The sequence below is a fragment of the Streptomyces sp. NBC_01142 genome, from assembly GCF_026341125.1.
Classification (GTDB): domain Bacteria; phylum Actinomycetota; class Actinomycetes; order Streptomycetales; family Streptomycetaceae; genus Streptomyces.
Map to the genome: position 1 here is coordinate 56,501 of NZ_JAPEOR010000001.1, position 54,668 is coordinate 111,168.

The 54,668-nt window shown below is 70.4% G+C and carries 61 protein-coding genes and 1 pseudogene (2 of these 62 running past the window's edge); 33 read left to right on the top strand and 29 right to left on the bottom strand.

Annotation, left to right across the window (positions count from 1 at the left end; all coding sequences use genetic code 11):
• The 12 genes from OG883_RS00295 to OG883_RS00350 form a co-directional block, all read right to left on the bottom strand.
• A protein-coding gene (locus OG883_RS00295) for a phage portal protein (RefSeq protein ID WP_266533244.1) crosses the window boundary here: on the bottom strand, positions 1 to 1,002 show its 5' portion. Its footprint begins 474 nt before the window's first position; only the first 1,002 of its 1,476 coding nucleotides appear in the window; its start codon is at positions 1,000 to 1,002; the stop codon falls past the left edge of the window.
• Positions 989 to 1,426 carry an HNH endonuclease signature motif containing protein gene (locus OG883_RS00300; RefSeq protein WP_266533247.1) on the bottom strand — a complete coding sequence of 146 codons (438 nt, stop codon included), beginning with the start codon at positions 1,424 to 1,426 and terminating at the stop codon, positions 989 to 991. Before OG883_RS00300 ends, OG883_RS00295 begins: the two co-directional genes overlap by 14 nt.
• Before the next feature lie 73 nt (positions 1,427 to 1,499).
• Positions 1,500 to 2,732 (bottom strand): PBSX family phage terminase large subunit, encoded by a 1,233-nt coding sequence (locus OG883_RS00305; RefSeq protein ID WP_266533249.1) that lies wholly within the window; start codon positions 2,730 to 2,732, stop codon positions 1,500 to 1,502.
• On the bottom strand, positions 2,729 to 3,178 hold the full coding sequence (locus OG883_RS00310) for a helix-turn-helix domain-containing protein (protein ID WP_266533252.1): 450 nt from the start codon (positions 3,176 to 3,178) through the stop codon (positions 2,729 to 2,731). Before OG883_RS00310 ends, OG883_RS00305 begins: the two co-directional genes overlap by 4 nt.
• A gap of 166 nt (positions 3,179 to 3,344) precedes the next feature.
• Positions 3,345 to 3,485: a hypothetical protein gene (locus tag OG883_RS00315; RefSeq protein ID WP_266533255.1), complete on the bottom strand. Its 141-nt coding sequence runs from the start codon at positions 3,483 to 3,485 to the stop codon at positions 3,345 to 3,347.
• Positions 3,486 to 3,693: 208 nt separating this feature from the next.
• Entirely contained in the window at positions 3,694 to 4,476 is a 783-nt protein-coding gene (locus tag OG883_RS00320) for a hypothetical protein (protein WP_266533258.1), read from the bottom strand.
• Positions 4,473 to 4,817, bottom strand: coding sequence for a hypothetical protein (locus OG883_RS00325; RefSeq protein WP_266533261.1), 345 nt, complete (start codon positions 4,815 to 4,817; stop codon positions 4,473 to 4,475). The genes OG883_RS00320 and OG883_RS00325 overlap by 4 nt, the downstream gene beginning before the upstream one ends.
• The gene (locus OG883_RS00330) at positions 4,814 to 5,005 is read right to left on the bottom strand and encodes a hypothetical protein (protein ID WP_266533264.1); all 192 of its coding nucleotides are present in this window, start codon (positions 5,003 to 5,005) and stop codon (positions 4,814 to 4,816) included. The genes OG883_RS00325 and OG883_RS00330 overlap by 4 nt, the downstream gene beginning before the upstream one ends.
• Positions 5,002 to 5,247 (bottom strand): hypothetical protein, encoded by a 246-nt coding sequence (locus OG883_RS00335; protein ID WP_266533267.1) that lies wholly within the window; start codon positions 5,245 to 5,247, stop codon positions 5,002 to 5,004. Before OG883_RS00335 ends, OG883_RS00330 begins: the two co-directional genes overlap by 4 nt.
• Positions 5,244 to 6,065, bottom strand: coding sequence for a hypothetical protein (locus OG883_RS00340; RefSeq protein WP_266533270.1), 822 nt, complete (start codon positions 6,063 to 6,065; stop codon positions 5,244 to 5,246). Before OG883_RS00340 ends, OG883_RS00335 begins: the two co-directional genes overlap by 4 nt.
• A complete protein-coding gene (locus tag OG883_RS00345; protein WP_266533272.1) occupies positions 6,062 to 6,823 on the bottom strand; it encodes a hypothetical protein in 762 nt (253 codons plus the stop codon). Before OG883_RS00345 ends, OG883_RS00340 begins: the two co-directional genes overlap by 4 nt.
• 219 nt (positions 6,824 to 7,042) lie before the next feature.
• Complete coding sequence (locus OG883_RS00350; protein ID WP_266533274.1) at positions 7,043 to 7,333, bottom strand: hypothetical protein; 291 nt, start codon at positions 7,331 to 7,333, stop codon at positions 7,043 to 7,045.
• 206 nt (positions 7,334 to 7,539) lie between these two features.
• Here OG883_RS00350 and OG883_RS00355 point away from each other — a divergent pair, with 206 nt between their 5' ends.
• Positions 7,540 to 7,944, top strand: coding sequence for a hypothetical protein (locus OG883_RS00355; RefSeq protein WP_266533276.1), 405 nt, complete (start codon positions 7,540 to 7,542; stop codon positions 7,942 to 7,944).
• On the opposite strand, the gene OG883_RS00360 is transcribed toward OG883_RS00355, so the two are convergent.
• A complete protein-coding gene (locus tag OG883_RS00360; protein ID WP_266533279.1) occupies positions 7,941 to 8,882 on the bottom strand; it encodes a LuxR family transcriptional regulator in 942 nt (313 codons plus the stop codon). The genes OG883_RS00355 and OG883_RS00360 overlap by 4 nt on opposite strands.
• Positions 8,883 to 9,070: 188 nt before the next feature.
• Between OG883_RS00360 and OG883_RS00365 the strand changes: the two genes are divergently transcribed.
• From OG883_RS00365 to OG883_RS00385, 5 genes are all read left to right on the top strand, one after another.
• Positions 9,071 to 9,250 carry a hypothetical protein gene (locus OG883_RS00365; RefSeq protein ID WP_266533281.1) on the top strand — a complete coding sequence of 60 codons (180 nt, stop codon included), beginning with the start codon at positions 9,071 to 9,073 and terminating at the stop codon, positions 9,248 to 9,250.
• A 925-nt stretch (positions 9,251 to 10,175) separates the two neighbouring features.
• Positions 10,176 to 11,420, top strand: coding sequence for an IS110 family transposase (locus OG883_RS00370; RefSeq protein WP_266533284.1), 1,245 nt, complete (start codon positions 10,176 to 10,178; stop codon positions 11,418 to 11,420).
• A 384-nt stretch (positions 11,421 to 11,804) separates the two neighbouring features.
• Positions 11,805 to 13,133, top strand: a complete 1,329-nt coding sequence (locus OG883_RS00375; RefSeq protein WP_266533287.1) for a phosphoribosyltransferase family protein — start codon at positions 11,805 to 11,807, stop codon at positions 13,131 to 13,133.
• A gap of 45 nt (positions 13,134 to 13,178) precedes the next feature.
• Complete coding sequence (locus OG883_RS00380) at positions 13,179 to 14,417, top strand: IS4 family transposase (RefSeq protein ID WP_266533290.1); 1,239 nt, start codon at positions 13,179 to 13,181, stop codon at positions 14,415 to 14,417.
• Between the two features lie 311 nt (positions 14,418 to 14,728).
• On the top strand, positions 14,729 to 15,280 hold the full coding sequence (locus OG883_RS00385; RefSeq protein WP_266533292.1) for a hypothetical protein: 552 nt from the start codon (positions 14,729 to 14,731) through the stop codon (positions 15,278 to 15,280).
• A gap of 184 nt (positions 15,281 to 15,464) precedes the next feature.
• Here OG883_RS00385 and OG883_RS00390 read toward each other — a convergent pair whose 3' ends face one another.
• Together OG883_RS00390 and OG883_RS00395 are read right to left on the bottom strand one after the other, a co-directional pair.
• A complete protein-coding gene (locus OG883_RS00390) occupies positions 15,465 to 15,767 on the bottom strand; it encodes a hypothetical protein (RefSeq protein WP_266533293.1) in 303 nt (100 codons plus the stop codon).
• Positions 15,768 to 15,950: 183 nt separating this feature from the next.
• Positions 15,951 to 16,340 (bottom strand): ATP-binding protein, encoded by a 390-nt coding sequence (locus OG883_RS00395; RefSeq protein ID WP_266533296.1) that lies wholly within the window; start codon positions 16,338 to 16,340, stop codon positions 15,951 to 15,953.
• Positions 16,341 to 17,253: 913 nt separating this feature from the next.
• Between OG883_RS00395 and OG883_RS00400 the strand changes: the two genes are divergently transcribed.
• Both OG883_RS00400 and OG883_RS46975 read left to right on the top strand, forming a co-directional pair.
• Positions 17,254 to 17,589 carry a MerR family transcriptional regulator gene (locus tag OG883_RS00400; protein WP_266533298.1) on the top strand — a complete coding sequence of 112 codons (336 nt, stop codon included), beginning with the start codon at positions 17,254 to 17,256 and terminating at the stop codon, positions 17,587 to 17,589.
• A gap of 129 nt (positions 17,590 to 17,718) precedes the next feature.
• A pseudogene (locus OG883_RS46975) lies at positions 17,719 to 17,796 on the top strand (cold-shock protein); the annotation flags it as partial.
• Here the strand turns inward: OG883_RS46975 and OG883_RS00410 are convergent.
• On the bottom strand, positions 17,796 to 17,972 hold the full coding sequence (locus OG883_RS00410) for a hypothetical protein (protein ID WP_266541670.1): 177 nt from the start codon (positions 17,970 to 17,972) through the stop codon (positions 17,796 to 17,798). The pseudogene OG883_RS46975 and the gene OG883_RS00410 overlap by 1 nt on opposite strands.
• Positions 17,973 to 18,142: 170 nt before the next feature.
• Complete coding sequence (locus tag OG883_RS00415; RefSeq protein WP_266533299.1) at positions 18,143 to 18,358, bottom strand: hypothetical protein; 216 nt, start codon at positions 18,356 to 18,358, stop codon at positions 18,143 to 18,145.
• Between the two features lie 216 nt (positions 18,359 to 18,574).
• Between OG883_RS00415 and OG883_RS00420 the strand changes: the two genes are divergently transcribed.
• From OG883_RS00420 to OG883_RS00440, 5 genes are all read left to right on the top strand, one after another.
• Positions 18,575 to 19,405, top strand: a complete 831-nt coding sequence (locus OG883_RS00420) for a hemolysin III family protein (protein ID WP_266533302.1) — start codon at positions 18,575 to 18,577, stop codon at positions 19,403 to 19,405.
• Between the two features lie 413 nt (positions 19,406 to 19,818).
• Entirely contained in the window at positions 19,819 to 20,022 is a 204-nt protein-coding gene (locus tag OG883_RS00425) for a cold-shock protein (protein ID WP_266533305.1), read from the top strand.
• 319 nt (positions 20,023 to 20,341) lie between these two features.
• Positions 20,342 to 21,853 (top strand): DEAD/DEAH box helicase, encoded by a 1,512-nt coding sequence (locus tag OG883_RS00430; protein ID WP_266533307.1) that lies wholly within the window; start codon positions 20,342 to 20,344, stop codon positions 21,851 to 21,853.
• Positions 21,854 to 21,899: 46 nt separating this feature from the next.
• A complete protein-coding gene (locus OG883_RS00435; RefSeq protein WP_266533309.1) occupies positions 21,900 to 22,304 on the top strand; it encodes a CBS domain-containing protein in 405 nt (134 codons plus the stop codon).
• 55 nt (positions 22,305 to 22,359) lie between these two features.
• Complete coding sequence (locus tag OG883_RS00440) at positions 22,360 to 22,671, top strand: SCO5918 family protein (protein ID WP_266533311.1); 312 nt, start codon at positions 22,360 to 22,362, stop codon at positions 22,669 to 22,671.
• Positions 22,672 to 23,444: 773 nt separating this feature from the next.
• Here the strand turns inward: OG883_RS00440 and OG883_RS00445 are convergent.
• On the bottom strand, positions 23,445 to 23,855 hold the full coding sequence (locus tag OG883_RS00445; RefSeq protein WP_266533313.1) for a maleylpyruvate isomerase family mycothiol-dependent enzyme: 411 nt from the start codon (positions 23,853 to 23,855) through the stop codon (positions 23,445 to 23,447).
• Between the two features lie 413 nt (positions 23,856 to 24,268).
• On the opposite strand from OG883_RS00445, the gene OG883_RS00450 reads away from it, so the two are divergent.
• The 9 genes from OG883_RS00450 (at position 24,269) to OG883_RS00490 (ending at position 35,377) form a co-directional block, all read left to right on the top strand.
• Positions 24,269 to 24,394, top strand: a complete 126-nt coding sequence (locus OG883_RS00450; RefSeq protein WP_266533316.1) for a keywimysin-related RiPP — start codon at positions 24,269 to 24,271, stop codon at positions 24,392 to 24,394.
• A gap of 17 nt (positions 24,395 to 24,411) precedes the next feature.
• Positions 24,412 to 26,313 carry an asparagine synthase-related protein gene (locus OG883_RS00455; RefSeq protein WP_266533319.1) on the top strand — a complete coding sequence of 634 codons (1,902 nt, stop codon included), beginning with the start codon at positions 24,412 to 24,414 and terminating at the stop codon, positions 26,311 to 26,313.
• Positions 26,310 to 26,561 carry a lasso peptide biosynthesis PqqD family chaperone gene (locus OG883_RS00460; protein WP_266533321.1) on the top strand — a complete coding sequence of 84 codons (252 nt, stop codon included), beginning with the start codon at positions 26,310 to 26,312 and terminating at the stop codon, positions 26,559 to 26,561. Before OG883_RS00455 ends, OG883_RS00460 begins: the two co-directional genes overlap by 4 nt.
• Positions 26,558 to 27,019: a lasso peptide biosynthesis B2 protein gene (locus tag OG883_RS00465; RefSeq protein ID WP_266533323.1), complete on the top strand. Its 462-nt coding sequence runs from the start codon at positions 26,558 to 26,560 to the stop codon at positions 27,017 to 27,019. The genes OG883_RS00460 and OG883_RS00465 overlap by 4 nt, the downstream gene beginning before the upstream one ends.
• A gap of 61 nt (positions 27,020 to 27,080) precedes the next feature.
• Entirely contained in the window at positions 27,081 to 28,814 is a 1,734-nt protein-coding gene (locus tag OG883_RS00470; protein WP_266541129.1) for an ABC transporter ATP-binding protein, read from the top strand.
• A 167-nt stretch (positions 28,815 to 28,981) separates the two neighbouring features.
• Positions 28,982 to 30,235, top strand: coding sequence for an MFS transporter (locus tag OG883_RS00475; RefSeq protein WP_266533325.1), 1,254 nt, complete (start codon positions 28,982 to 28,984; stop codon positions 30,233 to 30,235).
• Positions 30,236 to 30,546: 311 nt separating this feature from the next.
• Positions 30,547 to 33,435, top strand: a complete 2,889-nt coding sequence (locus OG883_RS00480) for a BTAD domain-containing putative transcriptional regulator (RefSeq protein ID WP_266533328.1) — start codon at positions 30,547 to 30,549, stop codon at positions 33,433 to 33,435.
• Positions 33,436 to 33,510: 75 nt separating this feature from the next.
• Positions 33,511 to 34,023 carry a SigE family RNA polymerase sigma factor gene (locus tag OG883_RS00485; protein ID WP_266533331.1) on the top strand — a complete coding sequence of 171 codons (513 nt, stop codon included), beginning with the start codon at positions 33,511 to 33,513 and terminating at the stop codon, positions 34,021 to 34,023.
• 55 nt (positions 34,024 to 34,078) lie between these two features.
• The gene (locus OG883_RS00490) at positions 34,079 to 35,377 is read left to right on the top strand and encodes a hypothetical protein (protein ID WP_266533334.1); all 1,299 of its coding nucleotides are present in this window, start codon (positions 34,079 to 34,081) and stop codon (positions 35,375 to 35,377) included.
• Between the two features lie 79 nt (positions 35,378 to 35,456).
• Here the strand turns inward: OG883_RS00490 and OG883_RS00495 are convergent, their stop codons facing one another.
• The gene (locus OG883_RS00495) at positions 35,457 to 37,145 is read right to left on the bottom strand and encodes a bifunctional 3'-5' exonuclease/DNA polymerase (RefSeq protein WP_266533337.1); all 1,689 of its coding nucleotides are present in this window, start codon (positions 37,143 to 37,145) and stop codon (positions 35,457 to 35,459) included.
• Positions 37,146 to 37,338: 193 nt separating this feature from the next.
• A complete protein-coding gene (locus OG883_RS46720) occupies positions 37,339 to 38,607 on the bottom strand; it encodes a LuxR C-terminal-related transcriptional regulator (protein WP_323180856.1) in 1,269 nt (422 codons plus the stop codon).
• 126 nt (positions 38,608 to 38,733) lie between these two features.
• Here OG883_RS46720 and OG883_RS00505 point away from each other — a divergent pair, with 126 nt between their 5' ends.
• Positions 38,734 to 39,651 (top strand): NADP-dependent oxidoreductase, encoded by a 918-nt coding sequence (locus OG883_RS00505; protein WP_266533340.1) that lies wholly within the window; start codon positions 38,734 to 38,736, stop codon positions 39,649 to 39,651.
• Here the strand turns inward: OG883_RS00505 and OG883_RS00510 are convergent.
• Positions 39,632 to 40,225, bottom strand: a complete 594-nt coding sequence (locus OG883_RS00510) for a sugar O-acetyltransferase (RefSeq protein WP_266533342.1) — start codon at positions 40,223 to 40,225, stop codon at positions 39,632 to 39,634. The genes OG883_RS00505 and OG883_RS00510 overlap by 20 nt on opposite strands.
• Before the next feature lie 74 nt (positions 40,226 to 40,299).
• Here OG883_RS00510 and OG883_RS00515 point away from each other — a divergent pair, with 74 nt between their 5' ends.
• On the top strand, positions 40,300 to 40,983 hold the full coding sequence (locus tag OG883_RS00515; RefSeq protein ID WP_266533344.1) for a lipoprotein: 684 nt from the start codon (positions 40,300 to 40,302) through the stop codon (positions 40,981 to 40,983).
• Between the two features lie 119 nt (positions 40,984 to 41,102).
• Positions 41,103 to 41,942 carry a nitrilase-related carbon-nitrogen hydrolase gene (locus tag OG883_RS00520; protein WP_266533347.1) on the top strand — a complete coding sequence of 280 codons (840 nt, stop codon included), beginning with the start codon at positions 41,103 to 41,105 and terminating at the stop codon, positions 41,940 to 41,942.
• On the opposite strand, the gene OG883_RS00525 is transcribed toward OG883_RS00520, so the two are convergent.
• Positions 41,917 to 44,040 carry an FtsX-like permease family protein gene (locus tag OG883_RS00525; RefSeq protein ID WP_266533350.1) on the bottom strand — a complete coding sequence of 708 codons (2,124 nt, stop codon included), beginning with the start codon at positions 44,038 to 44,040 and terminating at the stop codon, positions 41,917 to 41,919. The two genes, OG883_RS00520 and OG883_RS00525, sit on opposite strands and share 26 nt — an antisense overlap.
• Complete coding sequence (locus OG883_RS00530; RefSeq protein WP_266533353.1) at positions 44,034 to 44,759, bottom strand: ABC transporter ATP-binding protein; 726 nt, start codon at positions 44,757 to 44,759, stop codon at positions 44,034 to 44,036. Before OG883_RS00530 ends, OG883_RS00525 begins: the two co-directional genes overlap by 7 nt.
• 139 nt (positions 44,760 to 44,898) lie before the next feature.
• Here OG883_RS00530 and OG883_RS00535 point away from each other — a divergent pair, with 139 nt between their 5' ends.
• Positions 44,899 to 46,041, top strand: coding sequence for a DUF2786 domain-containing protein (locus OG883_RS00535; protein WP_266533356.1), 1,143 nt, complete (start codon positions 44,899 to 44,901; stop codon positions 46,039 to 46,041).
• Here the strand turns inward: OG883_RS00535 and OG883_RS00540 are convergent.
• The 5 genes from OG883_RS00540 to rpmB all read right to left on the bottom strand — a co-directional run bounded on the left by OG883_RS00540 (position 46,026) and on the right by rpmB (position 49,368).
• Positions 46,026 to 46,862, bottom strand: a complete 837-nt coding sequence (locus OG883_RS00540) for a hypothetical protein (protein ID WP_266533360.1) — start codon at positions 46,860 to 46,862, stop codon at positions 46,026 to 46,028. The genes OG883_RS00535 and OG883_RS00540 overlap by 16 nt on opposite strands.
• A gap of 5 nt (positions 46,863 to 46,867) precedes the next feature.
• Complete coding sequence (locus tag OG883_RS00545; protein ID WP_266533363.1) at positions 46,868 to 48,223, bottom strand: hypothetical protein; 1,356 nt, start codon at positions 48,221 to 48,223, stop codon at positions 46,868 to 46,870.
• Positions 48,223 to 48,651: a hypothetical protein gene (locus tag OG883_RS00550; protein ID WP_266533365.1), complete on the bottom strand. Its 429-nt coding sequence runs from the start codon at positions 48,649 to 48,651 to the stop codon at positions 48,223 to 48,225. The genes OG883_RS00545 and OG883_RS00550 overlap by 1 nt, the downstream gene beginning before the upstream one ends.
• Before the next feature lie 175 nt (positions 48,652 to 48,826).
• Positions 48,827 to 49,132, bottom strand: coding sequence for a 30S ribosomal protein S14 (gene rpsN / locus OG883_RS00555; RefSeq protein ID WP_266533368.1), 306 nt, complete (start codon positions 49,130 to 49,132; stop codon positions 48,827 to 48,829).
• Positions 49,132 to 49,368, bottom strand: a complete 237-nt coding sequence (gene rpmB, locus OG883_RS00560; RefSeq protein ID WP_266533371.1) for a 50S ribosomal protein L28 — start codon at positions 49,366 to 49,368, stop codon at positions 49,132 to 49,134. Before rpmB ends, rpsN begins: the two co-directional genes overlap by 1 nt.
• Before the next feature lie 68 nt (positions 49,369 to 49,436).
• Here rpmB and rpmG point away from each other — a divergent pair, with 68 nt between their 5' ends.
• The 5 genes from rpmG to OG883_RS00585 all read left to right on the top strand — a co-directional run bounded on the left by rpmG (position 49,437) and on the right by OG883_RS00585 (position 51,772).
• Positions 49,437 to 49,601, top strand: coding sequence for a 50S ribosomal protein L33 (gene rpmG, locus OG883_RS00565; RefSeq protein WP_266533373.1), 165 nt, complete (start codon positions 49,437 to 49,439; stop codon positions 49,599 to 49,601).
• 22 nt (positions 49,602 to 49,623) lie between these two features.
• Positions 49,624 to 49,872, top strand: coding sequence for a type B 50S ribosomal protein L31 (locus tag OG883_RS00570; RefSeq protein ID WP_266533376.1), 249 nt, complete (start codon positions 49,624 to 49,626; stop codon positions 49,870 to 49,872).
• Entirely contained in the window at positions 49,869 to 51,014 is a 1,146-nt protein-coding gene (locus tag OG883_RS00575) for a GTP-binding protein (protein WP_266533379.1), read from the top strand. Before OG883_RS00570 ends, OG883_RS00575 begins: the two co-directional genes overlap by 4 nt.
• Complete coding sequence (gene rpsR / locus OG883_RS00580; protein ID WP_266533382.1) at positions 51,014 to 51,268, top strand: 30S ribosomal protein S18; 255 nt, start codon at positions 51,014 to 51,016, stop codon at positions 51,266 to 51,268. Before OG883_RS00575 ends, rpsR begins: the two co-directional genes overlap by 1 nt.
• A 258-nt stretch (positions 51,269 to 51,526) precedes the next feature.
• Complete coding sequence (locus tag OG883_RS00585; protein WP_266533385.1) at positions 51,527 to 51,772, top strand: DUF397 domain-containing protein; 246 nt, start codon at positions 51,527 to 51,529, stop codon at positions 51,770 to 51,772.
• A 107-nt stretch (positions 51,773 to 51,879) separates the two neighbouring features.
• Here the strand turns inward: OG883_RS00585 and OG883_RS00590 are convergent, their stop codons facing one another.
• The gene (locus OG883_RS00590; RefSeq protein ID WP_266533389.1) at positions 51,880 to 52,377 is read right to left on the bottom strand and encodes an ATP-binding protein; all 498 of its coding nucleotides are present in this window, start codon (positions 52,375 to 52,377) and stop codon (positions 51,880 to 51,882) included.
• Between the two features lie 335 nt (positions 52,378 to 52,712).
• On the opposite strand from OG883_RS00590, the gene OG883_RS00595 reads away from it, so the two are divergent.
• Together OG883_RS00595 and OG883_RS00600 are read left to right on the top strand one after the other, a co-directional pair.
• Positions 52,713 to 53,576 (top strand): helix-turn-helix transcriptional regulator, encoded by an 864-nt coding sequence (locus OG883_RS00595; protein ID WP_266533391.1) that lies wholly within the window; start codon positions 52,713 to 52,715, stop codon positions 53,574 to 53,576.
• 69 nt (positions 53,577 to 53,645) lie between these two features.
• Positions 53,646 to 54,668 carry the 5' portion of an aldehyde dehydrogenase family protein gene (locus tag OG883_RS00600; protein ID WP_266533394.1) on the top strand. It continues 435 nt past the right edge of the window, so the window shows 1,023 of its 1,458 coding nt (coding positions 1-1,023); its start codon is at positions 53,646 to 53,648; its stop codon lies off the right edge, out of view.

Genomic DNA, 54,668 nt, shown 5'->3' on the forward strand with positions numbered 1-54,668 from the left:
CCGGATCGCGAACTGAGACAGGGTGATGCCGCCCTGCTCGGTGGGCGGGATGTTCAGGAGCTGCCAGATTTCCCGGTCGGAATCAAAGCTCGCCCCGTTGCCGGGGCCGTGGTCGCGCAAGTAGGCGTCGGGGATGATCAGGCGGGCGCGGGCGAGGCGGATGTCGCGAATCCAACTCGTCCATGTCGTATCGAGCGCGTCTAGCAGGTCGTACAGCGGGGCGGCGTAGTCGGAGCGGCCGAGGTCTGAGCCGCGATGCTTTCGGTTTGGCCCGATGTTGCGGACGTAGGCGGCGGTCAGACGGTCGATGCCGGTCTCGATCGACTCGCCGTCGGGGCCGAGCGCCTCGGCGAGCGGGGCGACCGCGGGGTGCTCGGTGAGCGGTACGCGTCGGCCGAGGTTGTCGGCGGTGCCCTGGTAGAGCGCGTGCAGAATGCGACCGCGCTCGTGCCGTTCCAGGTGGCGGAGCACGGTCGCGCCGTCCGAGGCGAGCTCGTGCCAGAAGGTCACGGCGCGCAGCAGGCCGAACGAGAACTCGGGCACCGCGCAATCAGCGTGCACGGTGGTGAGCAGCGGCCGGTCGACGAGCGAGCGATCCCACGTGATCCGCAGGTACACGCCGCCGAGTGCGGCGGCGACCTCGGCGCCTTCGAGCAGGGTGTTCGCGATGCCGTCGGCGTCGCTCAACTCGTTCAGTCGGTCCTGCGTCGCAGTGTCGGCGACGGTGAACACGGGCGGTTCGCTGAACAGCAGGTCGGCGCTCGCGGTGGCGATGTCGCCGGCGAGGGGGATGTGCAGACGGTTGTCGCGCTTACCGGGCTGCGGTGCGCGGCGGCGCCCCCACAGGCGGGATGCGCCGTTCGTCCTGCTCGGGTTGTTGGCGTAGACGGCGGTCAGCTTGGCGGCGTCGCCGGAATACCAAGCGTCATCGACGCGCATCTCGGCGAGGGGGCGGGCAAGGTGCGGCGGGGGCCAAGGGGCGTTGTTGTCAGGCAGCGGCACAGCTCACCCCCGTTCGCTTCCGTGCGCGGGCGCGCGCGGCCGTGCGGCAGGTGCGGCACTTGCGGGTGCCGTTGCCTGCTCGGTAGGTGTTGGCCTCGTCGAACGCGTGGCCGTGGATGCACTCGGTCTGTCGGGCGCGGGCGGCGACGTGCGACGCGCCCCTCAGGACGTTGACTCGCTGCGTGACCGGTTCGAGGTGGGCGGGGTTGACGCACCCGCGGTTGCGGCACAGGTGGTCGATCACCAGGCCCTCGGGTATCGGCTCGACGAGGGCCTCGTACGAGGCGCGGTGCGCGTACTGGCGCTCGCCGTCGATGGTGAAGCGGGCGTATCCGTTGGGCATGAGGTAGCCGGTCCACTGCCAGCAGCCGGCCGGGGTGTCGGTGATGCGGGCGAGGAATCGGTCGGTCCAGTCGGCGCGCACGGGCGGCCCCCCTTGGGCATGGCAAAGCCCCCGCGCCGACTCGGCGGCGGGGGCCGTGGTCGGTTGGGTTGGGTTATGCGGCTTGCGTGAGCAGGGGGCGCCACTCGTGCGCCGTCGAGTGGATCACGTAGCGCAGGGCGTCGACGCTGTGATCGTCCTTCTTCACTGGCTTGTCTTCACCGCGGGCGGCGGCCTCTTCCGACCACACGTAGGTGGGCAGTTCGCCGAGCAGTCCCTCGCACGAGCGATGGATGCGCAGCAGGCCGGCGTCGAGGGCGTTCGAGACGCTGCGGATTCCGTCGATCACGTCGTTTACGGCGCGGGTGACGCCGGGGTGTCCGTCGGCCCAAAGCTGATTGGAGTACGAGGCGGCGCTCGGGTCGACGAACGTCCATTCCGGGATCACGTCCAGTTCGCCGAGCCAGTCGCGGACGGCGCGGCTGTACTGCGCGTCGGTCATCTGGCGGTGTACGGCGCGGGAGTCGTGGCGCCACTCGCTCACCACGTACAGCCGGTCGTCGTCGCCGAGGCCGAGCAGCAGCGCGGCGAAGGGGTTCGCGGTGCCGTAGTCGATGCCGACCCAATGGCGGCGCATCGCGGGCAGCTCGTCGACGACGTGCAGCGCCTCGTCGTAAGCGTCGTAGACGGAGCCCTCGGCGACGACCCACTCGCCCAGGATCATGCGCCGGCGCCACAGGCCCGTGAACTCTGCGGCGAGGGCGGCGACGTACGCCTCACTCAACGAGGGGTTGTCGGCGAGGCGGAAGTGAAAGGCGGCGAGGTCGAGTTCGTCGGCCCGGTCGAGGTAGTCGGTCCGCAGCCAATGCCGGGGCGAGTCGGGGTTCGTGGTCCCGATCAGCTTCGCACCGGGGACCGACAGGCGGGCGAGGAGCTGCCGGAAGAAGGCGGCGGGCAGCAGCGTGACCTCGTCGCAGTAGGCGAGCGAGGCGGTCATGCCGCGCAGGCGCCCCTCGGCGCGCGCGTCCGCGGCGCCGACGAGGTGAACGACGCGGCCCAGGATTACGGCCGTGGTGGCGCCGCGGGTGTGGTGGACCTCGGCGGCGACCTTGCCGAACAGCGTCGGGTCGGCGAGGACGTCGAGACAGTTCCGCTCGATCGTCTGGAGCGACCTGCCGCAGATGACGATCAGGCCCGACGCGGGGGCCCGGTGGATCATGAGTAGGAAGCAGACGAGCGAGGCGATCGTCTTTCCGCTGCGGACTGAGCCGTGCCAAAGGTTGATACGGGCGGTGGCGCCGCGGATCGAGTCGATCTGTTTGGGGGAGAGCGGGGCGAGGGCGGTCACTGCACCTCCTCGCTGTCACCTCCGACCGGGGGCCCGAGCAGGGCGTCGGCGAGGCGGTCGAGCATCCCGCCGGCGCTCCCGCCGCTGGTGTGGCGGGCGAGCTCGGCGACCTTGGCGTGTACCTCGGTGAGCGCGCGTGCGGCCGTGGCGTAGTCGCGTGCGTCCCGGGCGGACTCGGCCTCGACGACCCGCTCGACCTGAGCAAGAGCGCCGTCGAGCGCGTCGTCGGCGAGGCGCTCGCGCCGGGTGACGGCGTCGGCCGTACGGGCTTGTGTGGCAGCAGCCACGCGCGCCCCGCCGCTGAACGCGAGGCCCTGCTCGGCGGCGATCTTGGAGACGGTGGCGGCGCTCCGCCCGGTCTCTCGGGCGATGGCGTTGCGGGACTTGCCTTCGGAGTGCAGTCGGCGCACCGCCGTGCGGTCGGCGTCCGTGATCGGCTCGGCCACGGGATCACCTCCCGGACATGCCAACGCCCCGCCACCGGGGGGATGGTGGCGGGGCGTGAGTGCAGTGCCTGTTTCCGGGCACGCCGGAGGCGCTCCCCACATTAGGTCACGGGCAGATAACAATGCAACCTCAATGCGAGTGATGCATGATCCCGCCGGGGCTGGGCTACACCAGGCCGACGGCGCGCGCCGCGAACATCAGGGCCATGGCCAGGACCGCGGTAAAGCCCAGCAGGAAGATGAGTCGCAGGGTGCCGTCGCCGCTTTGGAGAGCTTCGCGAATTACCCGCCCCCAATAATTCTTCACTTTCAATCAATCCCTTCGAAGGTTCAACACGCAAGTACAGACCTAAATATTTACTTAGCAACACTAAATAAATTGAGGTCAAGCAGGGTCGAGAGATCCCGCTATATGGTGAACTGTCGTGCCAACTGGGGGGCGGTGGGGCGGGTTTGCGTGGGCTGTTATCAAGTCGTGATGGTGGGGGCCCGGATCACCGGGCCCCCACCTACGCCTACGCCGCGGCGCTGATGTCCAGCCCGAGCGCGACAATCAGTTCGGGGAGGTCGTCCCACTCCCACACCCGCGCCCGCTCGCTGCTGTCGAGGGGGACAGGGGCCGAGCAGGCGCGCCCGCCCAAGCAGGTCACGGCCGGCGGCCCGTCGGGGGCGCTGTGCAAAGTGAGCTCGCCCTCGCACCACGGGCACGGCTCGGGCAGCGGGGTCTCACGCTGGTCGAGGCCGAGAGCGCGCAGCACCCGGGCCTCGGCGATCCGCGCGGTACGCCTCGCTTCGTGCAGCAGGTGCAGGGGGAGCACCTCGAACGGCGGGGCGCTCAGCGTGCCGTCGAGCTCGTGCTCGGGCGTGGTGTCCTCGTCTCGCACGCGCCCCTCGACCCACACGCACGCCCAATGCAGCCCGTGCGCCCGCGATCCTGCCGCGCGCCGACTGTCGGGCGCGGCCGGGTCCGGGGCCCGCCACGCGCGGGGGTCGCCCTGCTCGGTGCGCTGTACGGCGGCGGCGAGGGTGTCGGCGAGGTCGAACACGAGCCGCTCGACAGCGAGGGCCGAGTCGAGCGCGCCGAGGTTGAGCGGGGCGGGGTGCTCGCGGAGTATGAGCGGCGCCCGGTCCTCGACGACGAGCTGCTCGTCGTCGCCCTCGCGCATGGTGTGTGCGAGCTGCCGCGGTGGCCAGTGATCGGCCGGCGGTTCCTCGATCGCGAGCAGCAGGTCGGCCCACCGGCCGCGGATCGTTCGCAGCGCGCGGGAGGTCTCTTGCACAGCCTGTGCGTAACTCATGCGCGCACCCCCGCGCCCGTGCGCAGGGACTCGACCTCGGCGGCGTACTGGTCGCGCTCTGCCTCGGCCTCGACGATGGCCTGCTCGGCGGCGGCGACGCGGTGTGTCAGCCGCAGCGCCGCGGCCTGCTGCCCTGCGGCCGAGCGCCGGAAGGCGTCGCCGTCGGCGACCTCGGCCTCGACGAGCTGCCGCAGCTTTACCGTTTCCTCGGGGCCGAGCACCCCTCGGTCGGCGCGGGCGAGCAGGACTCGGATCGCTGCGCGCCGCTCGTCGCGCACAGCCTCGCGGGCGTCGCTCCGGCCGCGCCGAGACCGAGTGCGGGTACGGGTGTTCAGGTTCATGGTGTGGTCTCTCCGTTCTCGGCTCGGCGCGGCGTCGTCGAGCAGGTGGTGCAGGTGGTCGGGCAGGGTCCGCGGTCGAGGCGGCGCAGCTCGCGGTCGAGGCGATCGTCGATCCGGACCGCGTACGCGAGGGAGGCGCCGAGGGCGAGCGCGAGCGTCACGGCGAGGGCGAGCAGGGCGGCGCTCATGGGGTCCTTTCCTCGTTCGTTCGGGCACGGCGCAGCAGTCGGTCGAGGGCGCGCCGAGCGCCGCGGGTTTCCCGCGCGCGAGGCGCGACCGGTCGCGCGGGGTAGACGTCGGTCAGGTGCCATCCGTCGAGGGCGAGGCGGTCGGCGAGGGCGGCGACGACAGCGGTTGCGAGGTGTGGCTGCACGTCGAGCTCGTCGGTCAGGTGCGCGGCGATCACGGCGCGCGCGGCGGCGGGAATCATCGGGCCTCGCCCCCGCCGCTGGTGTGCCGAACTCGGGACTCGCGCCGCGGTGCGGGCGGTTGGCACATGATCCGAGCGAGGCGCACCTGCTCGTCGTCGGCCTGCTCGCCGTTGCTGAGGTGAGCGAGCAGCGCCTCGACGCGCGAGGGGTGAACGCCGGTGAGCGGTCGCCGGCCCTTCCCGCGGTTGCGGAAGCTGCTCCGGCACTGCTCGTCGATGGCGGCGAGGCAGTACGGGCACCGGACGCCGAGCGGGTCGGGCAGACCCTCGGCGACGAGCTGCTCGCGGTGCGCGCGGGCCGGCCGGAACTGCCGCAGCTCGGCGGCCACGTGTGCGGGCATGTACCGGCGCGGGCCGGTGCCGACTCCCGACGTGAGCGCGGCGAGACGTTTCTGCCCAGCCTGGTTGATCTCGGCCCGGTACTGCGCGGGCGCAGCGTGCCCGCGGGCGACCGAGGCACGGGTGCCGAGCAGTTCCTCGCGCCACGCGGCGGGGTTGTCCGGGTCGGCGGCCGGCACGGGGTCGGTGTGGCGGGCCATGACCTCGGCGCGGTGCGGCCCCCATGCGGCGAGCAGGTCGTGCGGCTCGATCGGCCGGTACTGCGAGCTCTTGTTCCCGCCCTGCTGCTCGTAGTAGCGGCGGGTTGCGCGGGCGGCGTCCCATCCTGTGGCGGGCATGGTCGCGGGCACGTCGGCGACGGCGGCGGTCCACTCCGAGATGGTGCGGGCGGACTGCTGCGGGTCGGCGAGGGCGCGGCGCACGCGGCTGTCGAGGGTTCCGGCGAAGGCGAGCAGGGCGGCGATCTGTTCGGGCGTCATGTGCGGCTCTCCTTTTGGGCGAGCAGGGCGAGGCCGGCGGCGAGGTTGTCGGCGTAGCTCGCGGTCGAGGCGGGCGCCCGAGGCGGCGCGCTCGGCGCCGGCCGGTCGAGGTCGCTCCAGACCTTGAGCCAGTAGCGGGCACTCTTCGGTGCCTCGCCCGGATTGGTGCGGCGGGCGGCGAGGTCGACCAGGGCCTCGACGCCGTGCGCCTGTACGAGCCGGTAGACGTCGCGCTGCTCGCCGAGACCGAGCGACCACCGGACGGTGATCGAGGCGGAGACGAGAGCGGCGTCGAGCGGACGCAGTTCGGGAATCAGCGCTGCCGCGGTGTTCGTCGCGCGCGGCTGCTGCTGTTCTTTGTCTTGTAGAGAGCTTCTTTTGTTCTGGGGGCCGGTGAGCGGCCCCCCGGGGGCCGGTAGTCGGCCCTCCCCCGGGCCGGTAGCCGGTCCCCCCGGGGCGGATGTCCGGCCCTCCCCGGGGCCGCTCACCGGCCCCCCGGGGGCCGATCTCCGGTCCGGGCCGGTAGTCGGCCCGGACCGCTCACCGGCCCTCCTCGCGTCGAGCAGCGGGAAGCGGTAAACCGTTTCGCCGCCGGGCCCGAGCCTGCCCTCGACGACGGCGAGCTCACCCGAGACAAGCAGGGTGTCGACGGCGTCGCGGACGGTGGACCGGGCGGCGCGGGTGCGCCGGATGAGCAAGGCGGTACCGGCGTAGGCGACGCCGTCGGCGTCGGCCCGGTCAGCAATCGCGAGCAGCACCAGACGAGCGGCGCCTCGGCTGTCGGACTGGGACCAAACCCAATCCGTCGCGGCGAGGCTCAACGGAACGTCTCCTTACGGGGATCGGCGAGCCCGGAGGTTCGGGCAGGCCGGCGAGTGCTGCGGGTGTGTGAGCAGGGCACCGGTTGCCGACGATGTAGCGGCGGGCGCCGACCGCTCGGCAGTGGGCGCGGGCGGCGCCGCTCCAGTGCTCGCAGATCACGCGGCAGATTCAGCGGCGCCGACGTACCGGGCATAGACGCGGTACTCGGTGCGGTCTCCCTCGGTGACGGTCCGGGCGACCGCCTCGAACGTGCCGGCCGGGGAGTACGCGGGCAGTCGCGCCTCGCGGATCGCCCGCGCGGCCGACGCCGCACTGTCGAGGGAAGCGGGGCGCCGGATGACCCCCCACACCTCCGGGTGCGTTCGCAGGTCCGCAGCGATCCGCGCGTGCTTCGTGTTGCGCTGCGCGGGCGGCGGCCCCAGGTACTCAACTGCACTTGCACTCATGTTCAACCCCTGTCAGCAGACGTGAACAACCCTGATCACAGCACGGTAAAACCGGCAGGTGGACTGTTCACGTTCATGAACAATCACGACCCTAGGAGGAGAGAAACGGCACGTCAACGGGATTGGGGGTTGTGCTCTGGGGCATGCTGGCTGATTAGATGGCCCTAAGCTGTTCTTGTTACGAAACATGAGTGGGGGTGGGGAACGTGAGTAACCCGACCGAGCCCGAGCTCGGCACACCGTTCGCGGATCTAGTGCGCAGGGGGCGCCGCGGGCGCCCGTACCGGGCCTATGCCGCCCTCGCCGTCGACCCCGTAACCGGGTACACGCCGTCGTACACGCTCGTGCACAAGATCGAGGACGGCGACCCCGTGAAGATTTCGCCCGCGCTGGTTCGTGGCCTCGCGGTCGCGGCCGAGGTGCCCGTGCGCGACTTGCAGATCGCTGCCGCCGCTGAGTACATCGGGCTCGTCACGACGCGCATACCGGCCGAGGGCGACCCCTCCGGGGGCGCTGCCACCGTCGCGCACGCCCCTGGCTTGTCGCCGGACGACATGCCGCTCGTGCATGAACTGCTGAACAGGCTTCGCGGTACGTCCGGGACGAACTAGCCCTGATCGACTGACTGCTCGGCCACACCCTCGGGGCCCGCCCACCATGCGACGAGCTGATAGACGGTGGCCACTCCGAGCCGCGTCCGAAGATCGCTCAATGCAGAATTGACCGTCTTCGCGCTGTAGCCGAGGATCTTCGCAATCTGCTGCTGATCCTTCCCCGCGCAAAGCTCACGCAGGATTGTGCGCTGTAGGGGAGTCGTCACGGCGGGGCGTGGCTGCGCAGCGGGTTCCTCGCTGTGCCAGTCGAGCCCGAGCTGCCACTCGACTTCGAACGCCGCGGCCAAGAACCCACACACCGCCCGGTCCCTCACGAGGTAGGCGCCTTCGAAGCTCGGGCGCCCGTCGGCGTGGTCCTCGATGATCGCAAATTCTCGGTCGATCAGGATCAGCCGCATGAAGGCGCGGGGAAGCGTACGGAACGCCGCGCCGAGCGGCGTCAGCTCGTTGACGCGATCGACCGCCGCGGGGTTCGAGCGGCTGCTCGCGTTGTAGATGGTGCGAACCGCGACGCCTCGCTCGACTGCGGCTCGATCCCTGTCTGTCGACAGCTTGATCACTCGCTTGGGCCGGGGTCCGGGCTGAGCGGACAGCAGCTCATGCCGGGAGGACTGAACGGCGAGGGAGATCGCGGCGTTCACGGCGTCCTTGCCCTCAATCCACTGGGCGATACCGTCACCGCCCCGGGCGTGCCGGCATGTTCGCAACTGCTCGACCAGCACGGGGATTTCTGCAAGCTGCCGTGCGGTCTCTTCGAGCTGATGCTGCACGGTCTCGCGCAGGCGCGTCTCGATCTCGCTGAATGGGACCGCGACAAACCCGCTTGGCTGGAAAGGATCTTGCAGGATGAGGCCGGAGGTGAGGAGCCGTTCGGCGGTCGGCCCAGCGTCATCGTCGATCTGACCCCCTTCGGCGATCTGCCCATACACGCGCATTTCGGCGTCGGTCAGCCTTGACGTCCCCACACTGTCCCCCGGTTCGGATCTTGGAAGTTCCTACCTTTGACCTGGTAAAAGCTTGTTCGATCCTCGTTCGAACAGGCAGCGTATCCCTTAGGGGAACCATGCCGCCGGTGTATCTAAGTGGCATACCCAACACCTGGGGAGGGAACTCGCAAATGATCATGAAGTGGATTGGGTGCGGCGCTGCTGTCGCCCTGCTCGCCGCCGCGGCCGTTGTGGGCGCGGGCGCAGTTTCGGGACAGGGCGACGCAGTTCGAGCCGATAGTTCTTGGAACGTCGCCCCCGTGCCGGTGGAGCCGACGCCGGCCGAGGCCGCACCGCTCGACAGCTCTTGGGACTAGGTAGCGCTCGGTACGACGGGCTCGACGAAGGACGAACAGCGCACGCAGATAAGCATGGGGAGCGCTCGCACGAGGGCGCGACCGCGGGGGGCGGTAATGATCTCGGTAATTCGGACTCGGCTCGACGATGGTGTGTGGGCCGTCGGCACCTCGCACGACGGGACTACGTACGTCGCGCTGGATGAACGGCACGTCACACCGGCCGGCGCGAACGCGCTCGAACGGGTGCTTAACGATCTTCGCGAGAGCGGGATCGGAGCGCCCGGGGTTGCGGGCGACGCCCCCCGGGCTGCATGACTGAGGGGCCGCGCGGCGCGAGCTGCGCGGCCCCCTTCTGCATGTCAGGGTCCCGGTGTAGCGTAGGGCTTCACGGAGCACCGTTTATGCAGGTCAGGGCCCCATTTTTGAGTGCCCACCGCGTGCCCAATGCGTGCCCATCGCGTGCCCGAACTGCTCTGAACCGGTTGTCACGGGTTGGCACGGGGAAGCGCCGTAACATGGCGCTGACCTGCGGAAACCGCCCCACGATGGCACCCCGTGAACGTATCCGACAGGAAGCGTCTGGGGCTCGTAATGCGTAGGTCTCGGGTTCGAATCCCGAAGGCGGCTCATAAAAGCCCAGGTCAGCGATCCAGCGCACCTTCGGTGCGCGCCGGGGGCGTGGTAAATGCCGTGGCGTGCGCCGGAGGTGCTTCTGTCTGCCCTGACGTGGGCTGATGCCGGTCCGGGATGCTGGAGCGGTTCGTTCCGGCCGAAACCGATGCCTCTGTGATGCCGGTGAGCTCGCAGGTCAGCGTGGTGCTGGGGACCGTCCACGGGAACCGTGGAGTGTTGCTGCGAAGCACGTGCGTCAGAATTCCTGATCCACCCTGGTCCTCCCGGAACGGCGTACGACGGGTCCGTCCGCCAGGGAGGGAGCAAGGCCGTGGACGTACTGCACGAACGCTGCGCCGGCCTCGACATCAGCAAGAAGGACGCCAAGGTCTGCGTCCGCACCCCGAGTACGAAGCGGCGGGGGTCCTTCACGACCGAGACCACGACGTGGGGATCAACGACGAACGCGGTCCTGGATCTGCGGGACCATCTGCTCGCCGCACAGGTGACGCTGGTAGTGATCGAGGCGACCAGTGACTACTGGAAGCCCTTCTACTACGTGCTGACCGAGGGCCTGGACGTGGTCCTGGTCAACGCGCGGCAGGTCAAGAACCTACCCGGCCGCAAGACGGACGTCTCGGACGCGGCCTGGCTGGCCCAGCTCGGCGCCCACGGCCTGGTCAGGCCCTCCTTCGTGCCGCCCGAGCCGGTCCGCGAACTGCGCGACCTGACCCGGGCCCGGACCACCGCCACCCGTGAACGCGGCCGTGTGGTCCAGCGGCTGGAGAAACTCCTGGAGGACACCGGCATCAAACTCTCCGCGGTCGCCTCCGACATCATGGGCGTCTCCGGCCGGGCCATGCTCGAAGCCCTCATCCGCGGCGAAGCCGACCCGCGGGTCCTCGCGGACCTGGCCAAACGCAAGCTCCGCAACAAGATCCCCGAACTCACCGAGGCCCTGACCGGACGGTTCCGCGAGCACCACGCGTTCCTGGCCCGACTGTATCTGGATCAGTACGACCAGCTCACCACGATGATCGACCAGCTCACCGGACGCATCGAGGAGGCGATGGCCCCCTTTCGTGGCGCCCTCGACCTCCTCGACACCATCCCCGGCATCAACCAGGCCACCGCCGAAGTGATCATCGCGGAGACCGGCGGGGACATGACCCGGTTCGCCTCCGCCAAACACCTCGCGTCCTGGGCCGGGGTCTGCCCCGGCCACCACGAGTCCGCCGGCCGTACCAAGAACACGAAGGTCCGGCCCGGCAACCCCTATCTCAAAGGCGCCCTCGGCCTCGCGGCATTCGGCGCTGTGAGAACCAAGGACACCTACCTGCAGGCCCGTTACAAGCGGCTGACCGCCCGCCGCGGCCCGCTCCGGGCACTGGTCGCCGTCGAGCACTCGATCATCACCGCGATCTGGCACATGCTCACCGACAACGTCGCCTACCAGGAACTCGGCGGCACCTACTTCACCCAACGCGACCCCGAACGCGCCACCCGCCGAGCCATCACCCAGCTCAACCAGCTCGGCTACACCGTCACCCTCAACCCGAGGGAGAACGCAGCCTGACCGACAGCCCCGAACACCCGGCAGCCCTCCACGGCCACCGGGCACCCAGTCCTGCCCACACCCACCCTGACCTGCTGCTATTTACGCGTCAGAGGCTCCAAGGCCCTTCGTGAGAGATCACGGAGGGCCTTTTGTGTGCCTGATGGGAACACTCTGGGAACATTAGATGCGATGTCTATTCGTTTATGTGCCGTTTCGCTCTGAGTGGCACGTTTGCGCTGGCTGATGATCTGGGTTTCGCGAGGCCGAAGCCGACGCAGCGCAGCGGTGAAGGCGCCGTTAAGCCCGGTGGCATCGGCGAGATCTGTCAGCAACGGCCGCCCGGCGCGCACAACGGGCAGTCGGGACTCGAGGGCCTCACCTCACCTCACCCGGGAGGCGACCATGTACTTCACAGACCGAACCGACGCGGGCCGGCGACTCGCCGCACGGCTGAACCACCTCAAGGGCCAAGACCTGGTGGTCGTGGGACTTCCCCGCGGCGGCGTCCCGGTCGCTGCGCAGATCGCAGAGGCCCTGGGCGCTCCGCTCGACGTCTGCCTCGTAGGCAAGCTGGGGGTGCCCTTCCAGCCGGAGCTGGCCATGGGCGCCATCGGCGAGGAAGGCGTGCGCGTCGTCAATGAACCGGTGGTGCGGGGCATGGGTGTGACGGACCGTGATCTGGCGGCGGTGGAGGAACACGAGCGCGGCGTCCTGGAGCAGCGCGCCCGCCGCTATCGGGGCGAGCGGCAGCCGGCCCGGTACGAGGGACAGACGGTTCTGGTGGTGGACGACGGTCTGGCGACCGGCTCCACGGCACTGGCGGCCTGCCGGATTGCGCGCGCCCGCGGCGCGTCGCGGATCGTGCTGGCGGTTCCCGTGGCGCCGCACGACTGGTCGGCCCGCCTCGGAGGCGAGGCGGACGAAGGCGTCTGTCTGCACACCCCCCGGCAGTTCCACGCCATCGGTGAGTTCTACGCGGACTTCGGGCAGACGAGCGACGAGGAGGTCATCGCCTGCCTGGAGCACAACCGCGTGGCGCACGCCACGTCCGACGCGCCGCCGGCCGCGGGCAGCGCCTCCCCGGAGCACGATTCCCTGCCCTATGACAGGTCGGTCCGGATAGCGGCCGGAGGCGCTGCGCTCGACGGGCGGCTCACGGTGCCCCGCGGTGCCCCCGGGGTCGTCCTCTTCGCCCACGGCAGCGGCAGCAGCAGGAAGAGCCCGCGCAACCGATTCGTCGCCACCGGGCTGAACCGCGCCGGTCTGGGCACCCTTCTGTTCGATCTGCTCACCGAGGCCGAGGCAGTGAACCGGGACAACGTGTTCGACACGGCGCTGCTCGCCCGCCGCCTGACCCAGGCGACCGAATGGCTGCGTGAACAGCCCGACACCCAGGGCATGGAGTTCGGCTACTTCGGTGCCAGCACAGGCGCCGCCGCCGCGCTGTGGGCCGCGGCGGAGCCCGCCGCGGACGTCACGGCAGTCGTCTCCCGCGGAGGCAGGCCGGACCTGGCCGGCCTCAGGCTGCCGGAGGTGAAGGCTCCGACGCTGCTCATCGTCGGGGGTCGCGACCACCTGGTGCTGGACCTCAACCGGCAGGCCGCGGCGCGCCTGAGCTGCGAGCATCAGCTGGCCATCGTCGCCGGTGCCACTCATCTCTTCGAGGAACCCGGCACCCTGGAATCGGTCACCGAGCTGGCCACGGACTGGTTCAGCAGGCACCTGGCCTAGTGCCAATACCGGTGACTTTGGTGTTTTCGGATCGTTGGGTGAGGTGTGCCAAGGCCCGGACAGGTGAAGTCGTCAGCAGGCGAGCGGTTGTCGGATCGGATTGCGGTCGGGGTGCTGACCCGCGCGTTTCCGCCGGAGTTGGTGGACGAGGTGATCGCGGAGTGCGGTCGGGCCGAGCAGCGGCACAGGCTGCTGCCGGCTCGGGTGGTGGTCTATTTCGTGCTGGCGATGTGTCTGTTCTCCGGTCAGGGATATGAAGAGGTCGGGCGGCTCCTCACCCATGGGCTGGAGCGGATGGGGCGGTGGAAAGGGCCGTGGCGGGTGCCGACCACCGCGGCAATCGGCCGGGCCCGTCTGCGGCTGGGCCCGGAGCCGCTCAGGGGCCTGTTCACCAGGGTGTGCCGTCCGGTAGCGACCGAGAACACGAGCGGGTCCTGGTACCGCCGGTGGCGGCTGGTCGCGGTGGACGGCACCACCTTCGACCTGCCCGACACCGAGGCCAACGCCGCCTTCTTCGGGCGCCCCGGCGTCAGCCGCGGGCAGGAGAAGAGCGCCTACCCACAGGCGAGGGTGGCCGCGCTGGTCGAGTGCGGCACCCACGCGGTCTTCGCGGCTGAGACCGGGCCGCTGGCCGTCCATGAAACGGTGCTGGCCCAGCGCCTGTTCAGCTCGCTGACGCCGGGGATGATGCTGCTGGCGGACCGGGGCTTTCACGGCTTCGACCTGTGGCGGGCCGCCGCAGCGACCGGCGCCGACCTGCTGTGGCGGGTCAAGAATGATGCTGTCCTGCCCATCCGGGCCTTGCTGGTGGACGGCTCCTACCTCTCGGAGATCGTCGCCGCCAGGGACAAGAACCGCCGCGCGGACCCGGTCAGGGTCCGCGTTATCGAGTACACCCTCGGCCGCGACGGCAGCGGCACGGTCTACCGGCTGATCACCACCGTCCTGGACCCACGGGCCGCGTCGGCCACATCGCTGGCCGCGCTGTACGCCCAGCGGTGGGAGATCGAGAGCACGCTGGACGAGATCAAGACCCACCAGGGCGGGCCCCGCCTCGTCCTGCGCTCCCAGCACCCTCGCGGGGTCGAGCAGGAGATCTTCGCCTTCCTGCTGGTGCACCACGCACTGCGGGACCTGATGCACCAGGCCGCACGGCAATCGGACCAGGATCCCGACCGGATGTCCTTCACCCGCACCCTGCGCATCATCCGCCGCCACGTCACCGACCAGGCGGCGTTTTCCCCCCTCCCGGCTGGCCCGCGCACTCACAGCGGCCCTGCGTGAGATCCGAGAACGCCCCCTGCCCCCACGCCGATTGCGCTCCAGCCCCCGCGTCATCAAACGCAAGATGTCCAACTGGAAACTCAAACGCACCGAGCACCGCAACCCGCCCCGGCAGGACACCCCCACAGTGACGCTGGTCGGACCGACCAAGACCAGACCGACCCGCCGAGAAAAAGCCTAAATCACCGGTATTGGGCCTAGTGCTTCGTTTCCTCTCCCGATCTTGCCTGGTCGGGGGCATGGTGGTCTGGTCGGTATGAAGCTCGGGTAGGTGGAACGGCTCCGGGGTGAGTTATCGGAGTTCGTTGCGGATGTGTTTGCTGGCGACGGTGGCCCTCTTCGGCGGCACCGTGCTGGGCGGCTGCTGGGACGTGTTCGCTCTGGTGCCCGGCCCCTGCGCGATGAGCCTCGAGGTTTCCTTCGTACGCGACACCTTGCTGCGCATCGTCGTGGCCGGTACCGCGAGCGCCGTCGTGGGCGCCGGGGCGGCCGCGACGGCCGGTTCGTGGTGGGCGCGGCGCCGAATCCCCGGGACGCCGCCGGTGTCCGTGCCCGTCTCCCGTCGGCAGCGCGCTGTGCTCGGGCTGGCCGCTCTTCTGGCCGTCACCGTGGTGACTACGGGACTGGCGGTCCCTACGACGACAGCCACGGCCCAACCCCCCTCCGCCGTCCCGCCGACGGGCGCCGGTGGCGCCGCTGCCCCTGCCTGCAAGACGCTCGACGAGGTCATGGGCGCCGGGGACTCCATCAGCAGCGCGGACAAGAACGCCAACCTCTTCGAGGCCGTACGACTCGCCGCCGAGGGGGAAACGCCGTGCTGGCAAAGGCGATTCGGGATCTCTACGCGCCGTAACGACGAGTGACCTGCAGGCGTTCAAGAGCGCCGGTGAACGGATCCGCGACCGCGAGGCTGGTGAGGTACTTCAGCTGAGCGGGCGTGATCGGCTCCTTCTTCGCCGCGGCCTTCCGCTTCGCGCTCTCCTCACGAATCCGCCCGTAGTACTCGTCGTTGGCCGCCTTGCGCTTCGCCTCCGATTCCGGACTGCGTCAGGTGACCTGCACGCCCTCGTGCCAGGTCTGGGTGCCGGGCTTGCCGGTGACCGCCTCCCACAGCGAGTTGGCCGTCAGCGCCGACTCGTCCACGCCCTCCGTCAGCCCGGGGCCCACCAGGCCGTAGTAGCCGGTCTTGCCCCGGGGGATCACGGTGAAGCCCGCGGGCACGGCGTGGACGGTGAGCCAGTCCTGCCCGCACCCGCAGTGGGTCGCGTGGTAGCGGCCCCACTTGCTCTCCAGCGGCTCGTACACGAGACGGTCGCCGTAGTACTTCGTATCCCTCGTGAATCCCGACACCGCCGCAGTTTCGCACCGCGCCCGGTCCCGGAACAGTGGCCGTCACCCCTGCGGTGTGGATGGGAACATCGGAACGAAAACCGGCTCTACAGGCAGCCGTCACGGCTGTCGGTACAGCGGTCATCGGTGAGATTGACCTTGGGGAGGCCGCAGATCACCCCGGTCGGCGCCGGCGCCTTGGCGCTATCGGGCGAGGAGGGCACTTACGGTCTTGCCGCCGGATGGCCGACGGGTCACCGCGGTGGCGCGGGCGAGGCGGTTGACCATGGGCCAGCCGAAGCCTCCGGTGCCGCCGTTCAGGTCGGGGGTGCGCATGCGCGGCAACTGCGGACTGGGGTCGTGCACGGCCACCTCGATGCTGTCCGGGTGCGCGGTCAGGTCCAGGGTGCAGGTGCCGCCGCCGTGGCGCAGGGCGTTGGTGACGAGCTCCGAGACGACCAGGACCGCGGTGTCGGCAGCCTCGGCTGCGATCGGATGTACGAGACCTTCGAGGAAATCCCGGGTGCTCTCGCGTGCGCCGGCGACGGATGTCGCGGAGCGGACGGTTGCGACGTTGACGCTCATCGTGTCCATCAGGTCACCCTGGTCTCTGTCGTCAATGCCGGTCCTGTCTGCCCGGGCTTCTGCCCCGGCCTGCGGCCCGTTAACCCGTCGGCAGTGACGGCCTTGCGCCTGCCCTCGTCGCTGTTCTAGGTCGATTACCTCACCGTCGAACACGCGGAAATCTATGTCGGCCGGAATAGACATTGGGTGGTGGTGTGGTTATGGTTTCTCTCGTAGCCCAGAGAGACAGCAGGCCTGGCAGAGACGAACTGCCGGGCAGCAGTACACGCAGTTGCAGTGCGCAGGACGGTGCGGTGGTGGAGTTCCGAAGCCAGGGTTGTTGCAGGATGGCGACGGGACTGACGACCGGACCGGGTGGCCCGCAGTGATCAGGGGCCGCCGTGAGCAAGACCGCAGTTATCGCAAGTGCAGTACCCGTAAGTGCAGTTCGCAGTACCCAGCAGTGAAGTCAGTGAGCAGCACCTCGGTGAAGGCGTCGGCTGCGGGCGCGCGCACCGGGAAGTTCGGCAGTGGGGTTCTAAGCCAGAGCAGACGCAGGACGGGCGACGGGGCTGGCTGCCGAAGAGTGGTGCTGTCGCAGGCCACTGAGCAGTTCGCAGTACCAGCAGTACGCAGTAGAGCAGTACCAGCAGTACGCAGTCCCCGTTGGTAAGTAGTTGATCAAGAGGGAAGAACGGAGGAGCCCAGCGCCATCAGGATCGCCCGGGCGGACGTCTTGAGCCCGGGTACCGCAGGACATCGATAGTGAGGTGGTCTTCGGTCAAGCAACCGCGATCCCCGCATTCCCCGCCCTCTCCCGGGTGGGCATGCGGACACAGAAGGCCGGCGCAGTACCAGGGCCGGCAGATGGTGTAGCAGTTCCTTCGGGGCCCTGGTGCCATATGGCACCAGGGCCCCTCCACGCGTTCCACAGAGAGGTGCAATGACAGCAGACGACTCGTTCGGCCGTCTCGATGACGACGACTACCCCGCCTACACGATGGGCCGGGCCGCCGAGATGCTCGGCACCACCCAGGGCTTCCTCCGCGCCATCGGCGAAGCCCGCCTCATCACCCCACTGCGCTCCGCAGGCGGACACCGCCGCTACTCCCGCTACCAGCTGCGCATCGCCGCCCGCGCACGGGAACTCGTCGACCAGGGCACCCCCATCGAGGCCGCCTGCCGCATCGTCATCCTCGAAGACCAGCTCGAAGAAGCCCAGCGCATCAACGCCGAATACCGCCGCACCGCCGAATCAGCGAAACCGCCCGTGGCTTGAGGCAGCGCGCCCGCCTTCGCCAACGTCTACGGCGTGGGCGTTCTGCTGTGCCGTGCCACAGGAACCAAGGCGATCACCTCTGCCTCCCGCACGTTGCGGGAGGCGTACATCGGCTGGCAGGCATGAGACATGGCTACGGGAACGGTGAAGTGGTTCAACGAGGACAAGAGCTTCAGCTTCATCGCGCAGGACGGCGGAACAGACGTTCAGACACTCGTCCAGGCTTCGAGGAAGGCTTTCCGTCCAGCGGGATCGTCCGACCTGCCGTCGGCGTGCAGGATGCGCCAGGCGGTGAGTTCGAGATCTCGGAGCCATAGTTCTCCGATGACCTGTGTCTTGAGGTCGGGAAGATGATCGGACTCGGCGAGGGCTTGACCGATCACCTCCCCGGCCGCGACCCGTTGGGGCGGGGGTCATCTCATCGACAGCCGAGAGGATCTGTCGGGCCAGGGCGGTTCCTTCGCCTGCCAGGGATTGCAGCACCTCAGCCTTCATGTTGGCAGGTAGCAGGTAGGCGGTGCCCGAGGACCTCCACAGTTCCAATCAGAAGTGCTCACCTGCCGCGGTGGGGGCAGGGAGCGCGGGCCAGCAGCCCGAGGAGATGGCCGATGGCCGCGTAGCCACCGGAGTGAGCAGCTGCGACGACTGCGATGCCGGCTACGCGCTCCACATCGAGATGGCTGGCTTCGAGGTCTGGAGCCAGACCCAACTGGTGTTCCAACTGGTCTGTGAAGGGGGCGGATACGTGGGGGCGGACTTCAGGAAGCATCGGCGATCCTTGCGGGTAGGCGAGCAGTGGTGCCCGTTCGGAAGCCCTGATCTTTCCCACGATCGGCCGGTCTGCTCGGCCTCGGGGGCCCATCGGCGGGACCAAGGGGACCGGAGTCCGCACGGCGGAGAGACAGTCCAGGCCCGGCGACTTGGGCCTGGATTTCAGGCCGGCTTCTCGAAAGGGCTGTCCTGTGAGGTCTCTTAGCATGAGCGCATGATTGCCAGTGACGCCGAGGAGTCCGGGGGAGAACGGGAAGCCATGTGCCGTGACGCCGCTGAGGTCGAATGTGGCCACGTCGCCTCAGAGTGTGGAGAACACCGCGAAGTCGGGCTGGCCCTCGGGCCACGATGCGACGATGCAGGAGAAAAGGGTCACTCGGTTGCCGCTCTGGTGGAGCAGGCGGCCGACCTGGCAGAACCGATCAAGCCGAGGTTGCGTGGCTGGCTCCATGCCGGAATGGTCCCCACCGCGCTGATCGCAGGCATCGTACTCATCTGCCTGGCCGGCACCCCGCAGGCGACTTGGGCCTGCGCCGTGTACGCGGTCACCGCCTGGCTGCTGTTCGCAACGAGCGCCATCTACCACCGCGGCACCTGGGGACCGCTCGGAGAGGCTCTTCTGCGACGTCTGGACCACGCCAACATTTTCCTGATCATCGCCGGCACCTGCACCCCCCTGGCTGTGCTTCTCCTGCCGCCGGACCAGAGGTCCATGCTGCTGTGGATCGTATGGACGGGCGCATTGGCCGGCATCGCGTTCCGGGTCCTGTGGGTCGGAGCTCCGCGCTGGTTGTACACCCCGTGCTACCTGGCCCTGGGGTGGGCACCGGTGCGCTACCTGCCCGACTTCCTGCATACCGGCGGAGCGGCCGTACTCACCCTGATCGTGGCCGGCGGTCTCCTCTACAGCGCGGGCGCAGTCGTCTACGCCCTCCAGCGCCCTGACCCCTCACCCCGCTGGTTCGGCTTTCACGAGGTGTTCCACGCGCTGACCGTGGCAGCCTTCACCGCGCACTACATCGCCATCTTCCTGAACATCTCCTGACCGCGCCCCCGATCTGTGTCGAGACCGGCTACGGGCCGACGCCGGGCGAGATGGTGCCACCGGAACAGTTGTGCCCTCCGAGCCCTGAGCGGCGCCCGCCTTTCCTGAAACGCTACGGTCCGGGTGGGGCAATATCTATGACCGCGAGATGAGGGTTTAACGCGCAGTGCGGGGAGTGTTTTTATGGCAACCAACGGAGTGGAGTTATTTACCGCACATGGGCCGCTACCTCATGCTAATGTCGATCTCAGTTGCAGTTGTGGTTCCCAAAAACTTTCGAGCTCCTTCGCCGAAATTTTCCGGCAATTGGAAGCTTTCTGTATTGCCGGTCTTTTTCCGGACGGGGCATCATCGCGGCGACCCGGTATCCGCACATCGCGGGTCCCGGCGTACTGCCCCAAAGGAGATATGACATGGCGTCAGGCACAGTGAAGTGGTTCAACGCGGCCAAGGGTTTCGGCTTCATCGAGCAGGACGGTGGGGGCGCCGACGTGTTCGCCCACTTCTCGAACATCGCCGCCCAAGGCTTCCGCGAGCTGCTCGAAGGCCAGAAGGTCACCTTCGACATCGCGACGGGCCAGAAGGGCCCGACGGCCGAGAACATCGTTCTCGCCTGACGCTGACGCGGACTTCGTAGCTGGGGCCCGCATCCCTCGGGGTGCGGGCCCCAGCTACGGACATTTCCCACAGCGGTGTCACCTGTGGGACAACTCTGCCCGCAGCCCCATGCTCAGGGTTGCACGCCTTTCCGGAGCTGTACCGGTCGACGTCCGGGATTTCACGTCCACATGACGTCACCCATTTCATTGCCTGCATCCCGCACCGGATTCACTGCAAACCAGATTCGCATTCTATTCGGCCCGTTCTTGTGATTCCCCGCGCTGCTCTTCCGCTGCGGGAATTCCTTGATACGTGCCGTATCAAGGAAGGTTCTCAATGAACCCCACACGTACGAACGGCCGCTCCTCCCGCCCCCGCCGCACCGACGGCCCCGCTTTCGGCTCCGGCGCCCGTTCGGGGCGGGGCGGCCGCTTCGGCTCGCCCGCCCCGAGCCGTTCAGGCGCTCCGGTCCGCTCTGGCGGCCACGGCCGGCGGCCCGCAGCGGTCCAGGGCGAGTTCGCCCTGCCGAAGACGATCACTCCCGCGCTGCCCGCGGTCGAGGCGTTCGCGGACCTCGACATGCCCGAGCAGTTGCTGGCCGCGCTCACCGCGCAAGGCGTGAGCGTCCCGTTCCCGATCCAGGGCGCGACCCTGCCCAACACCCTCGCGGGCCGCGACGCCCTGGGACGCGGGCGCACCGGCTCCGGCAAGACCCTCGCCTTCGGCCTGGCCCTGCTGGCCCGTACCGCCGGGCAGCGCGCCGAGCCCCGCCAGCCGCTGGCCCTGATCCTTGTTCCCACCCGCGAGCTAGCGCAGCAGGTGACCGACGCACTCACCCCCTACGCCCGCTCGGTGAAGCTGCGGCTTGCCACCGTCGTCGGCGGAATGTCGATCGGCAGGCAGGCCAATGCGCTGCGCGGTGGCGCCGAGGTCGTCGTCGCGACGCCGGGCCGCCTCAAGGACCTCATCGACCGCGGTGACTGCCGACTGAACCAGGTCGCGATCACCGTCCTGGACGAGGCCGACCAGATGGCCGACATGGGCTTCATGCCCCAGGTCACCGAACTCCTGGACCAGGTACGCCCCGAGGGCCAGCGGATGCTGTTCTCCGCCACCCTCGACCGCAACGTCGACCGGCTGGTCCGCCGCTACCTCACCGATCCGGTCGTCCACTCCGTCGACCCGTCCGCAGGCGCGGTCACCACGATGGAGCATCACGTGCTGCACGTCCACGGCGCCGACAAGCACCGGACGACGACGGAGATCGCGGCGCGCGAGGGCCGGGTGATCATGTTCCTGGACACCAAGCACGCCGTTGACCGGCTGACGCAGGACCTGCTGAACAGCGGTGTCCGGGCCGCCGCCCTGCACGGCGGGAAGTCGCAGCCGCTGCGCACCCGGACCCTGGCCCAGTTCAAGACCGGCCACGTCACCGTGCTCGTCGCGACGAACGTCGCGGCGCGCGGCATCCACGTCGACAACCTCGACCTCGTCGTCAACGTCGACCCGCCGACCGACCACAAGGACTACCTCCACCGCGGCGGCCGTACCGCGCGGGCCGGGGAGTCCGGCAGCGTCGTCACCTTGGTCACCCCCAACCAGCGCCGGGACATGACCCGCCTCATGACAGCGGCTGGCATCGTGCCCCAGACCACCCAGGTCCGCTCCGGCGAAGAGGCACTCAGCCAGATCACCGGCGCCCAGACCCCCTCCGGCATCCCCGTGACGATCACCGCGCCGGTAGTCGAGCGGCGTCAGCGCAGCGCGGCCTCACGCGGCCGACGCAGCCCCGCATCGGCTGCCCGGCGCATGACCGCGCGGCAGACCTCCTTCGACGCGGCGGCCTAGAACCTTCGTGATCAGGAAACTGACCCACCACTGCAGGAGGCACCTTTTGACGCTGGTTCAGATGCAGCCCCGCTCGGCGAATGCCACCCCCGTACACAGGACGGCGGCCGACGCCATGGACACCGGCGCACCGCAGGTCTGCGACGACATGACCCTCGAGGTCGCCCTGTCCGTCATGGACAGCGCCCGCACCGGACACCTCCTCGTCTGCGACAACGACGGCCTGTGCACCCAACTGGTCACCCAGGCCCAGCTCGCCGCCGCCCGCGACAGCTCCGCGTACACGGACCGGATCCAACTGCGCGACATCCTCGGCGACCGCCGGCCGTTCCCCCCTCCCCTGACCACGATGGCCGAAGCCGAGCACGCGATGCACTGCCGCCGCCTCGATGCCCCGCCTGTCGTCGACGAACACGGCAGTGCTCTGGGCGTCCTCGCCCTTGCTCGCTGAACCGCCTCAACCGCGGCAGAACCATCCCCCTTCGGTCCTCTCCTTGTGAGGCATCATGCGCTGTGTCATCGCCCGCTTCCCGTTCGACCTCACCAAGAGCGGCGTCCTGGAATCGATGAAGGGCATCAGGCCCGAGCAGGTCTTCGGCGAGTCCGTGATCATCGGCCGCCGCACCTACCCCGTCAAGCAGGTCGGCCAGGTCGTCACACGCCAGGACCGCCGCGACTTCAGCGCCGGCGAAGTCCTCCGGGCCATGACCCAGCTCGGCTTCACCTGCCGCGGCCTTCCCAAGGCCGCCGCGCCCACGCGCGTCCTCAACCCGTTCCAACAGGCTTCCGCGATGCTCGGCGCCCCCGCGGCAGCCTGACCGACGGGCAGGCGCGAGCCGCCACCAAAACAGCGATGAGGGCCCGACCGGAATACGCCGGTCGGACCCTCACCGCATACCGGCGGCTTCTCGACGCGACAGTTGGTCAGTGGTCGGAGTAGCTGAAGTCGCCCATGGTCCAGGCACTGACGTCCTCGATCGCCACGCGGTACATCCCGCCCGTCTCCGGGATCCCCACCGCGCCCTCGCGGGCGCCCGCGCCTTCCGAGGCACATTGACGTCGCCGCTCCGAACGTGGCTCCTGTGGCACCCGCCACAACTCTCGTATGCGCACGCTAAGCTACCGGTGCGCGGCTGACCTGCGAAACGGTCACTGGCTCGGGCGTAGGGGAAGCGAGCCCGCGTTCATCTCGATGCCGGTGCGAAGCTCCCCAGTTCGGCCCCCACTCCGACCAGCGACGCTGCCGCTCATCACGTTCCTGGGGCCGGCGCACGGGAACGGATGGGAACCTGGTGGGATCGGGAACGATGCGGCAAGGCCGAGCGAGGGCGGCCACCCGCACCTACCCTGACCTGCAACGTTCCTGAGAATCAGGTCATGTTGATCAAGATCGTGATGATCATGTGCTGACTCGTAATGCGTAGGTCTCGGGTTCGAATCCCGAAGGCGGCTCTGTAGAAGCCTCAGGACTCACTCGCCGTGACCTGGGGCTCTTGCTTTTCCCCGGTGCGGGAGTGGGGCTCGCTCACCGCCTGTGCCGCCCCCGCCCGGCCGGGCGCCCCGGGAGAGGGCGCAGCCGGGTGCCTCCGGATCAGCTCCAGGCCGGATGGCGCCGGCCCGCCAGGGCCGTGACCAGCGTGTCCCATGCTTCGGCGGGCATCGACTCGGCGTCCTCGACCAGGCGCGCGAGCGATGTGCGCACGTCGGCGACGAGTTCGGCGGTGGGGCGGGTGGCGTCGTGTTCGGCGGCACGGGCAAGTGCCGCGCTGCCGGCCCTCGGCGTGGGCTCGGCACCTGTGCGGGCCACGGTCAGCAGCCACACGTAGGCGTCGGCACTGCGCGCCACGTGGGTGGCGACGTGGCCACCGGTCCAGCCCGGCAGCGCCGAGGGAGCGCGCGCGTCCGTGTCGGTCAGGGCGGTGAGGGTGGCGGCGAACCGGGCGGCGGAGCGGGCTGTTTCGCCGATGACGTCGGAGATGTCCATGCGGTCGTGTCGGGGCATGCCGGAAAGGTTGCCTCAATGGCCCGTCATCCACGTCGGGGTACGTGTCGGCCCGCGCGGGAGTCGGTGACCCCGCGAGCCGGTGCAACAGTCGGTTGCAATCCGGAATTTGATCCACCGGTGGAGTGATTGAGCATGCCCTCACCGGACGAGACGAGGGGTCGGCCGCCGACGTCGCGCCTACTGCCGTGAACAGAGCGCCAGTTGAGGGTGGTGATGCGGCGTGAGCTGGCCCTGAATGTTGAACTGGCAAGCAATCAGGCCGAGTTGACCCGCGTAGAAAACGCGTTGCGGTCAACTCCCCCTGGGTGTGATGGTGTTCACGTCTTGCACACCAGTCACACCTCTTGTGCTCTTCACAGTTCGCGCATAGCGTCTGCAACTGTCCAATACGAGAGGGGAACGTGACAAACATGCAGAAGCAGAAGAAGACCTATGCAAAGCCGTCGCTCTTCAACCAGGGCGACTTCACCAAGAAGACCGCGGGCATGTTCTATGCCTCCTGCAAGGAGTACTGGTCCCGTCGGCTCTGCATCTGAGTGACTGAGGGGTGAAGATGCTCGGTCACTTGCGTGACTTCTTTGTGGTCCTTCCGGACACGGCCGAAGGCCAGGCTGTGGCCGGGCATCTTGGCTCGGAGGCGGAAGGCGTACTGACCATTCCCTACGCCTCCGGGCGCCCCTGGATCGTCGCCCGGCTGCTTGTGCGGCGCATCAGTCATGTGTCGCGCGGCAGTGACTCCCTGGTGCTGATCGGCCCGAACCGCGTCCCTGACGCGGCCCTTGCGGAGCTGCTCGGCCAGGCACGCGACAGTGCCGATCTGCACCGGCGGCTGACGCGACTGCCCGGACTCCATCACGTCATCTCCCGTATGCGGGACGAGACGTGTGTCCGGGGCACGGCGTCCGGGCATCGGCGCGTCTATCACGCCGCGCATGCGGGCGGACGTGTCGTCTCCGACCGGCCCGCAGTGCTGGCCCACCTCACGGGGGCGGAGCTCGACGACGGTGCGCTCGCCCTGCGTCTGCTGGACTTCGTCCCGCATCCGCTCAGGGAGCGGCCGGTGTGGCGTGGCCTGGAGGAGATCGATCCGGCGTACGCGCTCACCCTGCGCGACGGGGCCGGTGGGCCGAAGCACACCGTACGGCGCTGGTGGCAGCCGCCCACGCCGGAACTCCGTATGGAGGAGGGCGCGCCTCTCATCGCTGCCGCGCTCGCGGACTCCGTACGCGCCCACGTCGAGGGGCACACCAGGATCAGCTGCGAACTCTCCGGAGGGCTGGACTCCACCTCTGTCACCTTCCTCGCCCAGCAGGCGGGGGCTCAGGAGACGACGCTCCTGACCGTGGCGGCCCGGGACAGCCGCTCGGAGGACGAGATGTGGGCACGCCGCGGGGTCGAGGAAGCCCGCAAGGACGTGTCCCGGACGATCGACCACCGGGTCATCCCGGCCGGTGACGCCCCGCTGTTCTACGCGGACCTGAGGGGCACCGCCGGTGAACTGCTCGACGAGCCCTTCCCCGTGGCTCCCGCCCGTGCGCGTGCGCACATGCTGCTTGGGCGCGCGGCCGCGACGGGCTCCGAATACCACCTCACCGGCTACGGCGGTGACGAACTCTTCAACGGCCTGGCCTCGGCCTGTCAGGATCTTCTCCCCGGCAAGCCGCTGAAGGCATGGAACCGGATCAGCGCACTGCGCCACCAGTCGGGCTGGCCGCTGTGGCCGACCGTGCGCGGGCTGCTCTTCCCGCCCGCGTTCTCCACGTGGCTGGCCGCTTCCGTGACCGACGGCCCGGGAACCGGCGGGCTTGCGTCCGACGCCCGTCGTCCGCAGGTCTCCTGGGGAATGCAGCAGGCGATGCGGCCCTGGTTCACCGGTGACGCCAAGGCGCTGATCCGCGACGAGTTCCGCTCGGCCGCCGAGCGCGCCGAGCCGCTGAGCCCCCGTCCCGGTCGGCATATGGACATCGACACGGTCAGGCTCGGTGCCCGCTACTTCCAGGCGATGGAAGACCTGGGCATGACGGTGGGACTTCCGGTGGCCGCGCCGTTCTTCGACGACCGGGTGATCGAGGCGGTCCTTGCCGTTCGCGTCGAGGACCGGGTCATTCCGTGGCGGTACAAGCCGCTGCTGGTCGAGGCCATGCGCGAGGTGGTGCCGGCGAGCCTGCTCGCCCGGACCACCAAGGACCACATGTCCGCGGACGATGTGCAGGGGCTTCGTGAACATGCTCCCGAACTCCGCGAGTTGTGGACCGGCTCCCGCCTTGCCGAGCGCGGCCTCATCGACGCGAAGCAGCTGAGGCGGCTGGCGGACGACCCGTTCTCGCCGGTGCTGCAGCAGCATCCGATCGACTCGACGGTGTCCTGCGAGGCATGGCTCCGTACGGTCGAGGGCGGCTGGCCCGCCGAAGAGAATTCCCCGAAGCGTTCCGAGAAGAGCGAGGCAGTTTCTTGAAGCTCCGGCAAGGCATAGCCATCACCACCACCGAGTACGGCGGCGTGCTGCTCGACGAACGCGACGGCACCTACTGGCAGTTGAACGAGTGCGGCACCATCGTGGTGAACGCCCTCGCCGCGGGACGGGACACGGACGCCGCCGTCGAGCAGCTGCTCGAGGAATTCGACGTCGAGCGGGCCGAGGCCGAGGCCGATGTCGCGGAGCTGACCCGGCAGCTCATCGAGGCGAAGATCGTCACGCCATGACCACCGAAATGACCATGCCCCGCCGGGGAGCCGGCCCGGGCGGACTCAAGCTGCGCGCCGCCATCGCTGTGGCCTTCGTGCTGGCCAAGCTGCGCCCGGGACGGCTGCGCCGGGTGCTGACGCGGATCAGCCGCGGTGCGCGCCCCGCCTCGTACGACGAGGCACTCGAGACATACGAGAGGGTGGTCGCCACCAGCCGGAAGTGCGCCGGCTGGTACGGCTGTCTGCCCCGCTCGATCGCGATCGCGCTCTCCTGCCGTATGTCGGGCACCTGGCCCGACTGGTGCGCGGGGGTACGCGACGCGCCGCCGTTCTCGCCGCACGCCTGGGTGCAGGCCGAGGGCAGGGCGGTCAACGAGGGTGCGGCGGAGGACTTCCGTCCGCTCATGGTGGTGACGGTGCGCGAAGGGGGCAGCGGTGATTCCGGCGGGGACGAAGACGCCCGGCCCGGAGCGTAGCTCCGCCCCGCCCTCCTCCCCGCTGTCGCTGCTCTGGGGCAGGGTGCGGCCGCACTGGCGGATGCTGGTCGTCGGCGGGTTGCTGTCGCTGGTCGGCTCCGGGGCCGGTCTCGCCATGCCGATGATGGCGAAGTACACCGTGGACGCCTTCGCGGACGGGCGCTCGCCGGCCCGCCCGCTGACCGCGCTCGTCCTCGTCGTCCTCGTCGGTGCGGTGCTGGCGGCGGGCGGCAGATATCTGATGGCGCGTACCGGCGAAGCCGTCGTCCTGCATGCCCGGCGGCAGCTCGTCGGCCGGATGCTGCGGCTGCGGGTCGCGGCGGTCGACCGGCTCACCCCCGGTGATCTTCTTTCTCGCGTCACCGGCGACACCACCCTGCTGCACACCGTGCTCTCCCGCAGCATCGTCGAGGCGGCCAGTGGTCTGCTGATGCTGGTGGGCACGGTGGTACTGATGGCGGTCGTGGATCTCGTCCTGCTCGGGGTCACCTTCGGCGTCATGATTCTCTGCGGAGCCCTGCTCGCCCTGCTCATGCCGAGGATTCAGCGGGCCCAGCTCCAGGCGCAGGAGGCGGTCGGAGCGATGGGGTCGCTGCTCGACCGCGTGCTCCAGGCCTTCCGTACGGTCAAGGCGAGCGGCGCCGAGGAGCGCGAGACCGCGGTCGTCGTCGAGGCGGCGCAGCAGGCCCACGACCGCGGGGTGACCGTGGCCCGCTGGACCTCGGTGTCCGAGGTCGCGGTGTTCCTGTCGATGCAGCTCGCCTTCCTCGCGGTGCTGGGTGTCGGCGGCGCCCGCGCCGTATCGGGGGCGATGGAGGTCTCGTCGCTGATCGCCTTCCTGCTGTACGTCTTCGCGCTGATGGCGCCGCTCAGCCAGCTCACCGACGGCTGGACCGGCCTCAACACCGGTCTGGCCGCGGTGCGGCGCATCGAGGAGATCGAGTCGCTGCCCGGGGAGACGCCGGGCGGGGCTGCGGGGGAGTCGCCGGGCAAGGCGGCGGGCAAGGCTCCGGGGGAGACACCGGGCGAGGCTCTCCGGCCGGAGTCGTCACCCGTCGGCGTCGCGTTCCAGGACGTGCACTTCGGTTACGACGACGAGCGGGCCCCGGCACACCGGAGTGTGACCTTCGAGGTGCCCGCCGGTGGTCTGACCGCGCTCGTCGGCCCGTCCGGTGCCGGTAAGTCCACGGTGTTCGCCCTGCTGGAGCGCTTCTACGACCATGACGTGGGCACCGTCACCGTCGGCGGCCGTGACATCCGCGACTGGCCGCTCGGCGAACTGCGGGCCGCGCTCGCCTACGTCGAACAGGACGCGCCCGTACTGGCCGGGACCCTGCGCGACAATCTGCTCCTCGCCGCCCCCCGGGCCACGCGCGAGGACGTGCGGCACGCGGTGTCCCGCACCCGGCTCGACGATCTCGTCGCCCGGCTGCCCGAAGGCCTGGACACCCAGGTCGGGCACCGGGGCGTGATGCTGTCGGGCGGCGAACGCCAGCGGATCGCCATCGCCCGGGCGCTGCTGCGCAAGCCACGGCTGCTGCTGCTCGATGAGGTGACGTCGCAGCTGGACGCGGTCAACGAAGAGGCGCTGCGCGAGGTCATCCTGGAACTGGCCGCCGACACCACTGTCCTGGTCATCGCGCACCGGCTCTCCACCGTGGTCCGGGCCGACCGCATCGTGGTCATGCAGGACGGCCGGGTGCGCGCGACGGGCCGGCACGACGACCTGGTCGAGTCGGACACGCTGTACGCCGAACTGGCGGCCACCCAGCTCGCGGCCGCTCCGTCACGCTGACAGCAAGCCCGGGAGCCCGCGCCGACGCAGACGCCCCAAGTGGCGCACCTTTCCAGCCGGTAAATGGACCAGTCCCGCGGGGACTTGGCCGGATAGCGTCATGACGTCGGGGAATCGTCGGCCGCCCGGTCCGCGTACTCGGCACATTCGGGGGACTTGGGAGACCTGTGCCGATTCGGATACTGCCGCCGGCCGGAGCGCCGCGCGTTCTCGCTGCGGCACAGCTGAGCAACTCCGTGGGCGACGGTGCCTACTACGTCTGTTCCGCGCTCTACTTCACCCGCGTCGTCGGGCTCTCGCCCACCCGGATCGGGCTCTGCCTCACCGTGGCGTGGGCCGTCGGTTCGGTGGCGGGGGTGTCGTGGGGGGCGTTCGCCGACCGCCGGGGGCCGCGGGGTACGGCGGTGCTGCTCGCCCTGGCCACCAGCGCTGCGGTCGTCTCCTTCCTGTTCATCCGCTCCTTCGCGCCGTTCCTCGTCGCCACGTGTCTGTACGCCACCGCCCAGTGCGGCCTGGCCGCGGCCCGGCAGGCGCTGCTCGCCGGGCTCGTCGCCCCCGCTTCCCGTACGGGAGTACTCGCCCATCTCCAGTCCACGCTCAATGCCGGACTGGCCGTCGGCGCCGCCGTCGGTGGACTTGCCCTCCAGTACGACACCCGCGAGGCCTACCTCGCCGTCTTCGCACTGGACGGGCTCTGCTTCCTGCTCTGCGCCGTGGTGCTGCTCAGGCTGCCCCTGGTGGCCGGCGTCCCGGCCCGCAAGAGCGACGAGCCGCGTCTCGCGGTGCTCCGCGACCGGCCCTATGTGGTCGTCACGCTGTTGAACGCGGTCCTGCTGCTGCGGATGCCGCTGCTCAGCCTCGCGATCCCGCTGTGGATCGTGGACCGTACGGACGCGCCGAGCTGGATGGTCTCGGCGCTGTTCGTCCTCAACACCCTTGCCGTGATGCTCTTCCAGGTGCGGATGGCCCGTGGCGTCACCGGGACGGACACGGCCTCCCGCGCGGTGCGGCACTCCAGCCTCATCATGTTCGTCTCGTGTGCGGTCTTCGCTCTGTCGGCCGCCGGAATGCCCGGGTGGGCGGCGGGCGCGGTCCTTGTCGTGGGAGCGGTGCTTCAGGTCGTCGCCGAGATGCAGCAGTCCGCCGGCTCGTGGCAGATCGGCTTCGTGCTGGCGCCCGCGCACCAAGTGGGCCAGTACCAGGGTTTCTTCGGCACCGGCGTCCCGGTGGCCCGCACGCTCGGGCCCCTGCTGCTCACCTCGCTGCTGGTGATGTGGGGCGTACCGGGCTGGCTGCTGCTGGGGGCGGTCTTCCTCGTCGCCGGGTTCGCGATGGGGCCGGCGGTGCGGTGGGCGGAGCGCGACCGTGGCCGCGAGGCCCGGTCGCGAACCTCCGACAGGCCGGCGGCGGTCATCGGCTGACTCCGGCCGGACCCGTCGCCGGTTTCTGCCCGCAGCCGTCGCCCGGTTTCTGCCCGCAGTCGCCGTCCGCGGGGTGCGTCCGCCGCGACGGCGCCGCCGACAGGACGAGAGCCCCGGCACTCACCTGGGTGACCGGGGCTCTCTCTGTCCTACGGATCCGACCGCGGCGGCGACACTCCCCCGAGTGTGGCTCCCCACGCCGAGCGCCGGCGGGCCGGATCCATGGACCGATCCAAACAGTTCACGCCAACGGATCGCTAACATATGGCCAACGCTCAAGCCGATGGGGGGAAAGTGAGGGGAGGAAACACATGCGGTTCGGCCTGCTCGGCCCGCCGGCCGTGCACGACGCCGTGGGCGTGCCGCATCCGCTCGGCAGTGCCAAGGTCCGTGCCCTGCTCGGCGCGCTGCTGCTGCGGCCGAATCGGGTCGTGCCCGTCGACGAACTGAAGGACGCGCTCTGGGGCGATGATCCACCCGCCTCCGCCCATGCCTCCCTCCACAACCATGTGACGCGTCTGCGCCGGCTGCTCGCCGAGAAGGACCGGCTGCGGGCCGTGTCCCCCGGGTATCTGCTGCGGATCGAGCCGGGCGAGCTGGACACCGATGTCTTCGAGACATACGCACGCACCGCCCGCGCCGCGCACAGTCAGGGTGACTGGCCCGCCGTCCTGGAGGCCGCCCGCGCCGGGCTCGCACTGTGGCGCGGCAGCCCGCTGGCCGGGCTGTACGACCCCGACGACGGCACCCCCGCACTCGTACAGCGGCTGCGGGAGTCGCGGCTGCTGGTGCTGGAGTGGCGGTACGACGCCGAGCTGCACCTGGGCCGCCACGGCACCCTCGGACCCGAACTGGCCGCGCTCGTCGCCGAGTTCCCGCTGAGGGAGGCCTTCCACCGGCAGCTGATGCTGACCCTGCACCGTGCGGGCCGGCAGGCCGAGGCACTCGCCGCGTACCGGTCGCTGCGCCGCACACTGGTGGAGGAGCTGGGCGTCGACCCGGGTCCGGCCGTCCAGGAGGCGCACCAGGAGGTGCTCCGCGCCCCGGCCGCGCAGCCCGCGCCCCGCCCGTCGTCCCGGCTGCCCCCGCCGCCCCGCCCGGCCCAACTGCCACCCCCGCCCGCGCACTTCACGGGCCGGGACGCGCAGTTCGAGGAGCTGCGGGCGGCACTCACCGGCGAGGAGGGTCCCGCTGTCGTCGTCGTCTCCGGGATGGCCGGAGTCGGCAAGTCCGCCCTCGCCGCGCAGGTTGCCCACGCACTGCGCGAGGAGTTTCCCGACGGGCAGCTCTACTGCAATCTCCACGGCGCCACCCCGGGCATGCCGCCCCTCGACCCCGGGCACGCGCTCTGCGCCCTGCTGCGGGATCTCGGTGTCGATCCGCGCCAGGTCCCGGACGAGGTGGACGCGGCCGCAGCCCTGCTGCGCTCCACGCTCGCGCCGACCCGCACCCTGCTCGTACTCGACGACGTCGCGTCCGCGGCGCAGGTGCGGCCGCTGCTGCCCGCCGGGCCCGGCTGCGCGGTCGTCGTCACCAGCCGTTCCCCGCTGACCGCGCTGGACGGCGCGGCCCGCTTCCCGCTCGCGCCCCTGTCGGCGGCGGACAGCGGGACGCTGCTGCGGGCCGTCTCGGGCCGCGGGTCCGGCGAAGGCCTCGAACGGCTCGTGGAGCGGTGCGGCCGCCTTCCGCTCGCCCTACGTATCGTCGCCGCCCGTCTTGCCGCCCGCAGCGCCCTCACCGCCGACGCCCTCGCCGGGCTGCTGGACGCCGAGGCCGGGCGGCTCGACCACCTCGAGTACGACGATCTGAGCGTGCGCGGCTCCCTCGCCGTCGCCCACGACGGCCTCGACCCGGACGCCGCGCTCGCGCTGCGCCGTCTCGGCGCGGTGGACCTGCCCGAGTACGGCGCCCCGGCCGTCGCCCGGCTGATGGAGACCGACGAACGGCGCGCCGCGGTCGCCCTCGACCGGCTCGTCGAGGTCGCGCTGCTGGAAGAGGTCTCGTACGGCCGGTTCGTCCCACACGATCTCGTACGCGACTTCGCCCGCGAACTGGCCGCTCCCGACGACACGCTGGAGGTCGCCGAGCGCGTCCTTCGCTGGTACGGCGAATGCGCCCGCCAGGCAGGTGTCGCGCTGCTCCCGCCCGGCCAGGAAGCCGGTCTGCGGCTGCCGCCGCCCATCGGCGAGGCGGCGCCCTTCGACTCCGCCGAACAGGCCCTGGCCTGGATCGACCGTGAACTGCCCAACGTGGTTGCGCTGACCGAGCGGTACGTCCGCCAGTCCACGACGGTCCTGCTGCTCGTACGGTCCTGCTTCCCCTCCCTGCAGCGCCGCGGCAGGATCCAGGAGCTCGCCGTCCTGAACGAGCTGGCCCTGGGCGCCGCCCGCGCGGCCGGCGACACCGAGGCCGAGGGACACGCCCTCACCGACCTCGCGGGCATGAACTTCCTCAGTGGCAGGCCCGAGCGCGCCCTCTCGCTCAACGAGGAAGCGATCACGATCTGGCGCGCGCTGGGCGAGGACCGGCGCGTTCAGCGAGGCCTCGGCAACCGGGGCATGCTGCTGGAGGGGCTCGGCCGGCACACGGAGGCCGCCGAGACGCTGGAGTCCGCCATCGAATTCGCCCGCTGCCTCGACGACGCGCACGGCGAGGCGGTGATCCTCAGCCATCTGGGCAATCTCTACGAGCACACCGACGCGCGCGCGGCCATCGGGTACCACGAGCGCAGCCTCACCGCCGGTGTACGGCTGCGGAGCGAGCCCCTGCTGCACACCGCCCACTGCAACATCGGATACGCCCATCTCACCCTCGGTGAACCTGGCGAGGCGGTAAAGCACTTCGACGAGAGCCTGGCCATCCTCGGCGACGACGGGGACTGGCACTCCCAGTCCCAGTCCCGTATCGGCCGGGTGCGCGCGCTGCGCGGAGTGGGCCGTGACGGGGAGGCCCGCCGTGAGTGCGCGCTGCTGCTGGAGCGCGCCGAGTCACGCGCCGACACCCATATGCAGGCCCGCGCCCGCCACCAGAGCGGACTGCTGTTCCGGGCCGAGGGCCGCACGGAGGAGGCGCGCGAGCAGTGGCGCCGGGCCCTCGCCACTCTCCAGGCCCTCGACGGCGAGCATGCGCGGCTCCTGGACGAACTGAGGGAACTGATGAGCGGTACGGCCGCCTGTGACGTCGCAGGAGAAACAGGATGAGAATCCGCTGAAACATTTCACCCGAGTCATCGCGTCAGAGAGGTGAGGGGACGCCGCGACAACGGGGGAGGGCGGATGAGACGGTCACGCGCGGAGGGATTCAGGGAGTTCGCGGCCGACCGCACCAGTTCGCTCTTCCGCTCCGCCTGTCTCCTGACCAGCGGTGACACCCATCTCGCCGAGGATCTGGTGCAGGAGACGCTGGGCCGGATGTATGTGCTGTGGGGCCGCGTCTCCCGGATCGAGAATCCGGCGGGCTACGCCCAGACCGTCCTCGTACGCACCTTCCTCACTCACCGGCGGCGGCGCTCCGCCTCCGAAAGCCCCGTCGGCGAACTCCCCGACACCCCCCTGCACTCCGTCGGCGGCGACCCTGCCCTGCGTGTCGCGCTGCTCGGTGCGCTCGGGCAGCTTCCGCCCAAGGACCGGGCGGTGGTGGTGCTGCGGTACTGGGAGGACCGCAGCATCGAGGAGACCGCCGACGTGATGAACGTCAGCTCCGCAGCGGTACGCACCAGATCGGTGCGGGCGCTCGCGAAGCTCCGGGAGCAGCTCGGTGGGAGCCTCTCCGAGCTCGCCGCCCGCTGACATCTGCCGCTGTCCCGATCGAGATCAGGAAGTGTGATTCCCCATGCCTGAGCGCATGTCTGAGCCAACGCCCTTTGAGTCCACGCCCTTTGAGACCACGCCTTCTGAGTCCACGCCCTTCGAGGACGAGCTCGGCGATGCGATGCGCCGCACCGGCGACACCTTCCGGCCCACGGACCGGCCCGCGCTGGTGGACGGCGGGCTGCGACGCGGCCGCCGCCGGCTGGCGCTGCGACGGTCGGCCGCGGTGACCGGCAGTGTGCTGGCCCTGGCGGGCGTGGTTCTCGGCGGGGCCTACGGGGGCGGGCTGCTCGGCGGAGACGGGGCGGCCTCGGTCGGGGCGCCGGACCGGCCGGCTCCCCGCGGTGACAAGCCCAACGGCAAGATCACCAAAGAGCAGATGATCGAGACCCTCAAGGGGCTGCTGCCGGAGGGGAGGACCAGTCAGGAGGACGGGCGCGGCAGCCTGAAGGAGGACGGCAGGTCCGCGCCGTTCGCCTCTGTCGTGTACGACGACGGCAAGGGCGCGGCGGCGATCAGCTTCGCTCTGAACACCGTCGACCCGGACGGCAACAGCGCCAAGGACTGGACGGAGTGCCCGTCCCGGTCCCAGGTGCCGCATGACGCCTGCACGGCGAAGACGCTGCCCGACGGCTCGAAGTTCGTGATGTTCCAGGGGTACGAGTACCCGGACCGCCGTGTGGAGACGAAGAACTGGCGGGCCACGCTGCTCACGCCGAGCGGAGTCCTGCTCGACGCGAACGAGTACAACGCGCCCGCCCAGAAGGACGCAGAAGTCTCGCGCACCGACCCGCCCCTGACCCCGGAGCAGATGAAGGCCCTGGTCACGGCCGCGCAATGGCAGCCGATCATGAAGGAGTTGGGGGAGCCGGTCAACGAGATCCCCGATCCCGGTGAGATCGGAACCGACGCGGCCCGGGACGCGCTCGTCTCCCTGCTTCCCAAGGGGCTGGAGGTGAGCGACAAGGGCGGTCAGAGCGGCTACGCGTTCGTTGTCGTCGACGACGGCAAGGGCAAGAGCTTCGTCCAGGTCAATGTGCAGCCCGGCATGCTGGACGTCGCCGACCAGCTGATCAGCAACGGGGGTGATGTCACGACCCTGCCGGACGGCACCAAGGTCATGCAGAAGAAGGAGAACGCCCCGGACGGCAAGGGCGGGGCGGGCGCCGTGGGCTGGACGGTGGACACTCTGCGTCCGGACGGCTTCCGCGTGGTGATCACGGCGTTCAACACGGGCGCCCAGGGCCAGGACGCCACCCGCGCCGAGCCCGCCCTCACCATGGTGCAGCTCAAGGCCATCGCACTCGACAAGAAGTGGCTCACCCTCAAGTAGCCCAGCGGCGGTACGGCGGTGCGGCGGTGCGGCAGTACGTCTGCGCGGCGGTACGTCTGCGCGGCGGTACGGCTGTGCGCTACTTCGCGTCGGAGTACCGCTCCACCGTCGCCGTGGTGAACGGAAACCGCACCGGCGTCTCTCCGAAGGCGATCCGCCCGGCCAGCTCCCCGGCCGCGCGGATCGCCGTCGCCACGTCCTCGGCCTCCTCCGCAGGGCAGTGCACGATCACCTCGTCGTGCTGGAAGAAGACCAGCTCCGCACGCATCGCGGCGGTCGCCTGCCGCAGCGCCGCCAGCATCAGCAGCGCCCAGTCCGCCGCGCTGCCCTGCACCACGAAGTTGCGGGTGAAGCGGCCCCGGGCGCGGGCGTTCGTGGATGCGTAGCCGGGCGTGAACTCGTTCTCTGCGGAGGGGATTTCCTCGCTCTCCTGGGGGATGCCCGCTTCTTCGGCGTCCTCGGCCCCGGCCGCCGGCGGGCTGGTGCGCCCCAGCCAGGTACGGACGAGCCGGCCCTCCTCGCCCGCCTTCGCCGCCTCGTCGACGTACGCCACGGCGCGGGGGAATCTTCGTCTGAGCATGGCCAGGTTCTTCAGTCCGTCGCCCGACGTCTGACCGTAGATCGCGCCCAGCAGCGCGATCTTGGCGTGGTCGCGGTCGCCGGAGAACGCCCGGTCGGACAGCGCGGTGTACAGATCGCCGTCGTGTCCCGCGACCTCCATCAGACCGGGGTCGCGGGAGATCGCGGCCAGCACCCGGGGCTCCATCTGGTCGGCGTCGGCGACCACCAGCCGCCAGCCGTCGTCGGCGACCACCGCACGCCGGATCACTTTCGGAATCTGAAGTGCCCCGCCCCCATTGGTCGTCCAGCGGCCCGAGACCGTGCCGCCCGGCAGATACCCGGGCCGGAACCGGCCCTCCCGTACCCAGTCCTGCAGCCAGCCCCAGCCGTGCGCCGTCCAGATGCGGTACAGCTTCTTGTACTGGATCAGCGGCTGCACGGCCGGATGGCCGAGCTCCTCCAGCTCCCAGCGCCGGGTCGACTTCACCTTGATCCCGGCCTGCGCGAACGCCTTCACCACATCCGTCGGCAGATCCGGCCGCACGCGCCGCCCGAACGCCGCCGACACCTCGTCCGCCAGCTCCGCCAGCCTGCGCGGCTCGCCCCCGCCCGCGTACCGCTCGCCCAGCAGCTCGTGCAGCACCTCCCGGTGGACGTCCGCCCGCCACGGCAGCCCGGCCCGGTTCATCTCCGCGGCCACCAGCATCCCCGCGGACTCGGCGGCCGTGAGCAGGCGCATCCTCCCCGGGTGCTCGGCGGCCTCATGCCTTCGCTGCTGGTCGGCGTAGACCTCCAGTAGCGACTCCAGCGGCACGGGCACGGGCTGCGGCTCGAAGAGCGAGGACTGTGAGCCCGGCTCGGCTGCGCGCTGCGGCGGATCGGGCGGTACGGGACCGTTGCGCAGGCGCGCCCAGGCGGCCGCCGCAGACCGGGGCTCGCCCAGCCGCCCCTCGTGGCCGAGCAGCAGCAGCTCCGCGTCCTCGATGTCGTAGCAGCGCTCGACGCGGACCCCGGCCGCCAGCAGCCGCGGGTAGATCTCGGCGGTGGAGCGCCACACCCAACGCCCCACCTCGGGCAGCCGGGACCGGACGGCCTCGACCAGATCGGGCTCCTCCAGGACGGGACCGGCGGGCAGGCCGTCGTGGCCGAGGGGGACGAGCCGCGCCCCGTCGCCCTCCGCCGCCGCCAGAGCCCACCGTTCGCTCATGGGTGCGAGTGTGGCAGCAGGCACTGACAACGGCCCTCTGCACCGAAGCATGTCGGAATGTGTCGCAACGTGGTGGAACGAGCCGGGGACGGGCCGGGGACGGGCCGGAACAGGCCGGAACGTTCGGGAAGGTTCGGGAACATCCCGGGCCGAGGGCGCGTCAGCCTGCGCGAGGCATGCCGGCTCTGGCGCGTCAGGCCACGGCGTGGAAGAGCGCCGAGGCCTCGCCCCGCGAGGCGACCCCCAGCTTGGTCAGGATGTTCGCCACGTGGAACTTCACCGTCGACTCGCTGATGTGCAGCTCCTGCGCGATCATGCGATTGCGGTGGCCGCGGGCGAGATGCGTGAGCACCTCCAGCTCCCGGGCCCCCAGCGAGCCGAGCGGATCGGCGGGCGCGATCTCCGGCGTCCCCAGCGGGATCGTCGCCGTGACCGTCGTACCCCAGCCCGGCACCGCGTCCACGTCCAGCCGCCCGCCCAGCACGTCGAGCCGCTCCCTGACCCGGTGCGGGGCGAGCGTGCACCGGGAGATGTCACCGGGGCCGTCGTCCCGTACGGTCGCGCGCAGTTCGCTCTCGGTCAGATGCCAGCCGACATGGATCCGGTCCACGCCCTCCTGTTCCAGCACGGTCAGCAGCACCGCCCGTACGACCGCCCGCGCCGCATGCGCCACATCCGCGGCCAGCGGTCGGCTCGATTCGGGTCCGCCCAGCTCCAGCCGGACCGGGCTGTAGCGCACCAGCGGCCGCAGTGAGTTCGCGAGCTGCGCGAAGGCCTGCACGGCGGGTTCCTCCGCGATCGCCCGGTCCCGTTCCGTCTCGGCGCGCAGCTCGACCAGCGCGGTCACGGCCAGCTCGACGGCGCCGGCCCTGGCGGCGGCGTCGTCGAGGCTGCGGCTGCGCAGCACGCCCAACAGCCCGGACAGCGCGGTCGCATGAGCCTCGCTCAGCTCGGCGATCACCCTGGCCCGCTCCCCGGCCGAGGCCCGCGACCGGGCGAGCGAGCCCGGCACGGCCTCGGCGGCGAGCCGGTCGAAGTGGCTGGTCACCAGGTCCCACATGGCCTGGACGACGGCGGTGTCCGGCGCAGGGACTGTGCTGTCCTCACTGCGTATGAGGACGAGCAGCGCCCCGCGCGGCGTCGCGTCGCTGGCCACCGCGAGCACGGGGTACTCCGCACCGCCGATCCTGGCCGTGCCCTGCCAGGGCTGCCCGGCCGGAACCGAGGCGGCCAGCGGATGCATCTCGGCCGCGGTGATCCGTCCGGCCACGGAGCCCCGGTCGCCGTACGCCTTGAACGGTGAGTGCGCGCAGTGCGTGGACAGTTCAGCCGCGGCCAGATGCGGGACGAGCCCGTCCAGGGCCGTGGACAGCCGCGGCAGGATCTCGCCCAGCGGCTGCCTGATCACGTCGTAGGCGACGGCCAGGGCGGGCGCGGCGGGCGCGGTTCCGGTGAGTTCCATGACGGCCAGCGTACGGCGGGGCCCGGTCCCGGCGGCTGTCCCTTCGGCCAGGTCGAACCGTCCGAAAGGCGGGCCGGTCCTGGCCTGTCGGGGACCGAGGCTTGATCACGGCGGAAGGAGCCAGACATGGAAGCGATCGTCTTCGAAGAGTTCGGCGGACCCGAGGTACTGCGCCTCGCGGAGGCCGAGGAGCCGCATGCCGGCCCCGGCCAGGTACGGGTGAAGGTCAAGGCGGCAGGGGTCAACCCGGTCGACTACAAGATCCGTAGCGGGTGGATGGGGGAGTTCTTCCCGACCGTGTTCCCCGCGGTCCCGGGCCTGGAGTTCGCCGGGATCGTCGACGAGGTCGGCGAGGGCGTGAGAGGTGCCGCGGTCGGCGACGAGGTCGTGGGGTGGAGCGTCACCGGCTCGTACGCCCGGTACGCCCTGTCCGAGTCCTTCGTCCTCAAGCCCGCAGGCCTGGACTGGGCGGAGGCGGCGGGCCTGCCGGTCGTGACCGAGACCGCGCAGCGGGTGCTCGATCTGCTCGGTGTGCGCAGCGGCGAGACGCTGCTGCTGCACGGAGCGGCGGGCGCGGTCGGCACGGCGGCCGTCCAGCTCGCGGTGGCGGCCGGCGCGACGGTCATCGGCACCGCGTCCGCGGCCAACCACGACTACCTGCGGGAGCTGGGTGCCACCCCCGTCGCGTACGGCGACGGGCTGGTCGAGCGGGTACGCGCGGCGGCTCCCCAGGGTGTGGACGCCGTCTTCGACGCGGCCGGAAAGGGCGCGCTGCCGGCGTCGATCGAGCTGCGTGGCGGCACCACCGACCGCATCATCACCATCGCGGACCCGGAGGCGGCCGCGCACGGGGTCCCCTTCTCGGCGGCGGGCACGGAGCCCCCGGAGATCGCCTTCGCGGGACATGTCCTGCTGGCGGCCGAGGGCAGGCTGCGGATGCCGGTGGTGGAGCGCTTCCCGCTGGAGGAGGCGGCCAAGGCCCAGGTGGTGAGCGAGGCCGGCCATGCGCCGGGGAAGCTGGTGGTCATTCCGCCGGGGGCGTGAGTTCGCGGACGACGCGGGCCGGATTGCCCACGGCCAGCACTCCGGCCGGCAGATCCCTGGTGACGACCGAGCCCGCGCCGACGACGGTGTTCTCGCCGATCGTCACGCCGGGACAGACGATGACCCCGCCGCCGAGCCAGACATTGTCGCCGATCGTGACGGGCAGCGCCTTCTCCCAGCCGGCCCGGCGGCGCTCGGTGTCCAGCTCATGGGTGGGGGTGAGGAGCTGGACGTTCGGCCCGATCTGGACGTCCGCCCCGATCGTGATGGGTGCGGCGTCCAGGAAGACCGCGTTGAAGTTGACGAACGTACGGTCGCCGATGCTGATGGCGTGCCCGTAGTCGCACTGGAACGGCGGCCGGATCCGTACGCCCTTGCCCACCGACCCGAGCAGCTCCGCCAGGATCGTGTGGCGCTCCGCGGGCGGCGTGCCGCCGTTCGCGTGGTGCCCGTTGTACTGGTGCCCGTTGTACGCGGCGCAGAGCGCGGAACGGCGCTCGGTGTCCGCGCCGAGTTCGGGGTCGTCGGGGAGGTACCACTCACCGGCCAGCATGAGGTCCTTGTTCTCGCCCATCCCACGTCCCTCCACGACACTCGGCCTCTCTAGGATCGCCCACGTTGTGCGAACCGAACCAGGGGTGGGAAATCGTGGTGCGAGGTCTGGTACGTGGCGTGGGCGCGGGGTTGGTCCCGGCGGCGCTGGTGGTGGGGATGCTGACCGGCTGTTCGAAGCCGGAGCCCAGAACCTTGCCCGTGGTCGACGCGGAGAGCGGGCAGAGCGCGAAGGGTGAGAAGGGCGCGAAGGGTGAGAAGAGCGCGGGGGAAGGGGCGGCGAAGACCGCCAAGAAGGCCGGCACGGTCGGGGGCTCCGGCTCACCCTGCGTCCTGCCCGTCACCTTCGACCTGGCCGCCGACTGGAAGCCGGAGGCCATGAAGAACAACGACACGTTCGGGGCGCTCACGGCGGGTCCGGTCACGCTCGTGTGCGAGATCGACGCCAAGCCCGCCGGGAACATCGGCTTTCTGCGTGTCTGGACCGGCACCAGCGGCGGCGACGACACCCGCAAGGCGCTCGAAGCGTTCGTCGCGGACGAGTCGAAGGACCGTGACAAGGTCGAGTACACCGAGACCGAGGCCGGCGACTTCTCCGCCACCGAGGTGAGCTACCTCAACACCAACGAGTTCCTGGACGAGCCCAAGAAGGAGCGGGCGCTCGCCGTCACGACCCCGCGCGGTGTGGTTGTCCTGCACCTGGGGGGCTTCGACACCGAGGAGCACGAGGAGATGCTTCCGGCGTACGAGCTGGCGAAGAAGAGCCTGCGCAAGGCCTGACGCGCACGGCCTGACGCGGGAGGCTCCGGGGGCGGGCCGGCGCGGGGCAGGGCACGGCACAGCCCCCGTACGGGCCCGCCCGGCGTGCCCCGGCCCCGCGTCGCTGCGAGGCTCGGCCCATGCGAGTCGCACTGGCACAGACCGACTGCGTCCTGGGCGAGGTGGACCGGAATCTTGAGACGGCCAGGGAGCAGATAGAGCAGGCCGTCGCGCAGGGCGCGGACCTCGTCGTCTTCCCCGAGCTGAGCCTGCACGGCTACCACCTGGGCGCGCTGAAGCGGGACACCTCGGTGGAGGCGCGCGATCCGCGGCTGCTGGAGCTGGGGACACTCGGTGCGGATGTGGTGATCGGGTTCCACGAGCACACCGCCCTGCGCGCGTACAACACCTGCGCGCACTACAGCGGCGGCGAACTGCTGCACACACACCGCAAGCTGTACCTCCCCAACTATTTGGCCTGGGAGGAGCGCAAGCACGTCAGCCCGGGACAGACGCTGCGTGCGTACGACCTGTCCGGCGGGCGGGGGCGGGCAGCCACGCTCATCTGCAACGACGCCTGGCAGCCGGCGCTGCCGTGGCTCGCCGTGCAGGACGGCGCCGAGGTCCTTTTCGTACCGACGAACAGCGCGGCCAGCCTCGACCCGGAGGCGATGGACACCGTGCTGTACTGGGACACCCTGCTCTCCTACACGGCGCGGATGCTCCAGTGCTGGGTCGTCTTCGTGAACCGGGTCGGGAACGAGAACGGGGCCGCGTTCTGGGGCGGTTCCCGGGTGGTGGACCCGCGCGGCGTGGTGGTGGCCCAGGTCCCCCAATGGGAGCCAGGACTGGTCACCGTCGGCATCGACGTCCACGAGGCGCGCAGGCAGCGCCGATCGGTGCCACTGGTGGCGGAAGCACGCCTCGGACTGATCGACCGCCTGGTGCGCCGCCTCATCGACGAGGGCGGGGACAGCTGAGCGCCGCGGACAGCGCCGCGACCGCCGCGCACACCCCGAGCGCCGGACCGGCCGTCTGCCACGGCACGGTGATCGTGACCGGTGCGGAGAGCGAGGCCAGCGCCGCGCCGAGGCCCGCGAGGCTGACGGCGGTGACGGCCACCCCGAGCACCGCGCCGACGGCGACCGCGAGGAGCGCCTCGCCGGTGACGACCCGCAGGACCTGGGCGCGGGTGGCGCCCGCGAACCGCAGCGAGCCCAGCTCGCCCGCCCGTGCCGAGGTGGCCATCAGCAGGGTGCCCGCCAGGGCGATCGTCGTGTAGACGAGGGCGATGCCGAGGACGACCAGCAGGCCGAGGCGGGTGTGGGAACTGGTGCGGGGATGGGTGGCGTCGGCCCAGGCGTCGAGGGTCCGGACCGTCCCGCCGGTGCTGTCCGCCAGGGAAGCGGCGGCGGATTCGCGGTCCGCGCCGGCGCCGAGCCGTACGTCGATCCGGTCGACCTTCGCCGCGGGAACGTGGGCACTGGTGACATACGCCCCGTGGTTCCCGGTTCCGATCGCCAGCACGGCGGCGATGCGCAGCGAGACGGGACGGCCGTCGCCGAGCCAGACATGGACCGTCTCGCCCACCGTGTGCTTCTCCCACTCCTCGTTGACGACGATCGAGCGGTCGTCGAGGTCCCGCAGATCGCCCGCGACGACCGGCAGCCGGGCCAGGTCCGCGAACGCGGCGGGGTCGGTGACCGCGCGGGCGTCCGACCGGATGAGCGCGCTGCCCTCCTCCCGTACGAAGACGGCGGTGGACGCGGAGCCGGAGAGCGTCGCGCCGGCCGGCTCGGCCACCTGCCTCAGCTCCTCTCCGGTGACGATGAGGTGGGCGGCCGTCCGGCTGCGTGCCTCGGTGGCCTCGGCCTCCGTCACCGAGGCCGCCGAGCCGAGCAGCGAACCGGCCAGGGCAACGGTCACCAGCACGGGCGCGGCGACGGCGGCGGTACGGCGCAGGGACGCGGCGGTGTTCTCCCGTACGAGCATCCCGATGGCCCCGGGCAGGGGCAGCAGGCGCGCCACACGCCGTACGAGCAGTGGCGCGAGCAGCGCCACTGCGGTGATCAGGACCATGGGCTGTGTCGTGTACGTCTTGCGTTTCAGCAGGCCGGACGGATCGGTCGCGAGTCCATGGACCAGCAGTCCGACACCGGCCGCGCAGAGCACGATCCCGGCCGACAGGCGGCCGGGCGCCATCGAGCCGGTGTCCACATCCGCCTCGCGCAGCGCCTCGACCGGGCCGATGCGGCCCGCCCGGCGCGAGGCCGCCCACACTCCGGCGAGTGCCACGGACAGACCGGTCCAGAAGGCGACGTGGAGCGGCCAGGAAGCCTCGCGGATCGTGAACCACCCGGGCGCCACCTCACCCTCGACCAGCAGCCGGGCAAGATGCGGCGCACCCCACGCGCCCAGCGCACAGCCCGCCGCCGAGGCGAGCGTGCCGACGACGAGGGCTTCGGTCAGGAGCAGCCGGCGGATCTGGCCCGGCGTGGCGCCCGCCGTCCGCAGCAGCCCGAACTCCCTTCTGCGCAGCGCCACCGCGAACGCGAACGTCGAGGCGACGACGAAGACCGAGACGAAGGCGGACACGCCACCGGCCGTGCCGAGCAGGGAGTTCACGGCGACCAGGGCCTCGGCGTCCCGCTCGGGGCCGGGATCGGCACGGTTGCGGTCGCCGCCGGTGAGCACCTGGGCGCGGTCGCCCACCAGCCGTCGTACATCGGCGGCCGGAGCGTCCACCCCCACCGCGTCGGGGCCGCCCCTGCGGACCACCGGACCGAGGGCGCGCAGCTCGCGCAGGAGTCCGGCATCCACAGGGTGTGGATGGGCGAGCTTCTTCGAGAGCTGCACGGTGGAGGGCCCGCGGCGTACGTCGACGGTGAGGCTGTCCGTGCCCATCACCACGACCGGCGAGGACGCGAACCGCTCGGGTGCGCGCTCGGGGGCGTCGAAGGTCGAGCCGAGGCCGAGACCCATGACGGCGATCAGCCCGACGCCGAGCGCCAGCGCGACAAAGCTTCCGACGAACGTGGCCCAGCGGGCGCGCAGGGCGGCGAGAGCGACGGTCAGCACGGTAGGGCCTCCAGACTCGCCAGCTGCGCCGCGACCCGCTCGGCGGTCGGCGCCGCCAGCTCGCCGCCGACCCGCCCGTCGACCAGGAACACGACCCGGTCCGCGTACGACGCCGCCACCGGATCGTGCGTCACCATCACGATCGTCTGCCCGTCCTTGTCCGCCAGCTCTCGCAGCATGACGAGGACTTCACGGCTGGTCCCGGTGTCCAGCGCCCCGGTCGGCTCGTCGCCGAAGAGCACGGCGGGCCGGGTGATCAGCGCCCGCGCGAGCGCGACGCGCTGCTGCTGCCCGCCGGACATCTCCCCCGGCCGGTGCCGGGCCCGTCCCTCGAGGCCGACCCGGCCCAGCGCCTGCCGTATCTCCGTACGGGAAGGACGGCGGCCCGCCAGCCGCAGCGGCAGGGCTACATTCTGCGCGGCGGTCAGCGAGGGGATGAGATTGAACGCCTGGAAGACGAACCCGATCCGGTCCCGCCGCAGCAGCGTGAGCCGCCGCTCGCTCAGCCCGCCGAGCGGGAGCCCGTCGATCTCCACGCTCCCGGACGTCGGCCGGTCGAGCCCGGCCGCACACTGGAGCAGCGTCGACTTGCCGGACCCGGAAGGCCCCATGACAGCGGTGAAGGACCCGCAGGAGAAGGAGAGATCGACGCCGTCGAGGGCGGTGACATCGCGATGGACGCGGCGGAGGGCGGTGAGCCGTACGGCAGGTGTGGTCATGCCCTCAGGCTTCCGTTTCCCCGAGCCGTGATCACGACCGCTGGGGGGCGTCCTCGGGGTAGGGCAGGCCCTACCCGCCTGGGATCATCAGTACGAGCACATCCAGGAGTCACAGCAGAGGTCGAGAGGCGGCAGCCCAGTGAGCACGGTCGGTACGGTCGAGAAGGCCCTCGCCGCCGCGTTGTACGCGGACGGGGACGAGGGGCTCGACACCGGCGCCTCCCTCCTCGCCGCCGACCCGGCCACCGATGGCGAACTGCGGCAGCGCGGCGAGGAGTTCGTCCGCCGGGCGTGGGAACGCGGCTGGCAGCCCGCCGATGTCGTACGGCTCGTACGGCGCGAGCTCGACGAGCCCCATCAGCGGCTCGCCGCCGAGTTGATCACGGGGGAGAGCGGGCGGTACGAACACCTCGCCCCGCGCTGGACGGCACAGCTCGCCGAACTCGCACAGCAGCCGTACCGCGCCGACCGCTTCTCGTACGCCACCACCCTGCTGGAGCTGTACCGCCTGCTGGTCCGGCTGCCCGCGATCGAAGCGGTCGGCCCGGTCCCGGGCACCCCCTTCTCGGCCGGGCCCTCGCCGGACGAGCCGCGCATGCTCACCCGGATCCGCGCGCTGCTGGCCAAGGCGGAGGCGACCGGCTTTCCGCAGGAGGCGGAGGCGCTCACCGCCAAGGCGCAGGAGCTGATGGCGCGGCACAGCGTCGACGAGGCCGTGCTCGCCGCCCGGACCCACCGGACCGATGCGCCCGCGGCCTGCCGGATCGGGGTGGACGCGCCGTACGAGACGGCCAAGGCGATCCTGCTCGACGCGGTCGCCTCCGCGAACCGCTGCCGCGCCGTGTGGAACAGCGCCTTCGGCTTCTCCACGGTCGTCGGCTTCGACGCGGATCTGGAGGGGGTCGAGCTGCTCTACACCTCGCTGCTGGTGCAGGGGACGGCGGCGATGACGCGGGCGGAGGCGGGCCAGCGGGCCGGCGGCCGCAAGCGTACGAAGACCTTCCGGCAGTCGTTCCTGATGGCGTACGCGAGCCGGCTCGGCGAGCGGCTCGCCACGGCGACGGACCAGGTGACATCGGCAAGCGCCGAGGACCTGCTCCCGGTCCTGGTGGCGCGGGACGTGGCCGTCACCGGCCGTGCGGAGCAGATGTTCCCCGAGACCACGACCACGCGGGTGCGTGGGGTCAGCGACGAGGCGGGCTGGGTGCACGGCAGGGCGGCGGCGGACAGCGCGCGGATGGCGCGGGACACGGAGCGGGGACGCGGTCAGTTGCCGTCGTAGGAGACGACGACACCGTCCAGGGCGTGGGCGACGCCGGCCCCGAGGCTGACGTCGCAGAGGTTGATCGTCCAGTTCCCCGCGGTGACCAGGGTCGCGGGGACTCCCTTGTACTTGATGGCGCTGCGCAGCATCTTGTCGCGGGCGGCATCGGTCTTGTGCAGGGTCAGGACCGCGCAGTTGGTCGTCCCGGCCGCTGCGGAGCCGGTGTCGCACTTCACCACGCCCGTGGGCGTCGTCTCGCGGTTGCGGCACCCCGCGACCTCGCCGAGGTCGTCGGCGAGGTCGTTGGTGTCCTTGTGACGCGGTGAATCCGGGATGTCGGGCAGGGGGTACGCGGGAACGTCCGTGTTCTTGAAGGGTTTGAGGACCACGCCGCGCAGGGCCTTGGCGACCTGTGGGGCGTAGTCAGGGTTCAGCACCCGCATGTACCAGTTGCCGGCGGCCACGATGGTGTGGTTGTACGGGGGCCTGCGCCCCGCCGCGATGGAGTCACCCACCTCGTCGCGGCCGAACATCTTGGGGTTCAGGACGTGAACGGTGTTCTCGAACTTCACCCCGTCGACCTCGGCGACGCAGTCGAGGCCGGAGCCGGACTTCGGGTTGCCCTCGCTCCGACGCAGGACCTCGCACTCGATGCCGCCCTCTGCCATGGCACGCACCACGTCGTCCGCCGTCCCGTACTGCGGCGTGGTGGGGACGTTGTCCGGCATGGGGGTGAGCGACTGCCGGCTGTCCTTGCCCGTCGTTCCGCAAGCGGCGAGGGACGTGACGAGGGAAGCAGCGAGTGCGAGGCCCAGAGCCGCGCGGGAGAGCGTGGGCATGGTCCTCAATTCCCGGGTGGAGTCGGCGGAGGGTTGGGGCTCGGCGACGGCGTACCCGGCTCGGGTTCACCCGTGCCGGTTCCCGTGGTGGGACCGCCCGCGGAGTAGATCGTCTCTATGGAGACATGGTGTCCCCCAGGAGTCTCCGACTCCAGTTGCTTGATGGCCTTGGAGCGTTCCTCGTCGCTCAGTGAGTCCCAGGCCATGGCGTCATCGAGGTGCGGCTCGACCTTGTCCCAGTTCTTGCCCCGGACCTTGATGTCGCCGCCGCGCTGGTCGGATTCGTCACCGTACTGCTCGTTCTTCTCCCGTACGTCGGGAGTGTCGGCGGCGTACAGCGTGAACAGGTCCTTGTCGGAGTCGGCGCCGTACGGATTCTCCTTGAGGCCCTTCAAGTGGTAGGCGCTGAGCCGGACATCCTCGTTCGGGTTCTCCTCGATGTACTTGGTCAGCTGAGAGTCATTCAGATCGCCCAGGTACTTGCCGTCGGAGAGAGTGAAGGCGTCGGGATTGGACTTGATGACCTCGCGTGCGGTCTCCAGCTTCATGTGGGTGATGCCCAGCGACTTGTCCGGCTTCAGGGTCTGCTGAAGAGACCAGTCGAAGAACCGGCCGAACGACGTCAGTGGCCCGCGCAGGCTGGGGTTGTGGTTCTGGTACCACTGCTGCTCCTGCCAGAGGATGGCGAGCAGCAGCTTCTTGCTCATCCCCGTCTCGCGGGCGGCGCGGTCCACCGCGGCCAGCTGGGAGGGCGACACATTGATCGGATGCAGCCCGTCCGTCCCGCCGGACAGGCGCAGCGCGATGGCCAGCGGGCTGTTGGGGTTCAGCGCTTCCTTGGCGAGCTTGGGGTCGGTGATGGCCGTCAGGCCCTCTACGGTCCGCAGCGCGCGGGAGGCCTCGACGTCGGCGCGGGTCGCCTTGGACAGCGCGTCGTCGATGATGCCCTGAGCGTGTTTGACGGGTTCCAGGTGCTCGGTGCTGCCTGCCGGGACAGCCACCGCCTTGGCCAGTTGCACCCGTCCGCTGTCGTCGACCTTCAGCTCATGGGTACTGGCGTAGTCGAGCGCGCTGCGCAGGAGCCGCCGCGCGTCGTCGATGTCGTCCGCCAGATCGTCGTAGGCCTTCGCCATGGCCCGCAGGGACACGGCCGCGGCATCGTAGTCGTCGGCGTGCTTGACGAACTTGGTGCGTGCCGCGCTGCCGGTGTCGCCCACCCAGCACTGCTTCAGCGTGGACGCCACCTCGTCGCGTGCGTAGGAGCTGATGCCCTCGCACTGCTTCGCCGTCGCGATCGCGTCATCGGCGGCGTCTCGCCACTTCTGGGGATCGGCCGTGTTCAGTTCGCTGACGGAGACCATCAGGCGTCCTCCAGCCAGTCGGCCTGCGCCTTGAGGCGCTGGGCCGTGGATCCGTCGTCGCTGATCTGCTTGTCCATCGCGTCGGTCAGCGCGCCGGCGGCCTCCTCGACCATGTCGCTGAGTTCGTGGAGCCGCCGCTGCCAGGCGGTCACGCAGTCGTTGCTCGCGGAGCCGGCCACCCAGCCGGAGTGGATGCCGCCCACCGCTGCCGCGTCGTCGAGCTTCGACTTGTCCTTGGCATCGGAGTTCGCTGTGCGGATCCCGGAAGCCTTGGTCCGTATCGGGCCATCGGTCAGTCCCAGATCCATTGCCGTCAGGCTGGGCCCGGGGCTGGGGCTCGGGCCCGGCGCCGACGCAAGCTGCATCGACCCGTCCTTCTTGTGGGCGGACTCCGCTCTGAGCTGTGCCCACTCGTCCTCGAACGACATGTTCCCCCTTCGCACTGCATCAACGACAGCAGATTCTGCAACGTTACATGTGCAACCTGCACTGCCAGCAAGGGGTTTGGGCAACACGGTGCGACTCCGGGACGAGGAGGAGGGGCCGAGGTCCCGGCCGCGGGGGCCGCGGCCCGGTGACAGGGTCCGCGGCCCCCGAGCCCGGCTACCAGGAGGACTTGCGTACGCCCGGGAGGAATCCGGCGTGGGCCTGCTCCCGCAGCCGCACCCGGGACAGGCCGAACTTCCGCAGATGGCCGCGCGGCCGGCCGTCCACACTGTCCCGGTTCCGTACCCGTGTCGGGCTCGCGTCACGAGGCTGTCGCCGCAACTCGCTCTGTGCGGACAGTCGTTCGTCCTCGCTGGTGCCGGGCCGGCGGATGATCTCCTTCAACTCCGCCCGTCGCGTCGCGTACCGCTCCACGATCGCCTTGCGCCGCTCATTGCGGGCGACCTTGCTCTTCTTCGCCATCAGACCCTCACTCCCCGGGCGCGGATCCGGGCCACGGCGGCCTCGATCCCGATCGTGTCGACGGTCTTGATCGCGCGGGCGCTGAGTGTGAGCCGGACATGGCGGCCCTCGCTCGGCAGCCAGTAGCGCTTGCGCTGGATGTTGGGGTCGAAGCGGCGCGACGTACGCCGGTGCGAGTGGGAGATGTGGTTGCCGAAGCCCGGCTGGGCCCCGGTCAGCTGGCAGTGCGCGGACACAGGTGATTCGCCTCTCGTTGACGGCATCCCATTTGGTAATGGAAATCGTTTCCATTTAGTGTAGCGCCATGGCACGCAACGAACTCCGCCCGGTCATCAAGCTCCGCTCCACCGCGGGCACCGGCTTCACCTACGTGACCCGCAAGAACCGCCGCAACAACCCCGACCGCATGACGCTGCGCAAGTACGACCCGGTCGTCGGCCGGCACGTCGACTTCCGCGAAGAGCGCTGACCCGCCGAGGAGACCCCAGACCATGAAGCCAGGAATCCACCCCGCGTACCGCCCCGTCGTCTTCCGTGACAAGGCGGCCGACTTCGCCTTCCTCACCCGCTCGACCGCGACCAGCGAGAAGACCGTCGAGTGGGAGGACGGCAACACCTACCCCGTCATCGACGTCGAGATCTCCTCCGTGAGCCACCCCTTCTGCACAGGGACCGCGCGTGTGCTCGACACGGCCGGCCGCGTGGAGCGCTTCGAGCGGCGTTACGGCGGCGGGCGGTGAGCCGGCCCGTCCTGCCCGTCGCCATCGTCGGCGGGCTGCACTCGGACGCCCGCAAGGCCGCCGTGGCCCGGCTGCTCGAAACCGTCCCCGGCAGCGTCGCGCTCCACCATGACCTCGCCACCGCCGTACAGGGCACGGTCGTCCGCACCGTGCGCGACGCCACCGGAACGCTCTCCACCGGTGACGCGCCGCTGGTCAACGACTGCGCCTGCTGCGCCCTGAGCGAGGACCTGGTGCCGGAGCTCGAGCGGCTCGCGGACGGCGGGCTGACCCGGCTCGCGGTCGTCGAACTCTGGGACTCGGTCGAGCCCAAGGCGATGGCCGAGGTCGTCGCGGCGCACGGCGGCGAGCGCCTCGCCGTGACCGCGGTGATGACCGCCGTCGACCCGGCACTCCTGCTGTCCTGCCTCGGCAACGGCGACGACCTGATGGACGCCGGACTCGCGGCCGCCGCCACCGACCGGCGCACGATCGCCGACACCTGGGCGCGCCAGCTGGAGTACGCGCCCGTGCTCGCCGTCGTCGACAGCGAGGAGGCCGACGACGAGGACCGCGCGCTGCTGGCCCAGCTGCACCCGACCGCCCGCCGGGTCGCCGTCGAGGGGCCCGAGCTGGGCATCGCGGCGTTGGCCGGCTTCGACGTGGAGGCGGCCGCGGCCGCGCAGCATCCGGCCTGTGCGCTGCTGCCGCAGGACGCGGACGACTGCGGAGTCGGCACGTATGTCTGGCACCGCGACCGCCCGTTCCATCCCGAGCGGCTCTACCGGGCGCTGGAGGATCTGACCTGCGCAGCGGCCCGCAGCCGTGGGCGCTTCTGGCTTGCCGACCGGCCGGACACCCTGCTGGCCTGGGACGCCGCGGGCGGCGCGCTCTGTGTGGAGAGCGCGGGCCCGTGGCTCGCCTCGCTGCCGGACGCCGCCTGGGAGATGGTGCCGCCGGTCCGCAGGGCGGCGGCCGCGCTGGACTGGCACCCCGAGCACGGGGACTGCTGCCAGCACCTGGTCTTCACCTCGCCGGGCCTGGACCGCGGCGGTCTGGCCCAGCTGCTCGAATCCTGCCTGTTGACCGATGCCGAGTACGCCGCGGGCCGCGAGGCCTGGAAGCGGCTGCCGCCCGCCTTCGACTCTCTCCTGGAGGTCTGATGTCCCCCCGTCGCTCCGACCCGCGCAAGACCGCAAGGCCCGTCACGTCCCGGGTCAACCCGCTGGATCGCGCGGGCGTCTCCTATGTCGACTACAAGGACACCGATCTGCTGCGGACGTTCCTCTCGGACCGCGGCAGGATACGCAGCCGCCGGGTGACCCGGGTGAGTGCCCAGCAGCAGCGGCAGCTGGCGCGCGCGATCAGGAACGCCAGGGAGATGGCGCTGCTGCCGTACTCCTCCTCCGCCCGCTGAGAGCCTGCGCAGGGCTATTTCGGGGAGAGGGGAGCCGGAAGGGCGCGGAATACGTCTCTCCCAGTGAACGCGGAATGTGTCTCTCCAGGTGAACGGGGGACGGGGGAGCCCCCCGGGGAAGCCCCTGGGGAAGCTGTAACCGAAGGGGCACCCCGCGTGCACGTGCATCTGGCCGTGCAGCCGCTCATGCATTGGCATATGAACAGAGCTATGATCCGGGACAGTTGACCCCTGCATCTTGTACCCCGGGAGCTATCTGTGTACGACGCGTACAACGGCATGGCGGCCACAGAGCTTCACGGGGTCGTCTGGCAGAAGAGCAGGCACAGCAACTCCCAGGGTTCCTGTGTGGAGTTCGCCAAACTGCCTGGCGGGGAGGTGGCGATGCGCAATTCGCGGCACCCCGACGGCCCGGCCCTCGTCTATACGCCCGCCGAGATAGAGGCGCTGCTTCTGGGCGTCAAGGACGGCGAGTTCGATCATCTGGTGGCGGGCACGCCGTAGTGCGGACCCGCCGCGGCCGGGGCTCACCGCAGCACGGGCCCGGCCGCGGTGAGCCTGGGGGGCGGTGTTCGGATCCTGCCGGGCAGCCCGATCCGAACGCCACCCGCCTAACCCAGGCGGAACAGCGCCCACACGACCTTGCCGTGCAGCGACCCGGCGAGCGGGTGCCAGCCCCAGCTGTCGCTGAAGGAGTCCACCAGGAACAGACCCCGCCCCGACTCCGCGGAGAAGTCCTCCTCGGACTCGCGGGTCGCGGGACCGTCGTGGCTGGGGTCGCGCACCGCGCACACCAGCCGGCTCGTCCAGCGCATCAAGTGCAGCCGTACGGGCGGATCCTGGGCCTCCCGCGGCTCCCGCCCGGAGTCCGTGGGCAGGGCGTGCCGCAGCGCGTTGGTGACGAGTTCGGAGACGACCAGCGCGACATCGTCGAAACGCTCGCTCAGTTCCCACTGGCCGAGCGTCGCCTTGGTGAAGTGCCGTGCCCCGCGCACCGCTTCATAGCGGGCAGGCAGAGCGCACGAGGCGGAGCTGGAGACCGTCGCGGGATCGATGGGGGGAAGCCCCTGCCGTAACGGCTCGAGCATGGTCGATCCATTCGTCCCCATGCGAGGCACTCCCAGGAATCGCGGCTGTGACGCTACAACACGAACGAGCACGCAGGTGCGCGAGGACCATGGTTCCGAATGCGTACGGCAGATGCAAGGGCAGATGCACGTGCACGCGCCCGTCCTGTCCACCCCCGTGCCGGTTCCTGCTCATTTCTTCCCCCAAGCTGTTTCACCGGTCTCCGCCGGGTCTTCTCCTTTCCGTAATCGAATGAGTACGGGCTGAAGCGTTTTGGTGGCAGAATCCGGCTCTCGGGGTTCGGGGGGACGCCGTGAGGCACACAGAATGAGCGAGTGACGAAGCGACAGACGAAGCGATGGGGAGGGCTGGAGTCGTGACCGCAGGCGAGTCGAGCGGTTCCGTGGTGCGGCGCATCCTGTTGGGCTCGCAGCTGAGGCGGCTGCGGGAATCACGCGGCATCACCCGGGAGGCGGCCGGATACTCGATCCGCGCTTCAGAATCCAAGATCAGCCGCATGGAGTTGGGACGGGTGAGCTTCAAGGCGAGGGACGTGGAGGATCTGCTCACGCTCTACGGAGTCGCCGACGAAGCGGAGCGCGAATCGCTGCTCGGCCTCGCCAAGGAGGCGAACGTCGCGGGCTGGTGGCACAGCTTCGGCGATGTGCTGCCCGGCTGGTTCCAGACATATATCGGCCTCGAGGGCGCCGCCTCGCTGATCCGGATCTACGAAGTGCAGTTCGTGCACGGCCTGTTGCAGACGGAGTCGTACGCCCACGCCGTCGTCACCCGCGGCATCCCCGACGCCCCCCGCGCCGAGATCGACCGCAGGGTCGCGCTCCGCCTCGAGCGCCAGAAGGTCCTCGTCTCCGAGCGCGCGCCGCGCTTCCACGCCGTGCTCGACGAGGCCGCGCTGCGCCGTCCGTACGGCGACCGTGACGTGATGCAGGGCCAGTTGAAACATCTCATCGAGATCTCCGAGCAGCCGAACATCACCCTCCAGGTGATGCCGTTCAGCTTCGGCGGGCACGCGGGCGAGAGCGGCGCCTTCACCATGCTGCGCTTCCCCGAGTCCGACCTCTCCGACATCGTCTATCTGGAGCAGCTCACCAGCGCCCTGTACCTCGACAAGCGTGAGGAAGTCGCCCAGTACGAGCGGGTGATGGAGCGGCTCCAGGAGGACAGTCCGGATCCCGCCGAGAGCCGGGACCTTCTCCGTGGTCTCCTCCAACTCACCTGAAACACAAGTACGATGACGTGACATCAGGCATCTGCTTCTGCAGTCCTCTGCGATAAGGAATCGGATCACATGTCCTTCTTCACCGAGCTGGCCCACCAGTACATCGATGGCGAGTGGAGGCCCGGCAGCGGCTCCTGGGACATCATCGATTTCAATCCGTACGACGGGGAGAAGCTGGCGTCGATCACGGTGGCCACGGCGGCGGAGGTGGACCAGGCCTACCGCGCCGCCGAGCGCGCGCAGACGGGCTGGGCCGCGACCAATCCGTACGCCCGCCGGCTGGTCTTCGAGCGCGCCCTGCGGATCATCGAGGATCGCGAGCAGGAGATCACCGAGACGATCATCGCGGAGCTGGGCGGCACCCATCTGAAGGCCGCCTTCGAGCTGCATCTCGCCAAGGAGTTCCTGCGCGAGGCCGTGCAGCTGGCGCTGCGGCCCGAGGGCCGGATCCTCCCCTCGCCGGTCGACGGCAAGGAGAACCGCGTCTACCGCCTGCCCGTGGGTGTCGTGGGCGTCATCAGCCCCTTCAACTTCCCCTTCCTGCTCTCGATCAAGTCGGTCGCGCCGGCGCTGGCCCTCGGCAACGCCGTGGTCCTCAAGCCGCACCAGAACACTCCGATCTGCGGCGGATCCCTGGTGGCCAAGGTGTTCGAGGAGGCCGGTCTGCCCGCCGGACTGCTGAATGTCGTGATCACCGACATAGCCGAGATAGGCGACGCCCTCATCGAGCACCCGGTTCCCAGGGCGATCTCGTTCACCGGCTCCGACAAGGTCGGCAAGCACGTCGCCACCGTCTGTGCGGCGAACTTCAAGCGGGCCATCCTCGAACTGGGCGGCAACAGCGCGCTGATCGTGCTGGACGACGCCGACATCGACTACGCCGTGGATGCGGCGGTCTTCAGCCGCTTCGTCCACCAGGGCCAGGTCTGCATGGCCGCGAACCGCGTGCTGGTGGACCGTTCGGTGGAGAAGGAGTTCACGGAGAAGTTCGTCGCCAAGGTGAAGACTCTCAAGGTGGGCGACCCCGCGGACCCGCGGACGCACATCGGTCCGCTCATCAACTCCACGCAGGCCGACGCCGTTTCGGCGCTG

Excerpts from the sequence above, each read along its gene's own strand:
- OG883_RS00320 (WP_266533258.1), bottom strand. The coding sequence starts at position 4,476 with ATGAGTTACGCACAGGCTGTGCAAGAGACCTCCCGCGCGCTGCGAACG.
- OG883_RS00325 (WP_266533261.1), bottom strand. The coding sequence starts at position 4,817 with ATGAACCTGAACACCCGTACCCGCACTCGGTCTCGGCGCGGCCGGAGC.
- OG883_RS00330 (WP_266533264.1), bottom strand. The coding sequence starts at position 5,005 with ATGAGCGCCGCCCTGCTCGCCCTCGCCGTGACGCTCGCGCTCGCCCTC.
- OG883_RS00335 (WP_266533267.1), bottom strand. The coding sequence starts at position 5,247 with ATGATTCCCGCCGCCGCGCGCGCCGTGATCGCCGCGCACCTGACCGAC.
- OG883_RS00340 (WP_266533270.1), bottom strand. The coding sequence starts at position 6,065 with ATGACGCCCGAACAGATCGCCGCCCTGCTCGCCTTCGCCGGAACCCTC.
- OG883_RS00350 (WP_266533274.1), bottom strand. The coding sequence starts at position 7,333 with ATGAGTGCAAGTGCAGTTGAGTACCTGGGGCCGCCGCCCGCGCAGCGC.
- OG883_RS00360 (WP_266533279.1), bottom strand. The coding sequence starts at position 8,882 with ATGCGCGTGTATGGGCAGATCGCCGAAGGGGGTCAGATCGACGATGAC.
- OG883_RS00365 (WP_266533281.1), top strand. The coding sequence starts at position 9,071 with ATGAAGTGGATTGGGTGCGGCGCTGCTGTCGCCCTGCTCGCCGCCGCG.
- OG883_RS00375 (WP_266533287.1), top strand. The coding sequence starts at position 11,805 with ATGTACTTCACAGACCGAACCGACGCGGGCCGGCGACTCGCCGCACGG.
- OG883_RS00385 (WP_266533292.1), top strand. The coding sequence starts at position 14,729 with ATGTGTTTGCTGGCGACGGTGGCCCTCTTCGGCGGCACCGTGCTGGGC.
- OG883_RS00395 (WP_266533296.1), bottom strand. The coding sequence starts at position 16,340 with ATGGACACGATGAGCGTCAACGTCGCAACCGTCCGCTCCGCGACATCC.
- OG883_RS00400 (WP_266533298.1), top strand. The coding sequence starts at position 17,254 with ATGACAGCAGACGACTCGTTCGGCCGTCTCGATGACGACGACTACCCC.
- OG883_RS00415 (WP_266533299.1), bottom strand. The coding sequence starts at position 18,358 with ATGCTTCCTGAAGTCCGCCCCCACGTATCCGCCCCCTTCACAGACCAG.
- OG883_RS00420 (WP_266533302.1), top strand. The coding sequence starts at position 18,575 with ATGATTGCCAGTGACGCCGAGGAGTCCGGGGGAGAACGGGAAGCCATG.
- OG883_RS00425 (WP_266533305.1), top strand. The coding sequence starts at position 19,819 with ATGGCGTCAGGCACAGTGAAGTGGTTCAACGCGGCCAAGGGTTTCGGC.
- OG883_RS00430 (WP_266533307.1), top strand. The coding sequence starts at position 20,342 with ATGAACCCCACACGTACGAACGGCCGCTCCTCCCGCCCCCGCCGCACC.
- OG883_RS00440 (WP_266533311.1), top strand. The coding sequence starts at position 22,360 with ATGCGCTGTGTCATCGCCCGCTTCCCGTTCGACCTCACCAAGAGCGGC.
- OG883_RS00445 (WP_266533313.1), bottom strand. The coding sequence starts at position 23,855 with ATGCCCCGACACGACCGCATGGACATCTCCGACGTCATCGGCGAAACA.
- OG883_RS00450 (WP_266533316.1), top strand. The coding sequence starts at position 24,269 with ATGCAGAAGCAGAAGAAGACCTATGCAAAGCCGTCGCTCTTCAACCAG.
- OG883_RS00455 (WP_266533319.1), top strand. The coding sequence starts at position 24,412 with ATGCTCGGTCACTTGCGTGACTTCTTTGTGGTCCTTCCGGACACGGCC.
- OG883_RS00465 (WP_266533323.1), top strand. The coding sequence starts at position 26,558 with ATGACCACCGAAATGACCATGCCCCGCCGGGGAGCCGGCCCGGGCGGA.
- OG883_RS00470 (WP_266541129.1), top strand. The coding sequence starts at position 27,081 with ATGCTGGTCGTCGGCGGGTTGCTGTCGCTGGTCGGCTCCGGGGCCGGT.
- OG883_RS00480 (WP_266533328.1), top strand. The coding sequence starts at position 30,547 with ATGCGGTTCGGCCTGCTCGGCCCGCCGGCCGTGCACGACGCCGTGGGC.
- OG883_RS00485 (WP_266533331.1), top strand. The coding sequence starts at position 33,511 with ATGAGACGGTCACGCGCGGAGGGATTCAGGGAGTTCGCGGCCGACCGC.
- OG883_RS00490 (WP_266533334.1), top strand. The coding sequence starts at position 34,079 with ATGTCTGAGCCAACGCCCTTTGAGTCCACGCCCTTTGAGACCACGCCT.
- OG883_RS00495 (WP_266533337.1), bottom strand. The coding sequence starts at position 37,145 with ATGAGCGAACGGTGGGCTCTGGCGGCGGCGGAGGGCGACGGGGCGCGG.
- OG883_RS46720 (WP_323180856.1), bottom strand. The coding sequence starts at position 38,607 with ATGGAACTCACCGGAACCGCGCCCGCCGCGCCCGCCCTGGCCGTCGCC.
- OG883_RS00505 (WP_266533340.1), top strand. The coding sequence starts at position 38,734 with ATGGAAGCGATCGTCTTCGAAGAGTTCGGCGGACCCGAGGTACTGCGC.
- OG883_RS00510 (WP_266533342.1), bottom strand. The coding sequence starts at position 40,225 with ATGGGCGAGAACAAGGACCTCATGCTGGCCGGTGAGTGGTACCTCCCC.
- OG883_RS00520 (WP_266533347.1), top strand. The coding sequence starts at position 41,103 with ATGCGAGTCGCACTGGCACAGACCGACTGCGTCCTGGGCGAGGTGGAC.
- OG883_RS00530 (WP_266533353.1), bottom strand. The coding sequence starts at position 44,759 with ATGACCACACCTGCCGTACGGCTCACCGCCCTCCGCCGCGTCCATCGC.
- OG883_RS00540 (WP_266533360.1), bottom strand. The coding sequence starts at position 46,862 with ATGCCCACGCTCTCCCGCGCGGCTCTGGGCCTCGCACTCGCTGCTTCC.
- OG883_RS00545 (WP_266533363.1), bottom strand. The coding sequence starts at position 48,223 with ATGGTCTCCGTCAGCGAACTGAACACGGCCGATCCCCAGAAGTGGCGA.
- OG883_RS00550 (WP_266533365.1), bottom strand. The coding sequence starts at position 48,651 with ATGTCGTTCGAGGACGAGTGGGCACAGCTCAGAGCGGAGTCCGCCCAC.
- rpsN (WP_266533368.1), bottom strand. The coding sequence starts at position 49,132 with ATGGCGAAGAAGAGCAAGGTCGCCCGCAATGAGCGGCGCAAGGCGATC.
- rpmG (WP_266533373.1), top strand. The coding sequence starts at position 49,437 with ATGGCACGCAACGAACTCCGCCCGGTCATCAAGCTCCGCTCCACCGCG.
- OG883_RS00570 (WP_266533376.1), top strand. The coding sequence starts at position 49,624 with ATGAAGCCAGGAATCCACCCCGCGTACCGCCCCGTCGTCTTCCGTGAC.
- rpsR (WP_266533382.1), top strand. The coding sequence starts at position 51,014 with ATGTCCCCCCGTCGCTCCGACCCGCGCAAGACCGCAAGGCCCGTCACG.
- OG883_RS00590 (WP_266533389.1), bottom strand. The coding sequence starts at position 52,377 with ATGGGGACGAATGGATCGACCATGCTCGAGCCGTTACGGCAGGGGCTT.